Here is a 57,671-nt window from a genome sequence, read left to right on the forward strand (position 1 = left end):
GTGTGCGCACACACTTTTTTCAATATATTTGCACAGTACATTATTCTAATCGTACCTATTAGAAATAGCCTATCACGAACTGAACAGTCAGTTCGACTTTACATTCTGAGATACCTGAGCTCCAGCCCAGGTATATATCACTTAATTTAAACACTATGAAATCATTAAACAGAACAACGTATAACCAAGCTGTCAACCATCAATTTAAAATCCTCCAGTTTGGCGAAGGCAATTTTTTAAGAGCTTTTGTCGATTGGATGATTCACAAATCAAATAAGGCACTTGGTACAAACAATGGTGTGGTGGTTGTTCAGCCATTGGCACAAGGCATGGTCGACCTGCTAAACAAGCAAGATAACCTGTACCATGTATTGCTGCAAGGCATGAAAGATGGCCAGGCAGTGCAGGAAACTGAATTAGTGGATTGTATTATAGACGCCGTTAATCCGTATACCCAATACGAAGCTTATAAAAATTACTTTTTAAATCCTGAGCTGGAGCTGGTCGTTTCGAATACCACTGAAGCCGGTATCAGTCGCATCGACGATGAAGATATTTTTGCCCTACCTCCCAAATCATTTCCTGGCAAAGTCACCCAATTATTGTATCAGCGATTTAAACATTTTGATGGTGCAGCCGATAAAGGCCTGACCTTCTTTTGTTGTGAATTAATTGAGAAGAATGCCACCATTCTAAAAGAAATTGTGCTCGAACTATCGGTAGCCAACCAGCTTGAAGAAGCATTTATCAATTGGGTAAATACAAGCTGTTCATTCTGCAATACATTGGTAGACCGAATCGTTCCTGGTTTCCCCAAAGCTAATATTAAAGAAATACAGGCTGAATTGGGTTATGAAGATAATCTGGTAGTAGTGGGCGAATACTTCCATTTGTGGGCCATTGAAGCACCGCAAGCGGTTCGCGACAAATATCCGTTTGATAAAGCCGGATTAAACGTGGTTTGGCTGGAAGACATGACTAAATTCCGTGACAAAAAAGTACGCATCCTGAATGGTTCTCACACGGCTTTGGTACCTGTCGGATTATTGAGCGGACACCAAACCGTTAAGGAGGCATTTGACGATAAAACACTCGCCGCATTTATCAATGACATGGTAGCCCAGGAAGTGATCCCGAATATCGATGGCGATAAGGACGCGTTAAAAGCCTTTGCTGATGAAATTTTGGAGCGTTTCTTTAATCCATACATCCGTCACTTTTTAAAGGATATTTCACTCAACTCACTCTCCAAATGGATGACCCGTGATTATCCTTCACTTGTCGACAGTCTGGAACGTAACGGACAACTGCCAGCTAAGCTCAGCTTCTCATTAGCTGCGTTATTAGTACTTTACCGGGGTCAATACAACAACCTAAATTTCACCATTAATGACACCCCAGAGCATGTGGCCTTCATCCAAAACGAATGGTCTGCGATGGAGTCATACGACGCATTAACCAGCAATATTCTCTCCAATCAAAGCATCTGGAACACCGACCTGTCTTCGGTTAATGGCTTAAGCGCTGCGGTGGCCAATTACATCGAAGCTATCATGGAAGAAGGCATTGAGACGGCATCAAAACAAGTGATCTAAATACAGATACAATGAATCAGTTTTTACATATACATCCTAACGACAATGTGGTGGTAGCCCTACAGCCTATTTCAGCAGGCGCTGAATTGGAAGTTAATGCGACACAGCTTAAGGTGCAGGCCGACATCCCACAGGGACATAAAATTGCAATTGCTCCAATTGCGAAAGGCGAACACATTATTAAATATGGCTATTCCATTGGTTTGGCCAAAGAGGATATAGAGCCAGGTCAACACGTTCATTCGCACAATGTGCGTACCGGCCTTGATGAAAATCTTGAATACCAATACACACCTAAAGGTCAGCCCTTATCAATTGCACACGAGGAGCGCACGTTTAACGGTTATGTCCGTAAAAATGGTGATGTGGGTATTAGAAATGAGTTATGGGTTATACCAACAGTCGGTTGTGTGAACGGCCAGGCCAAACTCATTGTTGATCAGTTAAAAGCAGAAAGTGATACAAGCCACCTTGACGATGTATTGGTTCTGAGTCATCAATATGGCTGCTCCCAATTGGGCAACGACCATGAGAACACGCAAAAAGCCCTGGCAGCTGCTATTAAGCACCCCAATGCAGGAGGCGTGTTGGTATTGGGCCTGGGATGTGAAAACAATCAGGTCTCGCAGCTACAGGCCATCATTGGCGAGTGGGACGATGAGCGTGTTAAATTTCTTATTTCACAGGAAGTGGAAGATGAAGTGGAAAGTGGGCTTGAAATTGTAAAAGAGTTGTGCGAGAAGATGAAAACGGATGAGCGTCAGGCGGTGCCCGTATCAAAGCTTAAAATTGGCCTTAAATGTGGCGGTAGCGATGGTTTCTCAGGTATCACGGCCAATCCGCTGCTGGGCCGTTTTTCTGATTGGTTGGTGGCACAGGGCGGCACTACCGTTTTGACTGAAGTACCTGAAATGTTTGGTGCCGAAACCATTTTAATGGAACGTGCCGAATCGAAAGATGTATTTTGTAAAACGGTTGACCTCATTAATGGCTTCAAAGATTATTTTAGAGCCAGTGAACAACCCATTTACGAAAATCCTTCGCCGGGAAATAAAAACGGAGGCATCACCACGTTGGAAGAAAAATCGCTGGGCTGTGTTCAAAAAGGAGGCGACGCCATTGTCAACGATGTCCTCAATTATGGAGAACAAATAAAAACACCGGGTCTCAACCTGCTTTGGTCACCGGGCAATGATTTAATAGCCAGCTCAGCTCTGGGTTTTACCGGTTGCCAAATGGTACTGTTCACCACAGGACGCGGCACGCCCTTTGGCAGCTTTGTTCCAACGATGAAAATTGCAACCAACTCCAATCTGTTCAAGCATAAAAAAAACTGGATGGATTTCAATGCCGGAGGCCTGGTTGATGGTGAAGTGAGTATGGATGAGTTAAGAATCCAATTCACCGATTTTCTGATTGAAATTGCCAATGGTCAAAAATTAAAACACGAGCTTACAAACTTTAAGGAGATTGCCATTTTTAAAAGTGGCGTCACCCTATAATAAAACATTACTACAATGAGTACTTTTATACATGACGATTTTTTATTGTCGAACGACATTGCAAAGCAGTTGTATCACAATTATGCAGCGAAGTTGCCAATTATTGACTACCATTGCCACATTCCGCCGCAGCAAATTGCTGAGGATATCAACTTCAAAAACCTGACCGAAATATGGTTGTATGGCGATCATTACAAGTGGCGGGCTATGCGTACCAATGGTATCCCAGAGAATGAAATTACAGGCGATGTCAGTGATTGGGATAAGTTTTACAACTGGGCTCAAACGGTACCATACACCTTACGTAATCCACTTTATCATTGGACGCACCTGGAGCTGAACAAACCATTCGGCATTAAAACACTACTAAACAAAGAAACAGCGAAAGCTATTTGGGACGAATGTAATGAGAAGTTACAGCAACCGGAATTTTCGTGTAAAGGCTTAATTAAACAAGCCAATGTTGAAGTGATCTGCACCACCGATGATCCGGCCGATTCGTTGGAGTATCACCAGATGATTAAAGAGTCGGGTTTTGAAGCAAAAGTGTTCCCAACCTGGCGAGCCGACAAAGCCATGGCCATTGATAACCTGGATGATTTTAACACTTACCTGATTAAACTAGGTGACGCAGCAGACATGTCCATTACTAATTATTCACAGCTGAAAAAAGCCTTACAAATCCGACAAGATTTCTTTGAAAAAATGGGCTGTAAATTATCTGATCATGGTTTGGATCGTTTCTTCTGTGATGATTACACCGAAACAGAGATTGAAGCCATTTTTGAAAAAGCAATCAACAAAACAGCTTTATCGGCTACTGAGATATTGAAATATAAGTCAGCGGTTTTATATGAATTGGCTGTGATGGATTACAACAAAGGCTGGACACAACAATTTCATATTGGAGCCATTCGTAACAACAACACCAAAATGTTTAATGAATTAGGCGCCGACACCGGTTTCGATTCCATTGGTGATGATTTAGTAGCCAAAGATTTATCGAAGTTTTTAAACCGCCTTGCTACCGAGGATAAATTGACAAAAACGATTTTGTACAACCTCAACCCGGCTCATAACGAAGTGTATGCTACCATGCTTGGTAACTTCCAGGATGGAACGGTTGCTGGAAAAATTCAGTGGGGCTCTGGCTGGTGGTTCCTCGACCAAAAAGACGGGATGGAGAAACAAATGAATGCGTTATCTAACCTGGGCTTGTTAAGTCGTTTTGTTGGTATGCTCACCGACTCACGAAGCTTTTTGAGTTACAGTCGTCACGAGTATTTCAGACGTATTCTGTGTAACCTGCTTGGCCAGGACGTTGAAAATGGACTCATCCCTAATGATATGGAACTATTAAAAGAGTACGTTGAAGGCATCTGCTATTACAATGCTAAAAACTATTTCAATTTTTAAATAAGAACAATTTACTTTTTCTTTGAATGCAACAATGAAAATAACAGAGCGTCGGCTTCCCCACCGGCGTTCTTATTTGTTTTTTAAATGAAAATACGAATTGTAGATATCGCGAAAAAAGCCGACGTTTCTGTAGGAACCGTGGATCGTTACATCCATAAGCGCGGTAAAGTCTCGAAAAAAGCTACTGAAAAAATACAGCAGGCGGTCAAAGAATTAGGTTATGAACCGGATATCCTGGCCCGCAATCTGGCACTTAAAAAAGAGTTTAAAATAGTATGCCTCCTACCCGACCCCAACGAAACCAAATATTGGGAGCGCCCTGATTCAGGTGTTGATAAGGCGATTAGTGAACTATCATCGTTTAAAGTAACGATTGAAAAAGTATTTTTCACGCCACGACTTGAGTCCTTTAACAAAGCCTGCCAAAAGGCCATTGAAGCACAGGCCGATGGCATTGTTTACGTACCTATGTTTTTAGATGCTTCTTTGCATTTTGCCGAGCAGCTTCATCAAAAGAACATCGCCTCCATTCAAATCAACATCCATCTTCCAGAGGCTCAACCATTAGCATTTATCGGGCAAAATCCCTTTGCAGCGGGCGAAGTAGCTGCCAGTTTGTGTGATATGGCCCGTCATGAAAACGATGCTATTCTTATCACCTATATATCCAAAAAAGAGCAGGAATATGCCCATCATCATGCGCGTATCGATGGTTTTACACAATACTTCGACAAATCGTCTTCAGCAAAACCAGAGATACACCATTTGAGCCTAAAAATAGATGAAGATGAAAGCCAGCATGAGTTGCTGTTGACTCAGTTTCTGGAACAACAACCGCAGGTTAAAATAATTTACGTGCCTAACTCGCGGGCCTATCGCATTGCTTCCATTCTTGATAAAAATCAAACCAACAAGATAATTGTGGGTTTTGATACGCTGAATGAAAACATTGCCTATATGCAGCAGGGAATCATTGATTTTTTAATTGGTCAACAATCCATGTCGCAAGGCTACAATGCGGTCATGCTCATGTTTAATGCCTTATTCCGCAAAGAAGATCCTGCGTCAACCAATTATATGCCCATCGATATTTTGAATAAGTTCAACATGGATTTTTATGAAGGGGTGCTCAAATAAATGCGACCTGAACTCAATCAAATCGCATTTTTTTGTATTGCGTCTTCTGTATTAATTAATTATAGCAATAGTTTGAAAAACAAAGCCTAGAAAATTAAAAAACAGGCTAGCATCTCCATCAACATCAATACAATATCTTATTAACGTTGATCATCATTCCCTGTGCTCTTCCTTCCACAGGAATGTTTACTCCGGGTAAAGGTTCTTTATTTAGGTCATTTTCTTTACTACTTACATTTATTGCCTGCGCAAAACCAACTATTTGCACCTTAAGAACAGAAGTAGTATGACTTCTCTTCTGCACCGACAATTGATTCTCATCATAAAATTAAAGTTCCCTTCCCCCAATTAAATGCCGGTCAAAACTAGAAAATTCAGACTTGAGTGGTCAAGATACGGGCATTAAATTCCAATATCGGTCTGATAAAAACTGCAAATTCCATATTCACTTACCAACTCATTCACATTTTCACACCACAGACATTAAAAAATCGTATTTATGGCTTAAAAATAAACGCCTCAGAAACTGTTCGAGCCTCTTTAAATAATTCTTGCATATCCTTTATAATTTCAGGAAATAGACTTGCAATATTATTCTCCTCTCCCGGATCGCTTTCCAAATCAAATAGCTCCAGTGTTGCTTTTTCCGGAGCGAGCACATTGTATTTCACACATTTCCAATTCCCCATCCTAATGGCCTGTCTGCCATTCAGCTCATGAAACTCCCAATAAAGGTACTCATGCTGCTGTTGTGAGTCTTTTCCAAGTAATGTGGGAACCATCGAAATACCATCAATGTGTTGCGGCGTATTTGCCTGTGTTAACTCCGTTAAAGTGGGCAGCCAATCCCAAAAGGCCGAGATGTGTTCCGTTTGGCTTCCCTCCTTTATCACACTAGGCCAGCTGGCAATTAAAGGCACACGGATTCCTCCTTCGTACAAATCCCTCTTGCAACCTCTGAAAGGACCGTTGCTATTGAAATAATCAGGCTGTGCACCGCCTTCCTTATGCGGACCGTTATCCGATGTAAAGATGATTAACGTATTATCGGCAATGCCCAGTTCGTTTACTTTGTTGACGATGTCACCCACCTGCTCATCCAGTAGGTGCACCATGGCTGCAAAGGCCGCATGCGACTCCGGTTGTGAACCATAACCACCATTGCGATAGGCAGGTCCGTCATCAACGCCTTTATAGTTGTGCTCAGGCTCAAATTTACCACGATACAAATCCATGTACTCTTCCGGAACCTGCAGTTCGGCGTGCGGAATAATTGTTGGCACGTAGCAAAAGAATGGTTCATCGTGATGGGTTTCTATAAACTCAATTGTTTTCTCATGAATCAACTGAGGCGCATAAGTACCAGCCGCTTTCCCTTCATTTGCCTTCAACACCAGGCTGTCTTGGTTGTCGCGTAAAAAATAGGGATAGTAATTATGGCCTATGCGTTGGCAGTTATAGCCAAAGAAAGTATCAAAACCCTGGTTATTCGCATCACCTTCTGAGCCAGGATAACCCAGCCCCCATTTACCAAATGCTCCAGTAGCGTATCCTTTTTCTTTTAATAACTCAGCCAATGTCACCACCTCTGCACTCATTGGATACTGGCCTTCTGGCCGCACCTCCTTATTACCACGGATAAACGTATGGCCAGTGTGTTGGCCAGTCATCAAAGCTGAGCGCGATGGCGCACACACTGTACTGCCTGAATAATGCTGCGTAAACAACATTCCTTGCTGAGCCAGTTTGTCAATGTTTGGTGTTGCGAATTTAGTTTGTCCGTAACAACTCAAATCACCATAACCCAAATCATCGGCCAAAATAAAGATGATGTTGGGAGACTTTACTTTACCAGCATCTCCACAACCTGTCAATAAGAGTACAAACCCGGCACATGCCAGTGTAATTACCCTCCTTAGTTTAAACTTCATAACTCCCCCTTCCTATTTGTTTTAAAGTCGTTACTTCTAATGTTATTCTATTTATATAAAACTAATCAATACCATGCCACCAGCCAGTTTTATAGTTGACGGCATGGCAATAATCATTAATGACTCAAATACTCACTAAATTGCATCATATCCCCGCCTACATTAATCATCTCCAACTTGAGACCTTCGCCTCCACCACCTTCGAAAAACAGCACCTTTACAGGATATGCACCTTTCTTTAAAGCCAGACTTGCTTTTTTGTAAATCATACCGTGAAAACCATCGTTATCAATGACCAAACGATCGTTTAAATACAATTGCGAGCCATCGTCTGAGCCTAAGGTAAATTGATACAGGCCATCCTGCTCAATGGATAAGACACCCTCAATGCTTAATCCAAAATTATCATGCGGTGCTTCTGAGGGAATCATCACATCAGTAACTACAAGGCTCTTCCCTTCGGCCTTATCAACCTCACTGCATTTTTCAAATTTGCCAGTAGCAAGCTTACAAGCAAGTCCCTTTTCTGTTCCAGGTTTTGCAATACCTTCAATAAACGAAAGTTTCTGAGCCGGTATTTCCAACACATCACTTGCCCGGCCTCTTGAATCAATGGCCACAGCTTTAATGGTACATTCCTCTTTAACGGTTATCGCGCCCTGATACAGAGTTGATTTATCTGTAGGAGTGCTACCATCAGTGGTATAATAGAGCTTTGCTCCAATGGCATTGTCAAACAGCTCTAGCATCGCCTGGTCAATAAACTCAACTTTTTCAACAGACGGAGAAGGCATCAGCACCTTATCAAAGTAGTTCACACCCATCACATCAAAACGTTTAAAATGGCTTTGCAATCGTCTGGCAAAAGCCTCGTAATCACGCTTGGAGAAATCGAGCCAACCCACTTCGGCAATGGCACAGGCCCTTGGATAGGTCATGTACTCTACATAATCGCTCTCGGCCATATACTCGGTCCACACATTACCCTGCACACCAATGATGTGCTTTGCTTCTTCTGCAGTCAAATCACCAGCCATAGGATCATATGAATACACCTTACTTAAAGGCAGATAACCACCAATAGCCAAAGGTTCTTTCTGTGGATTATTCTGATAATAATCGAGGTAGAAATGCGTGTTAGGTGTCATAATTACATTGTGACCTTGTTTGGCAGCTTCTTCGCCACCTTTGATGCCACGCCACGACATTACGGTCGCATTAGGTGCCAAACCACCTTCCAGAATCTCGTCCCAACCGATGATATCACGACCGTTTGCATTCAGGAACTTTTCGATGCGGTGAATAAAATAACTCTGCAGTTCATGGGCATCTTTACAGCCTTCGGCCTGCATGCGTTTCTTACATTTAGGACATTCTTCCCAACGTGCTTTCGGGCATTCGTCACCTCCAATGTGAATGTATTTGGATGGAAAAATATCCATCACCTCAACAAGTACATCTTCCAAAAAGCTAAATACCTCTTCGTTACCGGCGCAATACACCTCTTTAAACACACCCCATTCCTTCGCTACTTCATACGGACCACCTGTACAACCAAACTCCGGATAAGCAGCCAGAGCCGCCTGGGCATGACCCGGCAATTCAATCTCTGGAATAACTGTAATGAACCGGTCGGCTGCATACTGTACAATTTCACGCGCCTCTTCCTGGGTATAGTATCCCCCATAGCGCTTACCATCGTATTGGCGTTCGCCCACACCCAGATGACCAACCAGTGTCTCATCTCGAAAAGCAGCCACCTCGGCCAACTTAGGGTATTTCTTGATTTCCAGACGCCATCCCTGATCCTCTGTCAGGTGCCAGTGAAATACATTCATTTTGTGTAAAGCCAGCAGGTCGATGTATTTTTTTATGAAATCAATCGGGAAGAAATGGCGTCCCACATCCAGGTGCAAACCTCGGTACGAGAAATTAGGTGCATCCGTAATTTCTACAGCCGGAACTGTCCAATCAGTATTCTTAACCAGTTCTTTTGATTCAACCTTAGCCGGCATCAGTTGACGAATGGTTTGGAAACCATAAAATAAACCAACCGGATTGTTGGATTTCACCAATATGCCATCCTTAGTAACGACCAATTGATAACTTCCTTCAACACCTTCAAGGCTGGCATCTTCCACAAAGCACACTGCATTTTTAATCAGTTCAGTGTTTTCGATTGGTTCAATCTGTAGCTGAAGCCCTGAAGCTGGCTCAATGAAATCAGCAAAGGCTTGTGCAACAAACCGACTGTTTTCGCTACCTTGATAGCTTACTTTAGTTGACCCATTTATTGTAAAGCTGCCTTGTTGTGCCTTCAGTTGTTGCGGGTAAGGCACCAGGTTATACTCATTGCTTTTTTGCTCGCAACCTGACGCAAGTAAAACTACTAAGGCAATCAGGAGCGTACTTAATTGTTTCATCATCTTGGATTAATTTTATTAATATAATGTGATATAATCATCTCTGTGCTGTTCCTGTCATTTTCCAAATTGCTATATGTCAGAAACATCTTGTATAATATTTCTTGTTTTGATATTTACGAAACCTAAAATTTAAAATACTCCTTCGAAGGCATTTTCACCTCTTTTGGATCCATATTGAGAACTTCCACCTTTTTACCCAAAACATCCCCTTCAATCTCATTTCCCTTAATTGATACATTCTTGCAAGCATCCAACGTTATCCCTGCCTGGCGCTTGTGGAATGGCTCAATCTTAATACTGCGAATCAGTGTATTATTCGTAAATCGAAGCCCATCAACAGATTTGGCATACAAGATGGGATAGTCAAAAGGATGAAACGTATTGTTTGTAATGGTGATGTTGCGATGAAACGGATACTCCGAATCCGGTTCCGGAATCTCTGGCAGAATGCTGATAATCGCTTCACAAAACTGATACATCGAAGACATACATGGATACTCAAAAGTGTTATTTTGGATGGTTACATCTCTCACTGCACCTGATTCATACCAATAATTGGCATCGCCTGCAATAAGAATGGCCGAACCGCTCGATTGAAAACAGTTGTTCTCAACCACTATCTTTCCGGGCGTTGAAAGCAAAAGTCCCCTTGCTCTGCAACTGCCAAACATACTGTTACGTATATCCACATCGGGTGTCCAGGTGAGGTTTTCCAGCGCTGCACCAGCTTTTATTTCTTCAGGAATTGGAGCACTCAACTGAACTGTGAACTCTTCCTTGTTAAGTGTCTCAAAAGCTTCAATAGTCCCAAAACCAACAGTGCGCATACTTTTGTTTTCGATGAAACCCACTTGTTCACCTGGCTGGCCCCAAACCAATCCGGCACTCATATCGTGCATAAAGCGACACTTGATTTTATGCGAAGAAAGAATCTCGGTGATGCGCACACAGGTCCCATGCACATTAATCGGATCATCCATCAGTCCGGCCCACTCGCAATTATCGACAGTAATCTGGCCCTTGCAGCCCATAAAGTGAAAGCCGTCATCGTGCCCGCTTAAAAAGCGTCCCTTTGCTTTATTAGGTACTACTTTTACATCTTTCAGTGAGATGTTTTCACTGTACTGTGATAAAACACCCAAACCAGCCGTGTGATAAATGCGTACACCTTCAATGTCAATATCCTTACTATTCACCAGAAACATGCCGGCATGATCCCGCGTACTATGACGCAACACCAGCCAATTGCCTACTTTGGGATGACGCTTGAAACCACCCAGTCGGTATACTTTAACCAGTCCAGGTACTACTTCTTTCGCCATGTAATTTTGCCAACCATGTCCTAAAGCCTGTGCATCACCTGTATAAGGTTCCACAAAACGGGTATCCGGTTGAAACTCCATTACCTCCCACAAAGCTGACTTCCAGCCTTCACCTACAAAAACCAATTTATTGTTTTCAATAATGTAGGGCGATTCATTGGTATTAATGCGAATGGTAAAACCTTCCGCATCAGAGCTGATTACCTCCCCCTGTGCCGTTAACGGAATATCCCAATCAACGCTGAAGTTTTTGAGGCTCACATTTGATGAGCTGTCAACCGTAACCGGCTGCATGCGATCGTGAAAAATGAATTCAGAACCGTTGCCTTCAATCGTTACATTCGTCAACCCTTGCACAACAATGCCTAACCGCTTTGGGTTGATATCATAGGTATTCGACTCAAAATACTCTTTTTCGATGCAATGATGCGGCCAGAAATCGTAACGTCCTTGTGGAAAGTACAGAATCCTATTTTGCTTCCCTTCCATCATCGCCATTGCCTTATTAACAAAAGGAGTGGCATTTTCGCGGGTGTTTGGCAATAAGCCAAGGTCACTTATCATTAACGTATCTTGCGCCACCAAACTCACTGACATGGTCATTAGTAGGTTTATAATGACGATAAACGTTATTCGTAGGTTTTTTCTATTCATATTCAATTTTGATTTTAATAGATAAGTATTAAACTCATTCAACAACTATTTCGTCAACGAATATTCAGACCGGTTTACCAGCCCCATTATGTCCCGATGGACACACATTACTAACAGCTTTCACACGGATGAACCGGACTTGCGTTTCATCGAAGGATAGTTTGAAATTGCAGAAGATTCGATTATAGATTACTTCTTCTCCCCAAACTCCTCCTGTTGCCTTTCAACCTCCTTCAACTTCAGGTCATTTAACTCACGCTTTAGTACTTCTACCTCTTTTATTAACTCCTGTTCCGATTTTGTAGTAACGGTTGTGATACCATTGGTACTTTTTTGCTTACCCGCCCATTCGCTTATATTGAAAAGAAGCTTATTAGCTGATCCTATACTTGAGAAAGTCAGTTCGCCCCTTATTGGTGTTTGACTGCCTTCCAATAAAACTGAAGCAGTTACTTTAATGTCCCCCGGCTCAGTGGTTGCCTGAACCAGAACAGGTGCAGTTCCCCAATTGACCGGACGAGGATTGGCCATGATGCTTTCATCGCCCAGCAGTGTACCTTCGCCTTCAACAGTAAACCTGATGAAGTAATTGTTCAGTCGTTTGATGTTGCCGTTCTTATCGGCCACACCTGCGACGACCGTCACACAGTCAGAACCATCGGCCTGCAGTCCTGTTCCCTCATCGTCGAGCCACAGCACCAGCTTCTCCGGACGCCTGGCCGGTTCAATGCGGTGGGTGGCAACTTTTTGTCCATTGATGTAACCATCTGCCTGCATAAACACCTCCTCTTGTTTGCGTTTGCGCGCCAAGGCTTTATCTGCCATAAAATCATACACTCCACTAAATACAATGATCGGATTAGGAATGCCTTTCTCTGTCTGTTGCTTTTTGTACACATACCGCTTGCCTTCTTTAAAAACCTGCAAACGCACTTCATCACAATTGGAATAAACAGTTACATCAGGCGATGAGAATGGCGTCATTTCATGGGCAATAAATACCGTTGGCCCTGTTTCGGCCAATATATCTGTCTGAATTGGGGAACGCTGCGCCTTAAACAATTCGTAGGAATATTTAGGTTGACGGAAGACATCCATAATGCCACCATAGAAGGGATCAGGATGATAACCGCGCTGGTGGTCGAAAGAATGCCACAAAGCGCCTCCCACATGCTGACGAGTGGTGCGATAGAGCGCATCATAGCAAGTGTATTGGTAATCGGGTTTGGCATAGTGATTTGCCTGTATCAGCATAGCTTGTTCTCCCCAGCCTTTGTTGACACGACTTGGCGAATTATGTGAGTTCCAGTCATCCACATTATCACCCCATTCACGCGTAAAATAGGTTTTATTCGGATCGATGTGTTTCAGTGCCCAGTTTTGATCGCCTGTTGATGGATGACCAAACAAGATATCGAAATGCTCATTTCCTTTGGCCTCGGCATCACAGGCACAATAACAGCCCGGATAAGGGAACTCGCTCTCAACAATGGCGCGTGTATTTTTAGCAAAATAATCAGGATACCAGGTCTCATTCAGAATAGGCTCCCACAACCAGATGCTGGCATGGTTGCGATCGCGACGAACCATGTTACGGATATCGCTGTATACGCACTGTTCGAAAACAGGCTCGTCGTTCCAAAACTGCCAGCCCGGCGTATTAACAATCACAAACAAGCCGAACTCGTCACAGGCATCCATAAAAGCCGGATCCTGCGGATAGTGCGCATTACGAATCACCTTGAGGCCCACATCGCGCAGCTTTTTAGCGTCACGCCAGTGTAAACTGTTCGGCAAAGCATTACCCAAAACAGCAAAGTCCTGATGGCGGTTGGCACCAATCAAAGGCTGCGGATAGGGCTTCCCATTCAACCAAAACCCATCCCCCTCTTTAAATTCAATACTGCGGATACCAATACGCTTGCGATAGCCATCCACCACCTGATTGTTCTCATCTTTCACCCTCACCACCAAGTGATACAGATATGGTGAATCGGGTGACCAAAGGTTTGGTTTATCTACAGTCAGCTTATTTGTTACATGCTGAGCCTTTTGTGCTTTCAACCTGAGGGCTGACTCTGATCTCACAACCACATCACCCTTATTATTAATCAGCTCATACTCAATAACACCTCTAAAGCTGCGTTTCAATTCATTACGTAGATGCGCTTTCACTGTCACCTCGGCCGATATTTCAGATACCTTATCTGAAGCCACCAGTAGACCACCGCCGGCTATCTCATCCTCATAGTTTGGATCTGTGATATAAATATTATTGTGCGCCACCAACCAACAATCGCGATAAATGCCACCGAAATAGGCAAAATCCAGAGTCTCCTGTGGTTTCCCGGGAGGATACAAGGGATCGTTACTGTTATCGGCCAATACGGCAATCACATTATCGCCATCCCAATTGATGTATGGTGTTACATCTGCAATAACAGGCAGAAATCCACCGAAATGCTCTTTTACCAATTGCCCATTGATCCACACTTTCGACTTTCCCATAATGGCTTCGAAATGCAGAAACAATTTCTTGCCTTTAAGCGTGTGATCTGGTTCAAAATGCTTTCGGTACCACACTTCGCCCTGGTAATTGACACACCCGCTTGCCTCGGTTGGTAAATACTCAATGCCATGTGGCAATGCTACCACACCCCAATTGGCATCATCAAAATCAGAGGCTTCGGCTCCTTCCACAGCTCCTTTATAGAAGCGCCAGGCTACATTCATTGAATACACCTCGCGACCGCTATCTTTCAATTGGAAAAAGCCAGCGGTAGAAAATTCTGGTGCGTAATTAGCCAAAGATGCCATCGAAACCAATAGGCCGACAACACCTAAAAGAACTATTCTTAATTTTTTCATAGATTTCCTGATTACTTGTATTGATAGACATTATAAGGTTTGGACTGTCCCTTTATTCGCAATACCACAACTCCATGAGAAGGAACGTCAAAGCATAGGTTTTCATCCTGTAAGCTATCGGATGATTGACTGGTCCATAAATCGCGATAGGTATAACCTTTAGATGCAAGAATACCTATGTCCTCCAACTTAAACTCGATGGGCTGAAGCGTTTCGCTGCGGTTCAGCAAGGCCACAGCCACCTCGCCGCTCATGGTCGACCCCAAAGGCTTACCCCATACCTCCAGATCACCATAATCAATAATCCTGCGAGCCTGATAAGCCAATGGATCCTGATTTAAGGCAATCACCTCTTTGTTGGTGAGTATATCGAGTGTTTGCTGAGACATGGAGCTTAAATCGTTACCTGCCATCAATGGCGAGTTCATCATGCACCACATCGAAAAATGCGTTTTATCTTCTTCGTAACTCATGCCACGCCCAACCTGCAACATATCCATATCATTAAAATGCCCGGGTGAGGCATAGCGCCACAGTTCTGCATTGATATCGATGATTTGTAAAATGGACGAAAACTTATTGGCGATATCGCCTGAGATACGCCATGAATCTGCAATGGATGTGGCCCATTTGCCCGGAAACTGCCAACGGCAGATGTTATAAACTGTACCAGGCTTGATTTCGTTAATCAGATTAGCTATCTCCGTATAGCGAGTCTGCTCATCCAAATCGAGCCATTGACCACCACACCAGTCTACTTTGATAAAGTCATAGCCCCAGTCTTTCAGCATCAGGGTTAAATCCTGACGGTCGTGCCCATAGAGTCCCATGCCGACACCGATTGTATCTTTGTCCCAATAGGATGCGCAGGTGTTGATACCGGCATCGGAATAGATGCCAGCCTTCAGGCCTTTACTGTGAATGTAATCAGCCACAGCTTTCATGCCATTGGGGAAACGCGTTGAGTGCGGAATAATATTGCCTTGCGCATCGCGGCCACCAAAAAAACCATCATCAATATTGATGAAATTGTAACCGGCTTCTTTCAGACCACTTTCAACTAATGCATCAGCCTGAGCTTTAATAATATCTTCAGAGATTTTTACCCGGTACTGGTTCCAGCTGGCCCATCCCATCAGTGGTGTTAATGGTTTGGAAACCGGCTCTGAAATGGACTCTCTGTCATTTTTTTGAGCACACCCAGCAAGTAATAATAATGTACTTACTGCAATCCAAAGTAACTTGTTCATGTATCTGATTTATCTTTCAACAACAAGATGAAACCAACATATAATAGTATCTATAATACCAACTACAGGCTGGTTTCGTCTCTTATAATTTGTTTTGTTTACTTCGTTATCACACCTAGTTCTGCAAGTGAAACCCATGGCTCGTTAAATGCACCTTCTTTGCTTTCCAGCTTAATAAAACGCGCCTGATAGTTTTTATTGAAATGTATATCCTGCTTCACCGGATTATTTTTGATATTACTAAACTCACCACTTGTTTTTACCTCTTGCCAAATCTTACCGTCCTGACTTACGTAGAACACATATTTGAAGATGGTGCCACTCTTATTATGATCGGCACGCGGCGTATAACTAAACCCTTTAATATTTAGCTGTTCACCCAAATCAATTGCGATATAATGCGGATGACTTGGTACATTATCACCCCAAGGGGTGTGCCACATCGTATTGGGATCGCCATCAATCGCGTTTATTGGTTTAAACTGTTCCGTTTGAGCACTCACGCCTACAATCGTCCATTTTTCCGAACAGATATCGAATTGCTGCGTCACCACACTACTCTGCGATCCGAAGTCGTTAATAAAAGCTCTGGCTTTAACCGTTCCGCCATCAGGCAAACTAAATGGTTGAGAATACCTTGCTGATGCAGCCTTTGGCTCTGTTCCGTCAAGCGTATAGGTGATGACCGGATGAGTAGTCTCCGCTTTAATACTTACCAATCCTTCGCGATTTCGCTTAATGACCGGTTCTGATAAAATCTCAGGTGAAGCAAACACACCTATGGCATTTATCAGTGCACCGTCGCGCGCCTGTTCGATGGTTACACGAACTTCATCAGTAGTTATATTCGGGAAACGGAGCAAACGCTTGTAGCCGATGGTTGTTCCTTTTGCCACCTCAGTCCAGGCACCATCAACTTTGGCTTCCACTTTAAACTGTTCCACACGTTGTCCTTTGGCGATGTATTCCTGCAGCATCACCACATTTACTTTCTGAGGCTGCGATAACTTAAAAGTAGCCGCATTCGGCAGGTTATCTATTTGCCAGTAAGTATCGTAATCATTATCAATGGCCCGATTTGCCGATGACGCATCAGAGCACACTGCATTTAAAATCAGATTGTTTTCAAATGTTTCATCAAGGTATGCCTTAAACTCTTTTAGACGCGCTACATCATTTTCGTGAATCAAACCACGTGTATCAGGCGGAATATTTAATAGTAGAACCGCATTCATTCCCACAGAGTTAAAGTATATATCCACCATTTTTGTAAGCGACTTGACCTGATTATCCTCGTGTTCATGATAAAACCATCCGGGCCTGATGGATACATCCACTTCGGCAGGATACCAGAAAAGGTGATTAGCCTTTTCGATCATGGAGCGGCTTCCCAGGTCCTTCGAGGTAGCTTTCAACTCCAGCTGTTCATTTATGGTTGCCATTTCCGGACGACCACCTGGCGCATAGGCTGTGACGCTCCATTCTGTTTCACGTCCATAGCCGGTTTCGGTACCTACCCAACGCACATCTTCACCCATGATGGCAATCACAGCATCGGGTTGTAGGTTTTTAATTGTGCCATAATACGAGGCCCAGTCATACTCTTGCTTTTTGCCATTAGGTCCTTCGCCGCAAGCCCCATCGAACCACACTTCATCCACCTTGCCGTACCATGATAACAACTCGGTGAGCTGCTGATTAAACATTTCGTTATACCTGGGTGAATCACCATAACATTCTGCATTACGATCCCAAGGAGAAAGATAAACACCAAACTTAAGGCCGAATTCCTTACAGGCTTCACTCAGTTCCTTTACCACATCTCCTTTACCATCTTTCCAGGGAGCAGATACAACCGAGTGTTGAGTGGTTTTTGTTGGCCACAAACAGAAGCCATCGTGATGCTTGGCTGTAAGAATAACCATCTTCATACCTGCATCACTGAGAGTTTTAGCCCACTGGCGGGCATCCAGCTCCGATGGATTAAAAATTTCAGGTGATTCGTCACCATGCCCCCACTCCATATTAGTAAAGGTATTGACTGTAAAATGGATAAAAGCCGTCATTTCCAGCTTTTGCCAATCAAGTTGCTGTTGCGTAGGCACTACATGTGCTGCCATTTTAACCTTTTCATCCAGGCTGGTATGCTCTTCAAATTGAACCTGTTTTAAAAAAGTCTTATCCTGATTATTTACTGAACAGCCAATTATAAAATAGCCACACAGAATACATCCAATTATAGATTTAAATTTCATCATTATGGTTAACTGATATTAAAAGAGTAAATCTTACTTTTATTTATCTAAGAAAAAACAATTTATTGGTATTTACATGTTATTGGCAACTCGTTTTCCTTGTTTTGCAATTATTCCACTAATATTTACATAGCTACTATCACGCACTTATACAAAAGGTCCTATTTAGTTGTGTAAATATTAACACTGCATAACATGGTTGAGTTATGTTTAAGAAAATCAATTTGAACATGATCTCCTTAAAAGTTAAAGTTGAAGCTTTTTGACGGCATGTTCATACCCACAAAAATTGTAGCAAGTCCATTAATAGCCATGCTAATACCAAGCACAATAATGCATATCCCAACCCACTTTAAGACTTTATTCAGTGCTTCAAGGTTCTGTGGTTGAATCAGATTGTCAGAAAGAGGCTTACGGCTTATTAAAGACAAGGTGGATTCAAAATGATTCATTATGATTAAACCCAAACAGATTAATAATCCGGATTTTGCAATCGAAATAATAAATGCATTAAGTATAAAAAATTTCATATTTTAATTTTGAAGGATTAGTTACTGTAATTCTTTAAAACTCATCACTCTTATACCTTTGAGGCTAATCAGTTTATCTCTCAGGTTTAGGTGATGATCATAAAATGAGCATGGCTTTGGATTACTTGACCTGGATTGTTAATGTTAATCTAAACAGGGAACAATTACTTCGGATTCTTGAGTTATCTTTCAATGATACCTATTGATACACCCTTACCCAGTCCACCAACATCTCCTGAGGAACATCGTCCAGGTTAATTTCTCCAACCCAATTGCCGCCCAATGCCTGGTTAAGTATGATGTAAAATGGCTTATCGAATGGCCACTTTTCAGAATCATCACTTTTACCTCGAGGATATGTGAATGTTGCTTTATCATTTATAGAGAAGCACAATGAATCAGGATACCACTCACAGGCAAATACATTAAATTCATTTACATTATAGGGTGCCGTAACATAATAGTTTACATTATCCTTGCCTCCTTGGTTATCCAAAAATTCACTGTGAATCGTTTGATAGACGTAAGCATCGTTATTTAAATGCTCCATGATATCAATCTCACCACTTTTGGGCCATCCGCCATACTCGCTATTTTCGGGCATCATCCAAATGGCCGGCCAGGAGCCTTTGCCATGTTGCAGCTTAGCACACACCTCTATTTTACCATATAGAAAACTAAATTTCCCTTTGGTTTGGATACAACCCGTTTGGTAATTCATTGTCCCATCCGATAAGTTCTCGACAGTTCCCTTTACATGCAGGTAACCGTCAGCCACAAAAGCATTCTCAATGCGATCAGAACAATAGCATGCCCAATCCGCCTTATTTTGCCCCGAAAAACTCCAGTTTTGAGCACTTGGTGGACCAGTTATGTCAAATTCATCGGACCAAATTAACTCCCAATCATGCTGCACCTCCTTTGGGGCATTGCAACTACAAAAAGCGATAAGGATGGAAAATAAAAAATATAGTTTCATAATTAAGCGGTAAAAGGCCTTGGGCAAACGAGTGCCCAAGACCTTATTTTAAATTCAACTATGTTATATCGTATTAATCAATCGGTTCACCATTTGCTTCAATAGGCCAGTTCGGATTCTGATAAATCACCGAATTAGTTGGTTCACCACCGCTTGTCATTAAGAAGTGATCGTACGCAATCGGCGATAAATAGTGCGCCGGGTGCCAGTTATATCCATTATAAACCAGGTTATTATCTTTTACAATCTGGTAAGGACGCAAATAATTGCTATTAGCCGGACTTGATACGTTAGAGGTCTTACCTTCTGTTCCTTCAGGTATTAATAATGATTCACCTGAATCGTCATCCAGATACCAATCTTGCATATCGCCACCCCACAGGTTAAAACCTTCAATCTGATAGTTACTTACCTGATCCAAAGCGCGCCAGCGCTTTAAGTCCATGTAACGCATACCTTCAGCTACGAGCTCACAACGGCGCTCTCTGCGAATATTATAAAGTGTTGCATCAACCAGGTTACCGCCAGAATACGCACCCCAGTCACCCTGAGCTTCTTGTGTCATATCAGTTGCTGCAATGGTCTTATTGAAATCTGTATCAAGGCCAGCTCGTGTTCTTAAGGCCACCCAACAGTTAGTCGCTGTTGCATCTAAAGAACCGTTCAACACATAAGCAGCCTCAATGTAATTCAGGTAAGCCTCTGCCGCCCTGAATACGATTGAACCGGTATAACTACCTGAACCATCGGCTTGTGAATCATCACGATTAACACCTTTTTTGATTGCATAACCCGTTACATACTTCACCTCAGGAATTCCTAAAATATCAGGATAAGGTTCTACATTGGCATCGGTAATCTGCTCACCTGGCGCTTTCATAAATAGTTTCAATCGATCATCGCGCAACTCTTTCACATCGCTGATAGTAGCATCACCTACATAACCCGAACCCGCTGCATAAATTGGCAAGCCATTCTCCATTAGGAAACTCTCTACAAAACCTCTTGTATAACCTGTATTACCACCATTCTTTTGCAAGTAGTGCTGGTTCTGGTGATAGACATTTTCCTGTACATTGTAAGAACGCCAGAACAATACCTCATCGAAATCAGACATATCATTAGCAGCAAACATGTTGTAGTATGGATTATCAAAGATGGCAGTTCCTTCAGAATCACCATTATTAGCTACTAAACTAACCGCATCAATCACTTCTTTTGAAGCTTTCATTGCTTCACCTAAAAAGTAGTTGATTTCAGCATCAATATCAATTGAGAACCCACTCAGGTAGTCAGCATTAGCTCCCGGCCAACCTGGACCTCCCGGAACACGCGCTGTTCCCTTGTGGTATTTCAACCAGCTTCCTTCATGCAAAGCAACACGTGACTTAAACAGTTGCGCACTTAATTTTGTCAGGCGATTTCTGCCTCCATCCGGCACATTGTTCATTAACATTATGGCCGAATCTAAATCAGAGATAATGAAACGCGCCACTTCGTTGCGAGGTCTTCTCTTTGATGCTTCAGTTAATACTTCCTGCTGATCGGGTAAAGTATTTCGGATAATCGGGAAATCACCTAACGCCTGAACACGATTAAAGTATTCATAGGCGCGAATAAAGTACATCTCACCAATGTAATGCTCAATATTTGCCGGATTACCAGAGATGCTTCCTGCTTTCCATTTTGGCAATACATCCTCAAGGAAATAGTTACACTCGCGGATTCCTGAAAAAGTCCATGAACCACCATTTTGGCCAACACGCCATTCGCCTGGTGAAAATCTTGTACTATAACCTGATGTTGCCTGGTTATCAGTATGATTATCATAACTAAAAGTTCCATTTCCCCAACCTGAATGAGTTGGGAAATTGTAATGTGCAATTGCGTATGCCGCCAATTGATCTTCGGCATTCAAATACACCTCTGGTGTTACCTGATCCAAAGGCTCTCTATCAAGGAAATCATTACAGCTACTAAATGCACCCAAGGCCAATACCCCAAGTAAGTAGGCGAATAATTTTATATTATTTTTTTTCATTTTCATAAATCTATTTTGTTATTCTTTTCATTAGTCATACTAGTTTATCTCTGAGTAAACAACTATTAGTATTTCTTAGAAAGTTATGCTACAACCTGCTGAAATAGTTTTTGATAGCGGATAAATCTTACCATCGCTCCATCCACCATCAATGGTTTCAGGGTCAAATATTTTGGTCATCTCTGTAAATGTCAGCAAGTTCTCGCCTGATACATAGAAACGTAGCTTCTGAACACCATACTTCTTGGTAAACGTTTGAGGAATAGTATAACCTACCTGAATATTCTTCAATCGAATATAGGCCGCATTCTGAAGGTATCGGGTCTGTGTTTTAGTATTCTTATTAGACTCCCATGACATAATTGGACGAGGATAATATCCATCCACATTAGCCCCTAACTCATGACCTTCAGGACGGAAATAATCCATGTGCTCTTTGAAGCCGGCAGCCTGCCACATGTTTCCGTTAGCTCCCCAGAAATAAGGGCCACCCAAAGCATAGTCGCGCTTGCCAACACCTTGCCAAAGCATTCTGAAGTCAATACCTTTCCAGGCTGCATCCAAATCAATACTGAATTTATAACGTGGTGTGTTGTTTCCAATGATTGAGTAGTCACCAGTATCGCCGAGTACGCCACTTCCTGAATTGATTTCACCATCATTATTGAGGTCTTCATACATGATGTCACCAGCTGCCCAGTTGCTCCCCATCACACTCTGGTCGTGATTAGCCAACCAGTTGTTCATCTCATCATCACTTTTGGCAATACCATGGGTTGTATAACCCCAAATTTCTCCGCCCATACGACCAGCATACCACATATCTACACGACCGTTTTCATTTGGATAACGGGTTACTTCCTGTTGGTCATCGGCTAAAATACCTCTTACACCATAAGATACCTGGCCAATTTTATCGCGCCAGCTAAGCTCCAATTCAAATCCATAGGACTTCATATCCGCATTGTTGATTTTTGGAACAGAAGTACCTAAGGTTGCTGGCAGCTCAGGTGCAGGTCCAACCATATCTTCTGTAAAGCGCTGGAAGTAGTCAAACACCAATGTTAAGCGATTATCAAACATCCCTGCGTCTAAACCAATGTTCCATGAGCGAACCGTTTCCCAGGTTAACAATGAGCTCACCAATCCAGGGCTAGAGGCTGTGTTGGGACGCATGCCATTTATCATCCATGAGCCATTAGCAGTTCCTACAGGCATGGTTGTATAGAACGGGTACCATTGCTTTGTGTTTTGGTTACCCAGTTCACCCCATGAAGCACGTAACTTTAAAGTATTAATTTTGTCCTCCAATGGTTGCCAGAAGTTTTCTCTTGCGATATTCCATCCCACTGATAAAGAAGGGAATAAATTCCAACGTTCTTCTCTTAAGAATCGGCTTGTTCCATCATATCGGGCATTCAACTCAACCAGGTACTTTTCTTGGTAGTTATAGTTAATACGACCAAAGAAACCAGCTGTAGCCCAGTGTCCATAACCTCCTGAGGTAATTTTATCTTCACCTGAAGCGGTATTGATTGTTGGCAAATCAGGACTGATTAAATCATTGCGATAACCACCTAAGTTACGTGTTTTATTTTCTTCCGATTGAAAACCAGCTAAAGCCGTCAGATTATGCCCTCCTTCAAATTCCTTAGTGAATTGAGTGTACAGGTTCGGACTCATATAAGTCGTTTTTGAGGCATATTCAGATGCTTGCGTGCTACCAGGCGACAACCAACCAACACCAACTGCATATGGATTTCCTGCTACATCGTGCGCATAAGCAGGCAGATAATTACTGCTGCTGAAGTAAGTATCAGTACGGTAGTTTAACTCACCAATCAGCTTCCATCCTTTGATTGGTTCAATATCTAACCTAAATTGCTGGTAGTTTTGATCTTTCTCCGAAATATTGCGACCTCCTTCTCTTAACTGAAGAATTTCTCCTCCATCAGCATAAAATCCGTTTGGATCATATACAGGGTTAGTTGGCCAGCGACGCGCAATGTTATGATAGAACAAACCAAACTGGTGAGTAGCCTTTTCATAAGTTTCGCGGATGAACTTAGTGTTGTAGCGGATGCTAGCGAAATCGGCTAACTGAGCAGTTACATTAGCAGTTACTGTAAACCTGTCGAATGAATCGTTAGCATGACGCAATAAACCATTCTGATTCAAATAGTTCGTTGATAAGTAATACTGTATTTTCTCCGAACCACCATTCAGACTTAAAGCATGCTCCTGCGAAGGTGTCCAGCTTTTATAATGCTCTTCAAACCAATCGGTATTGGCATGCGAGCCTGTATACTGCTGCCACCTGTCTCCATTGGTATTAGCTACTGTTCCATAGTCTATTTCTCCTTTTTGGTAGGCTAGAATACGTTCCAATACTTCATCGCTAAAGGCAGGATTCTGTCCAGCATTGGCACGTGCATCGTTCCAGTATTTGGCAAAAGTATATGAATCCAACATATTAGGCTTCAACAAAGGATCGCTCCAACGGAAGTTGTTATTATAGTTAATTTGCATGCGCCCTTCCTTACCTCTTTTGGTTGTAATTAAAATTACCCCAAAAGGTGCACGAGAACCATAGATAGCAGAAGATGCGGCATCTTTCAAAACAGAGATACTTTCAATATCCTGTGGGTTAAGCGAATTCATATCACCCTCCATGCCATCAATTAAGATCAGTGGACCAGAGTTAGAACCATCACCGATTGTACCTGCTCCACGGATATTGATTTTAAGCGGATTGTTTAATTCACCACCACCTGAAGAGGTCACATTTAAACCAGGTACGATTCCTTGTAAAGCTTGTGATACATTCTGCACAGGGCGTTCCTCAATTTTATCGGAGGTAACAGCTGATACAGAGCCCGTAACATTTACCTTTTTTTGCGTACCATAAGCAACCACAACTACTTCATCCAATCCGGTCGCTTCCTCCACCATGGTAATATTAAAGTTGGTTCTGCCAGCCACATTTACAACCTGAGACTCAAACCCAACAAATGAGAAAGTCAAACTGGCATTCTCTGAACTCACACTTATTGAAAAGGATCCATCAATACCGGTGATAACACCAGATGTTGGATTTTCCTGTTCGTACACGTTAACGCCCGGTAAAGGTTCACCCATATGATCAGTCACTTTACCTTCCACTACATGCTGTTGAACCTGAGCAACCACATCGCTCTGTGTTTTATCAACAATCACATAATAGTTCTCAATTACTTTGTAAGTAAGATTTTTATCAAGTACCTGCTTAAGCACCTCTTCAACATCGCTATCCTTAACATTAACTGAAACAATTTGCCGCGGATTAAGCTGAGAATTGCTGTAGGCGAATCTACAGTCTGCAGAATTTTCAATCTGCTCAAAAAGTTCCTGTATTGAAATAGTACTTTCTTGAATGGTCACGCGCTTGTTTTGTGCATAGCCAGCTGCAGAAATGACCATCGAGCCACAAAACAAGAATACACTCAGTAGCTTCATTATACGATAGATTTTTTTCCTCCGATAATTGTGCAAACAATCCGGATGATTTGTTTTTCTTTTCATAAATTTGTGTTTTGCTGAATTAATTAGAAATTAGTTCATTGATTAAGCAGACAATAGGCCAATATTGTCTGCTTTTTAGTTGTTAATCCGTTTTTTAGTTATTATTAGTTTATCATCATTCATTCTGTAGTTGAGCTGTAACACCTCACTCATAATCGCCAATAGATTATAAAGTGTCTCTTCTTTTCTCAGGCGCAGAGAAAAGGTTTTACCTCTAAAGTCAGCCGTAGTGCAAATCACTTCTACACCATACCAATGCTCAATTTTACGGCAAACGTCCTCCATGGTATCATCCTTAAAAATGAGACTCCCATTCGTCCAGGCTAACCCCATTCCTAAATCGAAACGTTTTTTCGTGAGAACCGATGCCGCTTTATTGTATTCCACGCTTTCACCGGGCACCAAAACCATTCCCTCATCTGTACTTTCAACCTTTATCTTACCTTCAAGAAGCGAAGAGCGCACAAACGGTTCGTCCAGATAATTTCTTACCATAAACTGTGTCCCTAACGCTTCAACAGTTATCGAATCTGAAGAGACAACAAAAGGCAAAGAAGGATTTTTAAATACATCAAAGTATACTTCTCCTGTCACTTGAACATTACGCTGATTCACCCCATAACTTAAGTTATAGCTTAGCGTTGAAAGCGCATTCATGTGAACTTCGGTGCCATCAGGTAAAAAGAAATGAGCCCTGTCTCCCAGCTCTGTTCTAACGGTCATCAGTTGAGTATCCGCAACTTTTTGATTTATGATCACAAAAAGCAATGCTCCTATAAGAGGAAGTAAGAGTATAGCTGCTACATTTTTATAAAACTGGAGGTTCCACCAAGTCGATGTTAGATGTAGTCTCTTTGTCTGATTCGCCTCTTTAACATCAGATGTTTTGGCTGCTTCCCATTTCTCTGAAAAGTACAACGCCAATTCCTCTCTTTCAGATTCGTTATCTAACCAGCTTTCCAAATCCTGTATCGCCTCCTTACCCAACATCTTATCGGAATACAAGCGGTTTATCTTTGCGTCTATATGTGATTTATTTTCGCTCATCTACATTAAATACGATTGAAGTCTTTTCATCTATTAGTGCTATTTTTATTTTTTTTCAATAAAAACTGCATCACCCTCACCAACTGTATCTTACACGTCTACTTTTTTTTCAAACAACCCATACTTAACTTATCCAGCCGCCAGGAGTACGATTAACAGGCATATCAATTCCTTCAGATTCTTTTTAAGAATCTTTGTAGAATTGTACATATGCGCATTTACAGTATGTTCACTAATACCCAGCATATTGGCAATAGCTTTATAGCTCATGCCTTCCATCTTATTGAGCATAAATATTTCACGCCCCTTAGCCGGAAGCTCTTCAATACATTTGAATACCTGCTGCTCTACCTCTTTATATTCTATAGACTCGACGGTTGAGTCATCAATATCCTGACTGCTTGCAATGGTTTCCTCAATATACTTGCGCTGACGAATAAGCTTTCGCATGTGATCAATCATCAGATTTCGGGCCACGGTAAAGATGAATGCCCCCAATGAAGCATCCTGTTTCAGAGTTTTCCGCTTATTCCAGATGATGAGAAATACCTCCTGCACGAGGCTTTCTACATCTTCTTCTTTAGGAAGACTTTGCTGAATAAAATTCAAAAGACGTAATCTATAGTTCGATACGATCCAGGCAACAGCCTTTTCATCACCATCGAGCAACTGTGAAACTATTTTTACTTCTTTATTATCTTTCATCACTAACTATCAGTAACATCGTAAACTATTCCGCCTATAACTGTACCTCATCGGGCCAGGGTACTATCTGTCCATTTTGTTTGTTTGAGGGCCTTTGGGCATTCACACTTCGCAAATAATCACCCAGCTTTTTCGCCAACTCTTTAACGATTTGAGGGTGTTCAGCTGCCAGGTTGTTTGTCTCTCCAATATCCTGATGTATATTAAACAGCTCAAAGTGCTGGTCACTATACCAATAAATCAGTTTCCACTGGCCACTTCGAATGGTGCTGGTGGTTCCGATACCAGGCCCGTGTCCGCCCCATTTGTTCGGAAAATGCCAGAAAAGTTCACGGTCTGTTGCTGTACTTCCTTCCTGCAATAGCATAGGCACAAAGCTCACACCATCAATCTCCTGCTTCGGAATTACATTTATTATGCCTGCCATTTCAAGTATCGAAGGATAAAAATCTTCGATAATCAGGTAATCATCACATTTAGTTTTTGGCTGAACTGTACCCGGCCATTTTACTATCATCGGCTCCCGAATACCCCCTTCGTATGCTGAACCTTTACCGCTATTAAGTGGTGCGTTATGCACATGCAATTCACCTCCACGGGCATGTGCACTCAGGCCACCATTATCGGACATAAATAATATAATGGTATTATCATCAATGCCTTTCTGCTCTAGATAATCCATTAAATCACCTAAGCTCTTATCCATGCCTTCTACCATCGATGCATAACGTGCTTCAGTTTCGTCAAGTCCTTGACTCTTGTATTTCTGATAGAACCGATTATCTGCTTCAATAGGCACATGAACAGTATAATGAGCCATGTAGAGGAAAAAAGGTTTATCGATGCTCAACGCACTATCCAAAGCCAGTTTTGCTTCGATAGTTAATACTTCCGTCAGATTGATGTCCTGACCATGATACTTCTCCAGCCCCGGTATCGCCCATACATTAAGCGGAATACCATTCTCATCATGACCGTAGTTTTTAAGCCCCTGATAAGTGGCAGGTCCTCCCGCAGCATGACCTGCAATGTTTATATCAAATCCTAGATTACAAGGATTAGCCGATGGCGTTGTCAAAGCTCCAAAATGGGCCTTCCCTGCATGAATGGTAAAATAACCATTGTCCTTTAAGACCTGTGGTAGCGGAGTGGTGGCAACCGCATACTCAATCGAGTCAGCGGTCTGTATACCATTCATATCCCACTTTGGAAACTCCAATATTTCATCCTTCGCATCCTGCGACACGCCTCGTCTAAGTGTCCAGTTAGTGACTCTGTGACGGGCGGCATTCATACCACTCATCAGACTTACGCGAGTTGGAGAACAGACAGCACAGGCATACGCTTGGGTAAATTTCATTCCCTGTTGAGCCAAACGCTCCATATTTGGTGTATGGTACTTATCGTTGAGTGGTGTTCTTTCGGTCCAAAAGGGCACTGATGTATCCTGCCAACCCATATCATCCACCAAAAACAAGATAATATTGGGTTGCTCTTTCTCTTTATCAACGACACTGCTGCAACTGGTTAAAACAGCCAGCCATGCAATAGAAAGCAAGACAATACTATGCATGATAAAACGTGTTTTTTTCATAGTCAATTATTAGTTCGATAGGCATTTTCAATGGGTTCGAATCCGCGAAGACTATTTTGCAAACCTCCAGGTCGGTTCCTTTGTATCCATAATCGTCTGAATTGTGCCAGCAAGGCATCCCAATCTTCCTGCATGATTTCTTTTACAGAATCACTAGCATGACTCATTTTATTATCAGGCAACAGTAAGCGTTCTTTGGCCATCAGAGCACTGTGACGCGCAAAACCAGCGGCCAGTTGAAGTTCCTCAATTAGTAATTGTTGCTCTTTATTATAGGCCGGACAACATTCTAGTTGCTCAATTAACATATTTAACTTCTGCAGAACAGCTTCGGTATTCTCTGCATTAACATGCTCCAATCTAGGAGTGGATAACGGATCATCGGGAGAACGAAGGATATCGTAAAATACATTGACGTACTTTTGAATATCTCCATCATATAATTTATAAACACTTCCGAGTTCCATTATAAGTTGAGCCAGCTCAGTGTTTGGATGCTTCATGAGTGAATAAGCCAGGTGAGTATTTACATCCAATGACTCGTTTGCTTCCACCGCCCAAGATAATCCGGCACCATATATGATGGCGGGATAACTGATGACAAAGGGCTGCCAATGGCCAAAGTCGCCCCAATCGGTGATTAAATAACCACTAGCCTCATACTTTTTGCCTGCCTTTGCTGCTTTTAAAAGGTTTGCCTGTGCATTGGGCCATCGACCAATGAAGGACTGCCAGCTGGAAGTACCCGGACAAACATAGAAAGGCACTCCGGCATCGTGCATCTTGCGACTGTTTTTTTCAAACGGGTACCACGAACGGTAGCCCCAAACCAAACAAGTCAGATCTTCAGGTAGGCGGTGCAATTGTTTAGGATAGTTGAGTATAATGTCTGCCCACATTTGAGGCTGATACCCCTTTGTACTTAAATAATTTGTCAGTTCAGACATGTAGCTGATGTACACTTCGCCTTTCCCTTGTTCATCGCAGGCCTCTTTCGAACGCCCATGTCCCAGTTCCCATGGCTCATCACCACCAATATTGACCGTTTTAGATGAGAAGTTAGGTAACAACTCATCGTATAGACTTTCAACGAGCTCCATAGAACGCGGATCAACCGGATTCAAAGTGGTGCGTCGTTGCAAATGATGAGGCCCATCCTTTTGTACCTTTTCCAATTCAGCCAGATGCTGGTAGTCGGCATGCTCCAACCAACGCTCCATATGTCCTAATGAGTTTTGGTTGGCCACCAATTCGATAAAGCGCTCCTGGCAATACTCATTAATTGTTATAATATCTTCAGCAGTATAGGGCGAATAATCCTGCCATACTTTCTGATGTTTTTGATAAGCAAAAGTATGCTCAGTATAAAGCTGCAACTGGTTGATTTTCCATTCTGCCAAATGATCGATCATCTGAAATAAAGTAGTTAATGTGGGTACTTTATCCCGGGTCACGTCCAACATAAACCCGCGGTTGTTAAAGTCAGGGTAATCGGTTATGGATACAAGTGGTAAATATCCGGCTTCCTCAGCGTAACGAATGATCTGCTTCAACGTTTGAAATCCATTATATACGCCAGCCAGATCCACTCCCACTAGTTCAATTTGATTAGCCGCAATCAGCAGTCGATAACCTTGTTCTTTTAGGTCTAGATCTCCATCAATACTTACTTTCATAATGGGAGATTCGCCATTGGCACAAGCTCTTGTAATATTCCAGTTCAGACCGATATTCTGAAACGCAGCACGTACTTTTTTGAGTTCAGATAATAACCGCACATCTTTAATATCGCCAGATAGTTCAATACGTCCGGCATGACCATTAAACGCCCCATCTTCCACCTTAATAGCTTGCGGAAATGGCAATAAGAAATCTTTAACTGAATTAGTGGCAAAACCAGTCAGCCCAATGAGCCAACTGGTTATCATTATCATTAGATGTTTTTTCATAATTGGGGATTGAAAGTGTAGAGATTAGTAGGTACTTAAATCGGTATCCTCATACTTCTCTTGTAGTTCCTTTAGCTGCTTTTTCAGCTTCCTAATCAAACCCTGCATCGATGGATGCTCATAAAGGTTAACCATCTCATTAGGATCGTCGACTAAATCGTATAGCTCCCATTTGTCAATGTCGTTGTAGAAATGAATTAACTTATAACGGCCGGTGCGTATGCCATAATGACGCTTCACCATGTGCTCGTTGGGGAACTCGTAGTAGTGATAATAAATAGCCTCACGCCAATCAGCGTCTTTATCATTAAAGAGTTTGACCAGGCTTTCGCCTTGCATATCGGCAGGCACTTTCAGACCAGCAACATCTAAAAACGTGGGTGCATAGTCAATGTTCTGCACTAACTGATGCAATTGCGTTTTGGGCTTAATGACCTTTGGGTAGCGCATCACTAAAGGCGTTCGCAACGATTGTTCGTACATAAAACGCTTGTCAAACCAACCGTGCTCACCCATGTAGAAGCCCTGATCGGAAGTATAGACAATCAATGTATTATCCAACTCACCTTTTTCTTCCAGGTAATTCAATAAACGTCCGACATTATTGTCAACTGATGCCACACAGCGCAGGTAATCCTGCATGTAACGCTGATATTTGTATAGTGCCAGCTCTTTGCCTTCGAGGTTTCTCGACTTGAAATCTTCAATAATAGGATCATATTCTTTGTCCCAGGCCTCACGTTGTTCAGGTGTCAGCTGGGCGATCATGTGTTCGTAGTTCTTACGATACTTAGTTTGAATTTCTTCTTCTTCATCCAATAATTTAAGATCATATACCAAATCCATATCATTGGCAATGTGCATGCGTTGTTCCGCTGCTGCCTGACGGTTCTGATAATCATCAAAGAATGTTTCAGGCACATCAAACTCCCTGTTTTTAAACAGATGAAACAAAGCTGTGTCGGGTTGCCAGATACGGTGTGTAGCCTTATGGTGCACTAACAGGCAGAAAGGTTTTTCTGCATCTCGATTTTCAAGCCAGTTGATGCTTTTATCTGTAATCACATTGGTTACATAACCATCTGAAGGAATCGTATCTCCATTAGTGATAAAATCAGAGTTATAGTAATCTCCCTGGTCAATTAACACCTCGTAGTTATCGAATCCGGTGGGCAAACTTTTCAAATGCCATTTACCCACAATGCTGGTTTGATAACCATTTGCACGCAATAACTTTGGAAAAGTCACCTGATTGCCATCAAAGGTTAACGAATTGTTGATGTGCCCGTTTTTATGGCTATGTTTACCCGTGAGCATAACGGCACGGCTCGGTCCGCAAATCGAATTAGTCACGAAACTATTTCTGAAAATCGCACCTTCTTCGCCAATCCTGTCCAGATTAGGCGTCTCAATAAAACGATTATCGTATGCACTGAAAGTTTGCAAAGAATGATCATCCGTCATGATGAAGAGGATATTTGGCTTCTTTTGGTCTTGCTGGTTCTTTGTTGACTGACAGCTTGAGAACAGTATGGCGACAAGCGCCATACATAAAGCCATCTGTATATATTGTTTTTTCATTAGATATGTAGTTAGTATCTGCTTTATATGCTTGGGATTATATTATTTAATCACTGATATCTGATAGGAATAGGTATAGTTACCCGGCTGAATCTGGTACTTTTCAATTGTTTTAGATTTTTCTGACCAAGTATTTGTTCCGCCTACTCCAACTTGCAATAGATCCACGTTAAGGGTTAAATGCTGTGCTGTTTTCAGCTCATTAATGTGTTTGGCTGCTTCCAGATTTTCAGCCGACCATGGCCAAACCGAAGTGCTTAATGGTTGTGCCCCTGTAATGCGAATACCTTTGCCTTGTGCATTGGTCAGTTCAATCCATCGTACCTCGGTGTGATTACTGCACTCCTGAGGCGTTACATAGTGATGGATGAAATCTTTAACTGTCCCCTGATGAACATCCAACTCCGCCGAAAATGCCCTGTCATTATAGTTTTCCCATGGTCCTTTACCATAGAACTTCATACTCTGAAGTGATTGGCTAACGTTCAGTTCCGAGCCAATTCTTAAAGGCATCGGTAATTGTCCTTTCATTTCAACAGCCATCTCCACCAACACATTGGCTTGGTTGTCCACATCGTACTTGGTAATCACGCTCAACGAGTCACTATATACCTGCTCCACATATACCCGATAGCATAAAGCTGTACTCTGCTCAACAGAAACTTTCACCTCAGGCTCAACTTTTTTAATATCTTTCCAAAAGCCCGATTGCTTATGTGATTTCCATCCCCGGAAATCATTATCGGTTTGCGGACGCCAGAAGTTCGCCTGAGGACCGGCCTCAATATATCTGTGTCCTTTAACTGCATAGCTCGTCAGCTGACCGGTATTTTTCGACCACTGCACCTCAAATTGTTTGTTGGCAATCGTAATCTGCTCTTCCGTCTGCGTCAATGTCAGTCCTTTATTGCCTTTGGGAGACACATCAGCTGTGCTTTTCTCCGGTGTAACAATGAACTGCTGTTTGGCTACCTCATAGCCTGCTGCTGAATAGGCCGTTTCGTGTTTATGATGCATGCTCACACGTACCACATATTCACTATCATCCTGTAGCTTTATCTTATTTAGAGGCAAGGCCAATTGATGCACCTGGCCTGGCTCAATCACTATATCATTGATGGTGCCTGAACGCAGTTCCTTTCCTTCTTTTGACACCGACCACTTAAAATAGTATTCGTTTGTTGAAATGAAATTGTACAAACTTTCAATGGCAATTTGTCCCTCTTTAACATTAATGCTCTTGAAACGTATGGGCTGAAACACATACTTACATTCTTGCAATTGAGGCTTTACAGAACGATCCGGACCTACAATACCATTGAGGCAGAAATTACCCAGATTAGGTTGATCACCGAAGTCACCACCGTATTTCCAAAAAACTGTTCCATCTTCATCTTCAGCACGAATACCCTGGTCAATCCAGTCCCAAATAAACCCACCCGCAATAATCGGATGCTCGTAAACGATGTCCCAGTACTCTTTTAAATGTCCAAGTGAATTACCCATCGCATGCGCATATTCACACATCACAACGGGCCTCTTTAAATCTGGATTGCTTCCCAATGCTTCCAGCTGTTCCAATGATGGATACATACGACTGAGCATGTCCACATAAGCCGGATCTGTCGGGTTGGCCATCTTTGAATGGTATCTGACACCCCATTCATTTGAGTTAAGTGGGATGTAATCAGGATGTGTTGGAACCCCCTGTGCTCCTTCGTAATGGATCAAACGAGTAGGATCGAAATCGCGAATCCAGCCAGCTGCCGCCGCATGATTAGGTCCACAACCCGATTCGTTACCCAGCGACCATGAGAAAATGGATGCATGGTTTTTGTCGCGCTCCACCATGCGAATCACCCGATCCATAAATGATTGATTCCATGAAGGAGCATTAGCTAGTTTACCACCATAGCCGTGTGACTCAATATTCGCTTCGTCCATCACGTAAATACCATAGCGATCGCACAACTCATACACATATGGATCATTAGGGTAATGCGCTGTACGAACTGCATTCAGGTTGTACAGTTTCATCAATTCAATATCGCGCTTCATCTCTTCACGCGTCATTGTTTTACCACCTGTCTCACTATGGTCGTGACGGTTTACACCTTTTAGCTTTACGGGCTTGCCGTTAACTAAAAAAACACCTTTGTCGCTGTAAGTGTATTCACGAAAACCAACAAAACTGCTGCGCGCCTCAACTACCTTTCCGCCATTATCCAACAGTGTGATAATGGCCTTATACAAGTAAGGATCTTCATCGCTCCAAAGACGTGGCTTATTAATGCGAGCTTCCATCTTTCCGAAATAAACATTATCACGGGCCGGATACCACTCGTTTATAATGCTATTTACTGGTAACTGCATAGCACTGTCCAAAACTGAAGTACCCTTATGATCCAGCAAATTCACTTTCAGCATCCATCCTTTATAGTTACCTTCAGTTACAACCACTTCGGGACGTATCTGAAATAGCGCGCTTTGATAATCATCATCAAGAGGCGTGCGGATGGCAAAGTCATTAACATGAATCTTTGGTTGTGCCATTAGATATACCTCGCGATGAATACCGCTCATACGCCAGTGATCCTGATCTTCGAGGTAACTACCATCAGACCAACGAATCACCTGAACTGCCAGCTTATTCTTTCCCGGCTTAAGATGATTGGTTAAATCAAACTCAGCTGGCAAGCGGCTACCCTGGCTATAGCCAACGTACTCTCCGTTTAACCAGCAATAGAATGCCGATGACACACCTCCAAAATGGATGATCACCTGCTCATCCTCCCATTTCTCAGGTAAGTCGAACTCTTTTACATAAGAACCAACAGGATTTGTCCTGTCGATTAAAGGCGCATTGGGCGTAAACGGATATACTTCATTGGTATAAATAGGTGTTCCGTAACCTTCCATTTCCCAGCATGATGGCACCGAAATAGTCTCCCACAAATGTGCATCATAGTCAGTAGTTACAAAATCAATGGAACTATCTTTACTATCTGGCGTGAAACGGAATTGCCAGTCTCCATTTAATAACTGGATTTCGGACTGCTCCCGATCCATATTTTGAGCAGCGCTCACACTTCTGTATGAGTACGACGTTGCCCTTGCATCCATTTTATTCTCCTGAATAATGTGCTGATTCTCCCACTTATTATTCTGACTGTTGGTTCCCAAAACAATTAATAGCATACATGCTAATAAAACTCCTTTTATCATCTAACGTTATTTTGACAATTGTTTTTGTGTTGAATTCCTCTGTTACAAATTTATTGGGTGATAACACATGGCGTTAGAGGCAAATCCGTCAAAAACCCAAGGTTTTTTGTGCAGTAATAACAAGGATAGATTATTCAATTTATATAGATTATTTAATCAATCCCGAATATTACAACCTGTATATCTGAGACTTATAACACCTACTATTCTAACATCAGCAAACCATTAACGAGCTTAATAGATTTTCGTAATTTTGAACTACACTTTCATAAAAGAAGCTAATAATGCGTTCAAGACTTCTTGCTATTATTATTTTGGGATACTTCATTCAGTATATGACTGCCACTGATTATTCAATTAGTGCAGAGTATATAACTATGCAGGATGGTTTATCGGATAACAATGTTAACGCCATCCTTAAAGATCAGGCTGGATTTATATGGTTTGGTACTTCAGACGGTCTCAATCGTTATGATGGATTCAACATCAAACCCTACTATCCTGAAAAAAGTTCGCTTCATGTACTCAGCTTGTACCAATGTCCCGATGGCTACTTATGGATTGGCTCTCCCAATGGATTGTATGTTTTTGACCCTACTACAGAATCATTCCTGGCGCACATCAAAATCAATCCTGCTCCTGAAGATACTTTTAATTCTATCCCTGTAAATGGAGTTTCAGGCGATTTTAACAAGGGGTTTATTCTATCCACATCTTCGGGACTAGCTATTCTAAAGTTTCCTGATTTTGCCAATAATATTGAAGATTACAATGTTGTATGGCGAAATAAAACCAATAGCCGAGGCCTATTATACGATACTTTTTCCTGCATTGCTAAAGCACCTGATAGCCAAATATGGATGGGTACCAATACCAACATGGTGGTTAGCTACAACCCAACCAACGATCAGTTTCATTCTTTCCCATTAAAACCCTCCAATTCTGGCCATCCAATGTTCATTGTGACCAATCTTTCATTTATTGACAATCATTTGATCATATCCACCATTGGTCATGGTATCTATATCTTAGATACAAATACCAGTAAAATAGAGGTCATCGCCCATCAACCCAATGATAATACGATTATCAGCCACAAAGATGTATACGGTGTTGTGAAGGATTATAGTGGGGACTACTGGATTGCCACCTGGGATGGTTTAGACCAGGTCCACATACTAAATAATAAAAACAGGAGTCAACACTATAATTGGGATCATCCCCTTTTTAAAGATAAACTGGAAAACCGGGTGATTTCGATTTTAGCAGACCCTTCGGGCGTTATCTGGATTGGCACGCACGGTGGTGGTGCAGTTAAAATCAACCTGGAAAAACAGTTTTTTAGCCGTATCCGCTTTAATAGTCTATACGAGGTTAAAAGCTTGAGCTCTGATTTGCAAAACAATCTCTACATAGCACTTTATCATGGGGGAATCAAGAAAACAACTCTTCCACTATCATTAGAGCCGACAAATGGCATTGAACAATTTTCTACCTCCGGCAAAGGAAATAGATTCATTCCTTCAGACATTGTTCTTTCATCGGTTACGGATGAATCTGGGAATATTTGGTTTGGTACATTGGAATCGTCGCTATTGTTTTATCAACCTGAAAAGGATATCGTTCGGGAGATTGAAATCAAACCAGCAAAAAAAGAAAATTGGGAAGGACGAATTCAAGCTTTAACCATTGACAGTCAAGGCCGTTTTTGGTTAGGAACCAGCAATGGCTTAATCCTTTATGATAGAAATAATAATGAGTTTCATCTGACACAAACCAATTCAAAAATTAAGTATCAACTATCGGGCAACAACATCAGGGCCATGATGGAAGATAAGGATAAAGCTCTGTGGATAGGTACAGAAAATGGTCTGAACAAGCTTATCTATCAGCAGCTTGATTCGTTTCGTTTCAATCAGTTCAACGATTTACACACCTCATCCGATATTTTGGGGAATAAAGAGGTGTGGGCACTTCATCAGATGTCGGATGGCCGTATCTGGATTGGTTATAGAAGCGCCCTTGGCTATTACGATGCCATGCATTCAACCATTCACTTTTTTGACAAGCGGGATGGTCTTTGCCATAATTTTGTAGCTTGTTTGACTTCTCAAGCTAATGACTTATGGATTGGGACTAACTCCGGGATTTCAAAATTAAACACCCAAACACAAATATTTACCAACTATTATATTGCCAATAACCTGCGGGCTGTATATAAAACAGCCGATGGACAACTCATCTTTGGCAACAATAAAGGCTTGTTATACTTTCATCCGGATAGTATTCAAAAAAGGGACTATTCAACTCCAGTCTATATCACCGAAATTGAGATACAAAACCATCCTGTCAGTGTGATGGAGACTGTCAATAAGAGAGTTCTACTGACCAAAGCTGCTCCTTATACTTCTGCCATCGAATTACATCATCCGATAAATAGCTTTGCGGTCAACTTCGTTGGATTGTCATACCTCAATCAAAAATCGAATAAATATAAGTACCGTTTGTCAGGCTTTGAAGAAAACTGGACCTCGGTTGATGGAACCCAAGGAACTGTTACCTTCAACAATCTGAGACCAGGTAACTATCGCTTCGAAGTTGTGGCTGCCAACTGCGATGAAGTATGGAATGAACAACCGGCCCAACTAGCCGTCACAATTTATCCGGTCTGGTATGCCAGCTGGTGGGGACAGTTATTGATTGCGACCGCTATCATATTACTTTTAACAGGTTTCTACCGCTACCGGATGAAGCAAATCTACCGGACCAAAGATTTGGAACTGCAGAGTAAAGAGCTGGAACATGAATTGAACATCGCCCGAATAGAAAAGGACAAAGAGCATGAGCTGGCCGAAATGAAATCCCGCTTTTTCACCAATATATCTCATGAGTTACGAACGCCTCTTACATTGATACTGGCACCTGTTAAAGATTTACTAAGAAGTTCATCGCTGCCAGAATTTGCAAAAAACCAGTTGGAGACGGTTCATCAACAGGCCGCACATTTGTACGATTTAATCTCTCAACTGCTCGATTTACGCAAAGTAGAAGTGGGACAAATGCAGATCCAGGCTTCCGAAAATGATATGGTCGGGTTCATTGAAAAGATGACAGAGCGTTTTAAAGCTTTTGCGCAAGTGCGAAATGTACAGCTCATTTTTGGTTCTGATCAATCCACCGCTAAAGTTTGGTTTGATGTTGAAAAGCTGCAAATTGTGGTATCTAACCTACTGTCAAATGCCATAAAATTCTCTCCCGAGAAAAGTACTGTATCCATACATGTCAAATGTAAGAACGACGAATGCCTAATCTCTGTTAAAGATAGCGGCCCCGGGATTCCTAAATCTGAACACGAGAAAATTTTTGGACGCTTCTATCAGCTTCAAAATCAAGCAGTCAAAGATATTAGTGGCTCAGGTATTGGCCTTTCTCTCGTCAAGGAGCTTGTGCAACTGCATCATGGAAGCATTGCTGTCGAAAGTAAACCGGGCAAAGGAGCGGAATTTACTATAATATTGCCATTGGGACATCTGCATTTGAGCGATGCTGAAAAAGGAGAAAGCCAAACCACAAAAGAGCCTTTGATTCCTGAAGCCACAAAGCAACCAGCAACATCTATTGTACAAGATGAAGAGCCCAATAGTTTTAAAGTACTGATTGTTGAGGATCATGAGGAATTGCGCCAATATTTAGGCTCTTTTCTTGGAAGCAAGTATGCCATCCAACATGCTGCTAATGGAAAAGAAGCTTTAAAACAGATTGAAAAAGAACAGCCGGACCTAATCATTACTGATGTGATGATGCCCTTAATGGACGGACACCAACTCTGCGAGGCAATTAAAACAGACGACAATCTTTGCCACATTCCAGTGATAATGCTCACGGCTAAAAGTGAAGAAAGTGATATACTGGAAGGATTGGAAACAGGTGCCGACGACTATATTACGAAACCATTCACTTCGGAAATTCTATTAACAAAAGTTGATAACTTACTAAGAACCAGAGCTCATTTAAAGCAATATTACAGTCAAAAAGTCACCTTATCACCATCTAATATAGAGATAGAACCTCAGAATGAACTGTTTATCAGACAGGCGATTGAAATCGTTGAGAAAAACCTGACCAATCCAATGTTTAATTCCGTTATGTTAGCTGAAAAGCTTAATATGAGTCAACCCACTCTTTATCGTCGAATTAAAACCTTTACCGGTGATAACATTAACACATTTATCCGTTCCATCCGAATCAGGTATGCGGCTCAATTATTGAAATCGGGGAATTATTCGGTTAGCGAAACGGCCTCCAAAGTTGGCTTTAATGACGCTGCTTATTTTCGTAAATGCTTTGTAGAACAGTTTAGCACAACACCATCGAAGTATAAAGGGGATAACACATCAAGCATACAATAGCAAAATGATGTACCATTGCATACAATCCTCTTGAGGTAAACTTAATTGGCAATAGACGCTTGACAAGAAAGGCCGGTAACAACCGGCCTCAAAAATCTATACAAACAGGAAATACTATTTCCTATCATTAATACGTTCCAAAGTTTGTAAACAATACATCAAACCTCTGGGCACATGAAAGCAACCTTTCCACTTGCCGCCTTTTAATGGCAACAATACTTTTCCTTCGCGGTTCAGGTAACCAAACCACTCACCATGCTCCGGATCTGAAAAGTGATTCAAGGCATAATCATGAACTTTTTCAAACCACTCCCAGCAGGCTTCATTCCCGGTGTGGTAATAGCCTTTTAGCAATGCCACCAAAGTCTCCAGATGTACCCACCAAAGCTTCTGATCCCACTCAAGCTGTTGCGTTGGATGGCCCTTTAAATCCATGAAATAAAAGACACCTCCATGTTCATTATCCCAGCCATATTCCAAGGTATCTAAGGTGATTTTTACGGCTTTCTCAATCAATTCCGGACGATTCAGTTTTTCACCCAAATCCATCATAAACCACATGGCTTCGATGGCATGCCCCGGATTCAATAAGCGCCCCTCGAAGCAATCGACGAACTGTCCTTCCGGACTCACATTTTCCAAAACAAGCCCCTTTTCTGGAAAATAGAACTCATTCATCACCTCATGAATGATTTTGTCCAATGTTTCCTGAATTAACTCCTGCGGTAATAAGGATTCTATTTCCAGTGCCAGATTGGATAAAATCATGGGCAATGCAAAATTCTTTAGTACCCTTGTTTCAGGATACGCTTTATTGTAGGTTCCTTTGGGATTATCCTGACGTTTTAGAATTGAGTAAAACGTATCCCGGGCCAGCTGACCATATTCCTCATCTCCTGTCGCCTTGTATAACTGGCCAAACGCCATTGTTGCAAAGCAATCCGAAAAAATATTGTATGGTTGAACCAATGGCTCTCCTTGCTGATTCAGTGAGAAATACCATTGCCCTTTCTCATCTACGCCATGCTTCTGCAAAAAACGGGCACCATGCAAGGCCATTTCAATCCACTCTTCCCTTTGTTCGTAGCTATTGTACAATTTAGCAAACTGCCACACCTCCCGGGCCTGCAACCAGATAAACTTGTCGGTATCATATACCTCTCCTTCTCTGGTCAGACAGGTAAAATAACCACCATGAGTTGTGTCTTTTGAGTGCTTCATCCAGAAAGGAATCACACTACCCTCCAATTCATTCCGATATTGGTTGATTAATTGCTCTATGCGTTCTTTACTAACTTTTCTATTATTCATCACTTAATTCTTTTCCCGGTTCTTTTTAATTCCTTCATAAACTAACTGACTTTCTACAGATTTAGCAGGCCAGATAAAACTTAATAGCCATCCTACCAACACACTCACTGAAATGCCGGCTGCACCATACAACAGAAACGACATATCGGAAGCATTACGCAGATAAAGTAAAGCCACCAAACCAACTGCAACACCAATTAAGGCTGCTATACCAGAAATATGCTTAAAGAAGATACCCATCATAAAGAAAGCGGCTAATCCTCCGGTTAATAATCCCAGGAAGGTATTGAACTGATCCCATAATGAAGCAATATCCCAGGTGGCTAATACCAAAGCCATGCCTATACCTAACACACCAACGATAATACCGGACCAGCGCGCCACCAGCAAGGTACTTTGGGTAGACACATTCAATTTCAGCACTTTGTAAAAATCAGATGTAACCACGGCCGCTACCGAGTTAATGTTGGATGACAAGGTGGACATGGCTGCAGCAAAAACTGCTGCAATCAGCAGACCAGCCAGGCCAGCCGGCATCTCACTCACGATAAAATGCGGAAAGACGGCATCCAATTTTGGAATCGTTATAGAAATTGCTTCAGGATTGGATGTATAGAAGGCGTATAAACCAGTTCCTAACAGGAAGAATATAATCGATACCGGCACACTTATAATTCCATTTAACCAGATACTTCGGGCAGTAGCACGCTCATCTTTGGTAGTCATATAACGTTGTACCACTGACTGGTCACTTGTATAGGCAATCAGGCAATTAGAAAAGCCGCCCAAAAGTACCACCCACATAACCGGTTTAGACCAATCCAGGCTGGTATCAAACAAAAACAACTTATCCTGATCAAGCGATAATTGAATGAAACCATCCAAACCGCCATCCACTCCGCCAATCATAAAGGCCAACGCAAATAGAGCTCCTGCCATCAAGATGAATCCCTGTATCACGTCACCCCATACAACAGCCTCAATACCGCCACTGGTGCAGTACACAATTGTGACCACACCCATGATTATGATGGACCAGTAAACGCTAAAACCAGTTACTGTATGCAATGCTAGCGACGGCAAAAACAATACAATGGCAATGCGCGTAATCATAAACAAGATAAACAACACCGAAGCGACCCAGCGCACTGTTCGGTTAAAACGCATCTCCAGGTATTCATAGGCAGTCCCAATATTTAAACGCCTGAAAAACGGCAGGTAATAACGAATAATGACCGGCACCACCATGATAATGGTAAAGTTGAATATCAGCATACGCCAATCGGTAGCATAGGCTTTAGCCGGAATGGCAATAAAAGTAATGGCACTTAAGGTAGTAGCAAAAATACTGATACCAGCTGCCCACCATGGAATACGACCACCTGCTTTAAAAAAGTCCTGATCATCGCCTTCACGCTTCATGAAATAGAAACCTAGTAGCAACATCGCTATGAAGTAGAGTACCAACACGAGGTAATTCAACCAGCCAAATCCGCCATTCGATTCAAAATCCAACGCAATAACCTGGTCAGTGCGAATACCCGGGCGAATCTCGCCTGAAGGCACCAGCACTTTATTTTTCCAAATGACAGCTGAAGTTACAGCCGGAGCATTACTATCCAACTCTCCGGCACTAAACCAGCTGTCAGTAATGGTATTATAAACTAATATTTCTTTATTGAATCCACTGTGGTTTAACCATAACTGATTGCGTTCCTGCAATGCTTTTTGACGAACAGAATCATTATCCGAAGTCATCTTTCTAATAGCTTTTTCAACCCGGTTAAATACATCACCACTGTCACCTCCCACGATAACGATATGTGAAGCCCCCATCTTAACACCAGCTGCTGCAGCCAATTTCATGGAAGTTTGCCCTCCTATCGTAATCGGATTCTTTTGTTCCCATTTCTGCTGAGATGGGATGTACTTCCATACTTCACTACTGAAGGTGGTGATGAACTCCCCTTCCTGCTTGTACCGTCCACCTATCACATATAAACACTGCTCATTGCCATCCATTTGGCTTTCCACAACAACATTGGTAATGCCATGCGGCAATCCGGCTTGCATCCGCCAGCCTTTTTCTTGTGCATCCAAATTTAACACTAATAGTTGTGTGTTATAGCCTTGAGGGGTCATGCCCCCAATGATGAATACCTCACGACCTATAACGGCCATCCCATGATCTTTCAGCGGAAATGGCAGTTTGGTAAAAGGCAAAATTTCAGTAGTCCGATTCGTTACTTTGATAAGAGATGCTTCAGCCAATATTCCCTTTTCATTGGCTCCACCTGTGCATAGAATTCCTTCTGGCAAAGACACAGCTGCTCCTCCTGCAGCTGATTCAGGCAACTGATTTTTATCTAAATGCCAGGTGAATTGCCCGTTTTCTTCCCACCCCAATAATACCTCATTGGAATATTGTTTTTGACCATCTTCCCATGGTTTGGCATCTGGAAAAGCAGAACCTCCTGCCAGCACTACTACATCGTTATGTTGACCTATAAAGGCACCGGCCCAACCTTGATGTGGATGACCTTTCCCAATGGCAGGTAAAACATCCAACGCTGACTGAGTCAGATACTGCTGAGCCCTTACAGAACCTAACAGCAGTGCTAACACAAATAGTAAAATTGATGCAATATATCTCATGCTACTCTCCTTTTGAAAACAACGCTTCCATTTCCAGCGCTTTCACATCCTGAACAAATTGCTGATACGCTTCATCAGTCATGGCTTTAACCGGCAAACGGAATCCGCCGCATTCAATGCCAACATAGCGCATAAATGCCTTACCTGTGCCAATGCCTCCATATTTCCCCAATAATCGAATCATATCGATGGATTGCTGTTGCAATTGACGGGCTTCCTTAATTTCCCCTTTCTGGTAAGCTGCCATAAGCTGATGATAAAGAGGAGCTGCATAATTAAAGGTGCTTCCGACACTACCTTCCGCCCCCAAAACCAAAGCAGAAAGCATATTTTCATCTCTTCCCCACAGCATATCGTACTGCCCATCGGCAAAGTGCAGACATGAGAGGTAATCCATGAAATCCTCATGTGTGTATTTAATTCCGGCAAAATTTGGCATCTGACCATGCAGTTCTTTCAACAAGTCAATCATGGCAAATCCAACGCCGGTCAATACCGGGATATGATAGAAATATACCGGTAATTCAGGTACGGCCTGTCCGATCATTTTTACAAACTCAGCCAACTGCTTGACGGTTGGCGGCTTGAAGTAAAAAGGTGCTAGTATGGCGATGGCATCAACGCCTACTGACTGTGAATGTTTGGCTAGCTCAATGCATTCCTGATAAGACGTTCCTCCCACTAAATTAATCAGCTTCATAGGCGAAGCATCCTGCTTAATTTCATTGGCCCAGGCTTCAGCCACCTGCTTGCGCTCCTGCGTTGTTTGTGACACCCCTTCACCGGTACTTCCGTTAATAAACGCACCGGCCACGCCATTTTGTTTCAAAAATTGGTAGTAAGAAGGAATAATATTCAAATTAATGGCACCATCAGCCGTCATTGGCGTGAAAGGCGCTGCTACAAGTCCTTTAATCTTTTCCATCGTTAATTATATCTGTTCGTTTTATCTCTCTTTTTAATAAGCAGCCAATAACTACATCATTTAAAATATGGCTTAATATTATTGGCCCACAGCAAATAGCCTTCACCATTCAGATGCAGCCCATCATTGGTGTATGAAGGATTCATCAGGTTGTCAGCGGTATTTTTAAAGTGTGAAAACAGGTCAATAAATTCAGCCGGCTCATGTTCGCACCACTTGACCAGCTGTTCATTTATCCAAAGAATGTCATCGGTTTTGGAGCAATGTCCGGTAAACTTTCCGAAATCAGGATTCACCGGCAGGATGCTCTGAATATATACTTTCGTTTTAGGTGATTGCTCATTTATTACCTGAGCTATTCGGCAAATATTAGCGTAAATGGTATCGTTAGAAATACCACGAGCCAAGTCATTAACACCAATCAGTAAAAACACTTTGGCTGGTTTCGATTCGGTTACTTCGGCCAATCGATACAGCACGCCTTCAGTAATATCGCCACTTATTCCACGGTTTTTCGCTCGCTTATTCTGCAATAACTCGCTCCACTCGCAACCGTCAGTAATACTGTTCCCCAGGAAAATGATTTCCTTTTTAGTATTCGGGAGTATTTCAAACAATGTCTTTCGTTGCTGGTAATAGGTACCAAAACGTGACTCCTGTGCCAACCCCTTCACAGTTGTCAGTATAATCATTAAGCCCAGCATGCTGAACCATTGGCTGTCTATTGAATTGCGTATCATCGTCAGTTATTTAGTCTTGCTATCAAATGGAGCATCTATTCGGAAAGTAGAAACCGGAGTTCCGTTTTCATTGGTCAAATTAGCCTGAGAATAAGGCTTCCAGGCATATCGAATTGCATTAACCGATTTATTGTCAGTTTTAATGACAAGGGTATTTCTCTTAAGAGTTGCATCAGCCGGATGAAATATACCATCCTCACCGGCTACCTCCAGTTCCTTTATTTTTTCTCCATCTGCAGTTTGGAGCTTTTGCGTATGATTAAAAACAATTTCTATTCGATCCTTACCTGCATTCACGCTCTCAATCTCCACATTTCCAAATGGCACATCATTTTCTCCATAAACCTCACGTAAAGCTGTATTAGCAAATCGTTCGGCCACCGGATACTTATTCTTAGGGTGCACATCCGTTTTATTCCCCCAATCGCTGGTCACCACCATAGACACATGTGGCAGCTGTTGAGCCAATCGTCGCTGACTATCACGAAAATGTGGCCAGCTTGGTCTGTTCAAGGATGATAGTTGTGCAAATAGAATTGGTAAATCCGGTTGGTTCCAGCCATCGCGCCAGGATTGAACCATTGTGGGAAACAACACTTCATGCAATTCCACATTATGGGCATTGGATTCTCCCTGGTACCACAAAATGCCCTTTATAGCCAGACCTTCAATCTTACTAATTCCTGATTCATATAAATAAGCCGGTTGATACGGATGACGCTGAAAAGCTGATTTTGCACCCTGAATATTTACTCCTCCACGTTCACGGCACCATTGCATGGTATGGTCGTTATTTTGCCAGTCGTATAGCATATTCACCAATTGCGGGTGGTGTTCCAACGTTTTCCTGTCAATCCAGGCTTCAGTCGGACTTCCTCCAACTGCTAACTGTATCAAACCAATAGGTACATTAAGCTCTTGCTCCAACTGAGTTCCAAAGTACCATCCGATAGCCGAAAAATCAGCTACAGACTGATTATTTGCCAGCTCCCATTTTCCTGATAGATACTCCAACTCATTCACCCTTTGTAAGGTGATGGAATCCCAGGATGTATTATTTGTTTCAGCCAATGGATGATAATTCATCAAACGGATATTGTCGGGTAATACTTGATTTAAAGCTTCTGAACCTCTATTGGATTGCTTTACCTTAAATGCCATATTAGACTGGCCGGAACATAACCATACATCACCTAACATGACATCCTTGATAGTAATTTGTTTCGTTTCTGTTTTAATAGTCAGAGCATAAGGTCCACCCCATTGCATTGACGGTAATTCGACTTCCCATTTTCCGTCGAATCCAGTTTCAACCTCAATACTGATGTCGTTAAATTGAACTGTAATACGCTCACCCCTATTAGCCGTTCCCCATATCGGAATCAACGCATCGCGTTGCAAAACCATATGATCGCTGAACACTGAGGCCACTTTCAAACCACCAAAATCGCCTGTAATGTGTTGATAGGCCAACTTGGCCATCATTGTTGCCCCCTCTTTAGTTGGATGTAAGGCATCCGGGAACAGATCTGGTCGTGCATGCAATGGCGTATGCCAATCGATAAGCCGCGCATTCCAGTTTCTTGCTACTTGCTCAATTGTTGCCTGAATCTGCCAAAACCAATCGCGCGTTCCAGAGTTGAATCGTGGATGCGTCTGAAAAATGGGCGTCATGCGGCCAATCCATATCTCAGGCATCGAACCATCTGCTTTCCGAAAGCTTTCCAACAATGCACTATAGTCTTCGATGAAATCGTCACTATAGTTAGGCCAATTGCGTGGATCCGTATCGTTCAATCCCAATGAAACAATTAATATATCAGGCTGAAAAGCAACAGCATCCTGAAACTCCTCTTGCTCCATATACGGACGATGTCCTTTACGCAGCAAGGTCGCGCCGCTCTTACCAAAATTGCCAACTTCGTAATCCTCTCCTAACAAAGCTTGCAGTTGAGCGGGGTAACTATTCGTTTCACGCTGCTCAATATGGTAGCCAAATGTCACACTATTGCCTACACATGCCACTTTAGTTTTTTGAGCATAGCCGGCTGATTCAAAAATCAATAACAGAATGGCCAGCATGCTTAATTTCAGCTTCCAATTGATTCTATATCCCTCTCTATTTCTCATATTCAACTGTTTTAAAATCCTTATCAGGTGAATAAACAATATTATCAAGAGCCTGATGACCATCTGTCGTCACCAGCACTGCATTAAACATCCACTTAACCAATCGCACTTCCGGTGATGTAAATTCGCCTATCGGTAATTTCAGTAATAATTTGTTCCAGCCCTTATTTAACTGCACCTGCATTGGAGGACGTCCCTCCCAATTTTCATTTCGCAAGGATATCTCGTTGGATTTTACGGTATGTGTGTTTTCCCAAACAGGCGGCTGAATCTCTTCATCATTCAGCCAAATACGACTTTCTTTGTAATCCCATTTCCCCTGAGGTGGTGGCAAGTCTTTTTCTGACCGTCCATAATTTTGGAACCGCACGTAAATACCTGCTTCCTGTTGAATGGGCGAATAAACCCGGGTGTATGCATAAGCCGTGTGATTCGGCTGAGGATTAGCATAAAAACCGGGAATTAATGTTCCCCAAACATGACGCAGGTATATTCCGGCACCGGTTGCCTCATGCGTTGAATAGACATCATCCTGATATTCATACGATTTTTGCAACTTCTTCTCCGGTGGAAATACCTGTGATAAATTCCCATTATTAGGAAAAGCATCAGTTATGCGCCATTTTATATTGGTTTGTTTCACATAAGCAAAAGGCTCTTCACTAAAAACATGCGTTTTAAAGTGAAGCATGCGTTCTTCAAAATCGTTAAACGCATTGAATTCTTCACTATTAACAGCACCCAATAAAGTACCTTGCTCATAGAAGTACTTGTCTCGTCCTCCTTGCCAAGTAGATTCGGCTAATGCCAGCATAGCCGGATAAAAACCATTCTGAGCAATCACCTGTTTTGTTTCATCCACAAAACGGTCATTCCAAATGGCGACAATCGAACCGGCAACATCTGCGCTACCCTCACTAACGCCTGCCACATTACTATGGTATAAGGCTATGATATCCGCAAACGTATCGAAATGATTAATATAATGCAGCCTCGAATCAATGGCCGGAATACCTTGATGTAATTGACCTCGCGAGCTCCACATCTGAATCATATCAATTTCACCGACCTGGTAATGCCAACCCGGATTCCAGCTGATTACTTTTTTGCCTTTATCTCGGATATAGGCCACCATCTCCGGCACAAAATCCGGATTAGTAAATTTCACCTCATCCGTACCAATATGCAAATAAGGTACATCTGCAAACACCTCGCACACTTCATCCATCAACTGTTTGAGTAGCTTCATGCCTTCAGGAGATTGCATATCGTGACCTAATGCACGAGTAAAAGCCGCACTGTGCCCAGGCATATCAATTTCGGGAATCAATAACACATGATGCTCCTGGCAAAATTTCACCAAGTCTTTGGCTTCTTCAATGGTGTAGTATTTCCCTGCCTGACGTCCAAAATTGGAACTATCATTCAACTGTGGAAAAACTTTACTTTCCAGTCGCCAGGCGATGTCTTCTGTCAGGTGCCAGTGAAAGACATTGATCTTGAATTGTGACAGCAATGCAATTTGTTTCTTCAATTCCTGGACGGGAATATAACTGCGCCCTACATCGTGCATAAAACCACGAATTTTGAATGCCGGCCAGTCAACAATGTGGCAACTAGGTGCGATAAATTCAGCTCCCTGTTTGACCACCAATTGATTTAGCGTTTGAAAAGCCCTGTAAACACCTGTTTTTGTAACTGCCTTAATAGAAATATTAGTCGTATTAATAGTAAGATGATAAGCTTCATCCTGATTAAGTGGAACATCCTGCAATGCATCAACCATCTTTATTTCAAGATGCATATCGCTCTCCGACTCAATCGCACAACCCAGCTCATTAAGCTGCTGATGTACCATTTTCATTAAAGAATCAGGCACACTTAACGTTGTACTAGCCAAATTAACAAATCCATCTTTCCACTCCACTTTTTGAGGGAATGGCAGTAAAGCTGGTCTCTCGTACTGTGCATACACAAGTTGCAGCACAAAGCAACTCAAGGTGAATAACAAAGCTCTCTTCATCCCAATGGTATTGCCTATTTAGTAACTGAGTCTTTACCATCGGTCAGCCATTCGAGTGAGAAGCTGACAAAAGGATTTTCTTTATGCCCATCTTTTTCGAAGAATACGGCGATATCGCCATTTTCGAGTACCGTCAATGATGAATAGGCTGAACCTCCTTCATAGATTGTTTTACCTTCTGTCCATGTTTTACCTTCATCGTAGCTAACTCGTACCGTCATGTTCACACGCCCTTCTTTACTATTCGCATTACTAAATAACAGACGATTTTTATCGTCGCCATTTTTTACCGATGAATAGCGAATAATGGATGCATTACAAGCCGGATCAATGAGTGTGGTATCGGGATGGCTCTCCCACGATAGTCCCTCATTATCTGATATATGTACGTAACGATGTCCCAGTTTTTGAACACGGCTGTTAATCATCCATCGCCCATCGGCCAACTGAACAATTTTTGATTCATTAAAGGGTTTGATGGCATTATCGATGACAAACCATGATTTACCATGATCCTTTGAACCAAAGACATGTCCGCCTTTTTGCAGGTTAACAATGGTGTGTAGAAGCGTTCCATCAGCAGTTTGAATACCTCTTCCTGAGGTGATGAACTTAAAGTCCTTTTCCCATCCGTCCAATGCAATTTGTGATGTAATGTCTTCAGGTTCGCTCCACGTTATTCCATTATCCGAACTTTTCACTACATGAAAATAGTACACGTCCTTCTCCTTATCCAGATCCATAAAATTGTAAAAGAGGAAGATTTCACCAGTCACTTCATCAACAATCATGGATGGATCTGAAGCTGACTGTCCCAATGGAAAGTCCACCACGGTTTCAATATCAGACCAGGTCTTTCCGTTGTCGACGCTACGACGAAGAACAATGTTAATATCGCGGCTCCATTTCAGGTCGCCACAAGAAGGCACACGCTCATCTATAGCTGCAATTAAATTGCCATTTGGCGCGGTTACTAACGCCGGAATACGATAACAGGCCACGCTTTCGTTTGCTGTAGCATTAAAAAGGTTAATATTATTGACAATGGTACTGTTTTTGGCTTTGTTAGCTGACTGACCACATGCATTGATTGCCAGCAACACCAGAGCAAATGTTAATATTTTATTCATTGTAATTGATTTTAGAGAGAATTGCTAATTACGATTTTCTTCTCGTTACTATTTAATACCTATCAAGATACTAATACTAACTTTAAAAAACTTGCGGAATGAGTAAAATGCCCCATTAGCCTCGTTAGCTTACAGGGCAATTTACCAATACACTTTTAATTATAACCTTCGGTCTGTTTCAATTGATCGTCGTTGGCCAACATACTTTCAGAAATTGAATAGTATATTTTATAGGCTTCCGATGCATCCAATGAGGCCACCTCATCAAACACAAATGTTTCGCCAGCGCGAACCAAATCCCACCAGCGTTTACCTTCGCCAATGAACTCTTTATAGCGCTCATCTAAGATAGCTTTAGCATTTTCAGCTTTTGTACTATTAGCAAATTCATGTCCGCTGAAATTGTCTCCATAAGCCCTCTGACGAACCAGATTTATCTCGCTTGAAGGATCTTCGCCCAGATTATTTTTAGCCTCGGCTAGCAGTAATAAGGCATCGGCATAGCGGTATAGTGGTACATTGTTGTAATTAAAACGTGAACCATCATCACCTATGATGCCCAGAAACTTATTAAGAATAGCACCTTGATAATTGGCGTTATCTGGTGTAAATGGAACATGATTGGTGCCATCGTTATACAATTTAATAAAAGTTGTCCGGCGCATATCATCCAAATCTTCCAGGATGAGATTGGTTTTATCTGATGGGCCAAAACGACTGGCTCCATTCACCACAAAATCAGACAAAGAAGTACCTGTTTCGTCGAAAAGACCTGCTACGTCAACCATACGACCGGTAAAACTACCATAGAAATTACCTGCTTGATCCTGCTGATAATCAAATGAAAATATAAACTCGTTATTAAACTCATTACCCTGTCCCCACAGTTGTTCAAATGGAACCAGTTCGTGTCCTGTAATTTGCGATAAAGCCGTTTTAGCTGTTGTAAAATCAGCATCGCCACCTCCAAGTACCTTACCCGACCACAGGTATACATCACCTTTTAGTACTAAGGTTGCGGCTTTGGACCAATACACGTTCTTGCCATTCCACTGGCTGTTGTCACTACCAAAATATTCCAACGAACTTTCAATATCGGCCTTTACCTGGTTCATCACCTCAGCTTTAGGCGAACGTGGCTTCTTAAGTTTTTCCAAATCCACCTCTAACAATGGCTCTGTGGTAATTGGCACATCGCCCCAGGCTTTTAGCATGGTATAATACACCTGAGCTCGTAAACCATACACCTGACCCAATAAATGATTCAGTTCGGCTTCATCCTTAAATGGAGCTTTAGGCGCATTAACAATGAAATCGTTGATGTAGTGCATCAATCCATAAAAATTGGCCCACTTATCAAAGTGTACAATGGTTGTGCTGATGTTATTATCAATCAAATCCTGGCCCGATGGCGACTCAATCGTTTTGCCACCCCAAACATCAGAGCGCAATTCGCCCATTTGCCAGAGCGTGTAGGCATAGTCCCTGTATTTAGAGAAAATTCCGACATGAGCAGCACGAGCCGCTTCTTCCGTATCCCAAAACCCGTTGTAGGTTAATTCACTTTCGGGTTGCATATCCAACTCACATGAGCCCAACAAGGTCGCAACCAGCAATAGTGCTATATATTTTAATTGTTTCATTTTAAACTGTATTAAAAGTTAGAAAGTAACGTTTAAACCTAAAGTATATGTGCGAGGTAACGGGAAACGTCCCGAATCAATTCCTCCACTGGTCACTTCAGGTGAACTGCCCGAAAAACCATTGAAATAGGCCAGGTTGGCTCCTGTTACGTAAAGACGAATGTTTTGAAAAACATTGTTGGCAATAGCTCCGCTAAGATTATAGCTCAATGTTACTTCGCGCAAGGCCAGGTAATCTCCTTTTTCCCACATTCTTGAACTACTGTTGTCAATAGACCCCTGATCGCCACCTGCAGCCAGGTGATTACGCTGACGGTCGACCAAAGTGAAAATCGGAATATTTGAAGTAGGATTTTCTGCCGTCCAAGAGTCACGTATTTCAATTGGCCCATTTTGGTTACCCTGAGTTTGAGCTATCCCTTTAACCCGGCGGCCGTTAATGATGTAATGACCAACGGCGAAGTCGGTTTTAACAAACAGGTTAAAGTTCTTATAACTCAGGTTCGAAGTCATACCCCCAACAAAATCAGGAGTGGTACGGCCGATTACTTTACGATCCAAATGATTGATAACTCCATCGTTATTCAAATCTTTCCAACGTGCATCACCCAAGAAGCGGGTGTCTTTTTGGTGTGCAAATTCAACGGTTCTATCGGCATGTTCATCAATATCAGCCTGTGTTTGATAAACGCCATCAAACACATAAGCTGTAATCAAGTCGTAACCCACACGCTGACCTTCCTGCAGTCCGCCAACATATTTCGTTTCGCCGGTTGCTGCATCGTAAATCTCTGTTCCGCCCTGACGGTTATTATCAACCCCATTGGCTGGTAATTTATGCGCGTAATTTCTGACTGAATAGTAGGTTACTCCCAAATTCCAATTGAGATCATTCTTTTTAATCACATCGGCATTCAGCTGAAGTTCAAGACCTTTGTTACGAAGGGTTCCGTTATTGGTGGTAATCGATGAGAAACCTGTCCATAATGGCAAGGTCAGTCCTGCCAATTTATCTTTGACATCTCGTACGAAATAGTCCGCCATCAAAGTAATGCGGTTATTAGCGAAACCAGCATCCAATCCGATATTGAAAGTTGTTGAACGCTCCCATTTCAGATCCAACAAAGGTAAACGGTTATTGACATAACCAGCCTGTGTATCGTAAACATTTGTTGTAGCATAAGTCCCGAACACGCCAAAGTTAGACAGTACTTCAATGTTACCATTTACTCCATAACTCAAGCGTGGCTTCAGGCTGCTCACAATGGATTTCATTTTAGAGTCTTTGTAAAACTCTTCGTTGTGCACATTCCATCCCACCGATACGCCAGGGAAAAAATCATACTTGTTATTTCCCAGTCGGCTGGCTCCATCACGACGGAAAGTTAAACCCAGTAGGTATTTATAGTCGTAATCGTAGTTAAGCTGTCCAAAAACAGAGGCAATCTCATATCCGGTATGATACGAATAAGGAATGCCTGATGCTTCTGAACCCACATTCATGGTATAAATCAGGTCTGTTGGCGACAAGCGAGTGGCGGCATCAAACTCAAACTCTTTCTCCTTGAAATATTCGAAGCCAACTAACGCATTAATGTTATGTACATCGTTAATACGCTTTTTATAGTTGAGCATTGAAGTTATCTGGTTACGCATCATTCTATCATGCGAAACAGACGACTTTCGATCGGTATTCAATCGGCCTGAGCTCAAATATGCTTTGTTAAAGGCCTCATTCGAATTATTGATGGTAAAATGACTACCTCGTAATGTTAATGTAAAATCATTCAGAAACTTGTAATCCATCTGAACAGAAGCTGTCAAACGCTGCTCAAGGTTAGTACGTACAAACTTATCTTTGTAATACAGAGGGTTACCAAAACCCAGATAAGTACCTGGCTGGTATTCATCAGACAAGCTACCATCCGGATTGTTATTATAAATGCGGGAAGTTGGTGCTAAACCAGCAGTACGCTGGAATAAATTGTATTCACTATCGTATGGCAAGTTCTGGTTAGAGTGCGCATAGATAATATTGGATGACACTTTAAAATTATCCGAAATATTATACGATGCGTTAAATGTTCCTGAGTAACGCTTAAATGCAGAGCCAAATACCAATCCTTTATCATCAAGCATACCCAAACCCAGGTAATACGTTCCTTTGTCATTACCACCGTCGAACGACAAGCTGTAATCCTGTCCATAGCTTTCCTGGTAAAACAGTTCGTTCATTTTATTATCCTGGAAAAGCAGAGTTGTTCCTGGTGCAATAGGATCATCCATGGTTTGCCAACCATCATAATTCAACAAGTATTTGTTATCATCTGTCAAATACATGGTTGTATAAATGGAATTGGTAGCATTGTTGCCAGTAGCAGCAGCATGTGCCCCAGTCAGAAACTGATCGAGCCAGGCATATCCCATCACATCCTGTGCTGCACGCACTCCTAGGCGGTTAAACTTCACATAGTCCGCAGCACCCATGTATTCCATCGGATCTTCGCGACGTTTATTAGTTGTGAATTTGGATCTGAAGGTCACATTTGACTTACCTTTCTTTCCTTTTTTAGTGGTCACCAATATAACACCATTGGCAGCACGCGCACCATACACCGCAGTGGAAGCTGCATCCTTCAGTACCTCCATCGATTCAATATCGTCGGCGTTCAAGGCATAAAATGATCCTGGTACACCATCAATTAAAATCAGTGGCGTTCCTTTTCCGTCGAAGCTGGTTCCCCCACGTAATACCAAGCTTGGGGTTGAGCCAGGCTGTCCTGTTGTTTGAGTCACCTGCAAACCGGCAATGGTACCCTGCAAAGCAGTAGCGGCATTTGAGCGCGGCGCACTTTCAAGCACTTTTGTGTCCAGCTTAGCGATAGATGTGGTCATTTCAGCTCTTGACTGAGTAGTATAACCAGTTACCACCACTTCATCCAATCGTTTCAACTCTTCCACTAAAGTGACATTAATGGTTTGCTGTGTGCCCACTGCAATCACTTGCGTTTGAAAGCCAATAAATGAGAATACAAGTGACTCATTTGCATCAGCCGAAATCTGGTATGTCCCATCAATACCAGTAATTGTTCCATTTGTGGTGTTTTCTACATACACCGAAACACCTGGTAAAAGTTCGCCTCCAGCATCTTTTACCACACCTGTAATTAGGTTTTGAGCCAGCACACTACCTCCTAATATCCAAGATAATAGCATGACCAAGCCCAGCTTTTTTGTTAATAGTTTTCTTTTCATAAATTCAAATTTTATTGGATTATGTCATACATAATGCGTTTCAAAAATATGTGATTTAATTTTTTTTTCAAAAGATTTTGCTAAAATTTGTGGGGAGATAATCATGCATCCTATGACAGATAAGACAAAAAATAATAGCCTAAACATCACCGCAGTTGATTCAAGCAGCCTTGTTGACAAGGTGGAGCAAACATTAATTGATTTATTAATCTCTGAGAAATTGAATCCAGGTGATCAGATTCCAAAAGAACTGGAATTGACCGAAATGTTAGGTGTTTCGAGAACCGTGATACGTGAAGCACTCAATCGGCTTAAAACAATTGGTCTTATCGAATCGACAAAACGGAAAGGCTCAACCATTAAAAGTCCGGATCTACTTTTTCTCTTAAAGAAAAGCCTGATCCCTAATATTCTGGATCAAGCCACTTTAAAAGATATTTTCGAACTTAGGCTGGTGATTGAGATTGGAATGAGCGATTTAATTTATAATCGTGCTACGCCAGAGGATATTGCAGAATTAGAGCAGATTGTTGCAACAGAGCCAGATTCGCCTAAAGAAGTTCTTTTTGATGTGGATCATGAAATCAAATTCCATGGAAAATTGTATCAGATTTCGGGCAATCACACATTAATTGATTTTCAGACAATATTATTACCCGCATTCCGGTATGTATATGATTCCGGCATGATTGAAAGTCCAGCTCATGACTCCAAATGGGTTTCACACCAGGATTTAGTAAAAATATTAAAGGATGGAAATCCGAATAAGTTCCGCAATGCCATGCGCAAGCATCTGGACAGACACTTTAAGGGGTATTTTAAGTAACCTTTACTAAATTGAGCTCCAATAGGCTGGCTATACTAACAAACGATTGGAGCTCTTACTTTTCCTACTTCATTTATTTATTGCTTCGCCAATTTAAAAAAGCCAATCATCCTTTTTAGATTCTCAGCTTGGGAAGCCAGTTCCTCAGCACTGGCGGCCAGCTCCTCAGCCGATGCTGAGTTTTGCTGAGTCACATTCGTCAATTCGAGAATAGAAGAGTTAACCTGAGCTGTTGCGCTATTTTGCTCGATACTAGCAGCTGCAATTTCTTCCACTAATTGAGTGGTCTGCATCACATCAGGTAACATCATTTCAAGTTGCCTACCTGCTTCCTGAGCTTCTTTAAGGCTGTTTTCAGCTTTAACTATTATTTCATCAGCAGCCAAACGACTGTTTTCAGCCAACTTTCGTACTTCAGCGGCCACAATAGCAAAACCCCTACCATGCTCACCTGCCCGGGCAGCTTCTACAGCTGCATTTAAGGCCAATATATTGGTCTGGAAGGCTATATCGTTAATAAGTGATATCTTTTCAGCAATAACCTGCGTAGCATCAAGGCTTTTTAGCGCCTTAGCCTGTACCTTTTCTAAGCCTACTTTAGCACTTGTAGCAATCTTTTTTGTACTGACTGCATTTGAAGTATTTTGTTCAACGTTAGCAGTAATTTCTTCGGTGGTTGAAGATATTTCTTCTACTGACGCAGCCTGCTCATTAGCTCCACTAGAAATTTGTTCAGATGTTGTGCTGAACTGTTGGCTGGCTTGTAATACAATATCTGCACCATTGTTAATGCCCTGAATAACATCCCGCAGCTTATCAGACAGCTTCTTTAAGGAGTTATTTAACACCCCCAATTCATCTTGTGAATCAACAGTTTGAATATCAATCTGCAACTGGCCATCTGATAAATAACCAAGCTCTCTAATTGCTTTTTCGAGTGGCATTCGTAGCATTCGGTTAATGTATCTAAAAATTATAATCCCAAACATAACGTTAAAGGGTGTAATGATATATTGCCAGTATGTTTCCCCATGAAACTCGATGGTTTTCATA

The 57,671-nt window shown here is 42.0% G+C and carries 33 protein-coding genes (1 of these 33 running past the window's edge); 6 read left to right on the forward strand and 27 right to left on the reverse strand.

Going from position 1 to position 57,671, the window contains the following annotated elements:
- The first annotated feature begins 155 nt into the window (after positions 1–155).
- The 4 genes from J1N10_RS17705 (at position 156) to J1N10_RS17720 (ending at position 5,653) form a co-directional block, all read left to right on the forward strand.
- On the forward strand, positions 156–1,595 hold the full coding sequence (locus J1N10_RS17705) for a tagaturonate reductase (RefSeq protein ID WP_262328069.1): 1,440 nt from the start codon (positions 156–158) through the stop codon (positions 1,593–1,595).
- Positions 1,596–1,606: 11 nt separating this feature from the next.
- Complete coding sequence (locus J1N10_RS17710; RefSeq protein WP_262328070.1) at positions 1,607–3,097, forward strand: UxaA family hydrolase; 1,491 nt, start codon at positions 1,607–1,609, stop codon at positions 3,095–3,097.
- Positions 3,098–3,112: 15 nt separating this feature from the next.
- Positions 3,113–4,513, forward strand: coding sequence for a glucuronate isomerase (uxaC, locus tag J1N10_RS17715; RefSeq protein ID WP_262328071.1), 1,401 nt, complete (start codon positions 3,113–3,115; stop codon positions 4,511–4,513).
- 87 nt (positions 4,514–4,600) lie between these two features.
- Positions 4,601–5,653, forward strand: a complete 1,053-nt coding sequence (locus J1N10_RS17720; protein ID WP_262328072.1) for a substrate-binding domain-containing protein — start codon at positions 4,601–4,603, stop codon at positions 5,651–5,653.
- Positions 5,654–5,777: 124 nt separating this feature from the next.
- Here the strand turns inward: J1N10_RS17720 and J1N10_RS17725 are convergent, their stop codons facing one another.
- From J1N10_RS17725 to J1N10_RS17805, 17 genes are all read right to left on the reverse strand, one after another.
- On the reverse strand, positions 5,778–5,957 hold the full coding sequence (locus J1N10_RS17725; protein ID WP_262328073.1) for a hypothetical protein: 180 nt from the start codon (positions 5,955–5,957) through the stop codon (positions 5,778–5,780).
- A 193-nt stretch (positions 5,958–6,150) separates the two neighbouring features.
- The gene (locus tag J1N10_RS17730; protein ID WP_262328074.1) at positions 6,151–7,584 is read right to left on the reverse strand and encodes an arylsulfatase; all 1,434 of its coding nucleotides are present in this window, start codon (positions 7,582–7,584) and stop codon (positions 6,151–6,153) included.
- Between the two features lie 116 nt (positions 7,585–7,700).
- Positions 7,701–10,010: a family 20 glycosylhydrolase gene (locus J1N10_RS17735; RefSeq protein WP_262328075.1), complete on the reverse strand. Its 2,310-nt coding sequence runs from the start codon at positions 10,008–10,010 to the stop codon at positions 7,701–7,703.
- Positions 10,011–10,132: 122 nt separating this feature from the next.
- The gene (locus J1N10_RS17740; RefSeq protein WP_262328076.1) at positions 10,133–11,986 is read right to left on the reverse strand and encodes a right-handed parallel beta-helix repeat-containing protein; all 1,854 of its coding nucleotides are present in this window, start codon (positions 11,984–11,986) and stop codon (positions 10,133–10,135) included.
- A 189-nt stretch (positions 11,987–12,175) separates the two neighbouring features.
- Positions 12,176–14,854, reverse strand: coding sequence for a glycoside hydrolase family 2 protein (locus tag J1N10_RS17745; protein ID WP_262328077.1), 2,679 nt, complete (start codon positions 14,852–14,854; stop codon positions 12,176–12,178).
- A gap of 11 nt (positions 14,855–14,865) precedes the next feature.
- Positions 14,866–16,104: a glycoside hydrolase family 27 protein gene (locus tag J1N10_RS17750; protein ID WP_262328078.1), complete on the reverse strand. Its 1,239-nt coding sequence runs from the start codon at positions 16,102–16,104 to the stop codon at positions 14,866–14,868.
- Positions 16,105–16,202: 98 nt separating this feature from the next.
- Positions 16,203–18,362, reverse strand: coding sequence for an alpha-L-fucosidase (locus J1N10_RS17755; RefSeq protein ID WP_262328079.1), 2,160 nt, complete (start codon positions 18,360–18,362; stop codon positions 16,203–16,205).
- 236 nt (positions 18,363–18,598) lie between these two features.
- On the reverse strand, positions 18,599–18,889 hold the full coding sequence (locus J1N10_RS17760) for a hypothetical protein (protein ID WP_262328080.1): 291 nt from the start codon (positions 18,887–18,889) through the stop codon (positions 18,599–18,601).
- A gap of 199 nt (positions 18,890–19,088) precedes the next feature.
- Entirely contained in the window at positions 19,089–19,868 is a 780-nt protein-coding gene (locus J1N10_RS17765; RefSeq protein ID WP_262328081.1) for a glycoside hydrolase family 16 protein, read from the reverse strand.
- A gap of 73 nt (positions 19,869–19,941) precedes the next feature.
- The gene (locus J1N10_RS17770; RefSeq protein ID WP_262328082.1) at positions 19,942–21,909 is read right to left on the reverse strand and encodes a RagB/SusD family nutrient uptake outer membrane protein; all 1,968 of its coding nucleotides are present in this window, start codon (positions 21,907–21,909) and stop codon (positions 19,942–19,944) included.
- Between the two features lie 75 nt (positions 21,910–21,984).
- Entirely contained in the window at positions 21,985–25,470 is a 3,486-nt protein-coding gene (locus tag J1N10_RS17775; protein ID WP_262328083.1) for a TonB-dependent receptor, read from the reverse strand.
- Between the two features lie 75 nt (positions 25,471–25,545).
- On the reverse strand, positions 25,546–26,517 hold the full coding sequence (locus tag J1N10_RS17780) for a FecR family protein (RefSeq protein ID WP_262328084.1): 972 nt from the start codon (positions 26,515–26,517) through the stop codon (positions 25,546–25,548).
- 129 nt (positions 26,518–26,646) lie between these two features.
- Entirely contained in the window at positions 26,647–27,222 is a 576-nt protein-coding gene (locus J1N10_RS17785) for an RNA polymerase sigma factor (protein WP_262328085.1), read from the reverse strand.
- Between the two features lie 34 nt (positions 27,223–27,256).
- Positions 27,257–28,816: a sulfatase gene (locus J1N10_RS17790; RefSeq protein WP_262328086.1), complete on the reverse strand. Its 1,560-nt coding sequence runs from the start codon at positions 28,814–28,816 to the stop codon at positions 27,257–27,259.
- A 2-nt stretch (positions 28,817–28,818) separates the two neighbouring features.
- A complete protein-coding gene (locus J1N10_RS17795) occupies positions 28,819–30,765 on the reverse strand; it encodes a beta-N-acetylhexosaminidase (RefSeq protein WP_262328087.1) in 1,947 nt (648 codons plus the stop codon).
- Between the two features lie 24 nt (positions 30,766–30,789).
- Positions 30,790–32,346, reverse strand: a complete 1,557-nt coding sequence (locus J1N10_RS17800) for a sulfatase family protein (RefSeq protein WP_262328088.1) — start codon at positions 32,344–32,346, stop codon at positions 30,790–30,792.
- Positions 32,347–32,388: 42 nt separating this feature from the next.
- Complete coding sequence (locus J1N10_RS17805) at positions 32,389–35,571, reverse strand: glycoside hydrolase family 2 TIM barrel-domain containing protein (protein WP_262328089.1); 3,183 nt, start codon at positions 35,569–35,571, stop codon at positions 32,389–32,391.
- Positions 35,572–35,855: 284 nt separating this feature from the next.
- Between J1N10_RS17805 and J1N10_RS17810 the strand changes: the two genes are divergently transcribed.
- On the forward strand, positions 35,856–39,980 hold the full coding sequence (locus J1N10_RS17810; protein ID WP_262328090.1) for a two-component regulator propeller domain-containing protein: 4,125 nt from the start codon (positions 35,856–35,858) through the stop codon (positions 39,978–39,980).
- A gap of 114 nt (positions 39,981–40,094) precedes the next feature.
- Here J1N10_RS17810 and J1N10_RS17815 read toward each other — a convergent pair whose 3' ends face one another.
- The 9 genes from J1N10_RS17815 to J1N10_RS17855 form a co-directional block, all read right to left on the reverse strand.
- Positions 40,095–41,291: a n-acyl-d-glucosamine 2-epimerase gene (locus J1N10_RS17815; RefSeq protein ID WP_262328091.1), complete on the reverse strand. Its 1,197-nt coding sequence runs from the start codon at positions 41,289–41,291 to the stop codon at positions 40,095–40,097.
- A gap of 3 nt (positions 41,292–41,294) precedes the next feature.
- Complete coding sequence (locus tag J1N10_RS17820; RefSeq protein ID WP_262328092.1) at positions 41,295–43,946, reverse strand: sodium:solute symporter family protein; 2,652 nt, start codon at positions 43,944–43,946, stop codon at positions 41,295–41,297.
- Position 43,947: 1 nt separating this feature from the next.
- Positions 43,948–44,871 carry a dihydrodipicolinate synthase family protein gene (locus tag J1N10_RS17825; protein ID WP_262328093.1) on the reverse strand — a complete coding sequence of 308 codons (924 nt, stop codon included), beginning with the start codon at positions 44,869–44,871 and terminating at the stop codon, positions 43,948–43,950.
- Between the two features lie 56 nt (positions 44,872–44,927).
- Complete coding sequence (locus J1N10_RS17830) at positions 44,928–45,611, reverse strand: GDSL-type esterase/lipase family protein (RefSeq protein ID WP_262328094.1); 684 nt, start codon at positions 45,609–45,611, stop codon at positions 44,928–44,930.
- Between the two features lie 6 nt (positions 45,612–45,617).
- Positions 45,618–47,741, reverse strand: coding sequence for a GDSL-type esterase/lipase family protein (locus tag J1N10_RS17835; protein WP_262328095.1), 2,124 nt, complete (start codon positions 47,739–47,741; stop codon positions 45,618–45,620).
- Positions 47,731–49,764, reverse strand: a complete 2,034-nt coding sequence (locus tag J1N10_RS17840) for a beta-N-acetylhexosaminidase (RefSeq protein ID WP_262328096.1) — start codon at positions 49,762–49,764, stop codon at positions 47,731–47,733. Before J1N10_RS17840 ends, J1N10_RS17835 begins: the two co-directional genes overlap by 11 nt.
- A gap of 14 nt (positions 49,765–49,778) precedes the next feature.
- Positions 49,779–50,894 (reverse strand): sialidase family protein, encoded by a 1,116-nt coding sequence (locus tag J1N10_RS17845; protein ID WP_262328097.1) that lies wholly within the window; start codon positions 50,892–50,894, stop codon positions 49,779–49,781.
- 155 nt (positions 50,895–51,049) lie between these two features.
- Positions 51,050–52,537, reverse strand: a complete 1,488-nt coding sequence (locus tag J1N10_RS17850) for a RagB/SusD family nutrient uptake outer membrane protein (protein ID WP_262328098.1) — start codon at positions 52,535–52,537, stop codon at positions 51,050–51,052.
- 18 nt (positions 52,538–52,555) lie between these two features.
- The gene (locus tag J1N10_RS17855) at positions 52,556–55,792 is read right to left on the reverse strand and encodes a SusC/RagA family TonB-linked outer membrane protein (protein ID WP_262328099.1); all 3,237 of its coding nucleotides are present in this window, start codon (positions 55,790–55,792) and stop codon (positions 52,556–52,558) included.
- A gap of 112 nt (positions 55,793–55,904) precedes the next feature.
- Here J1N10_RS17855 and J1N10_RS17860 point away from each other — a divergent pair, with 112 nt between their 5' ends.
- On the forward strand, positions 55,905–56,618 hold the full coding sequence (locus tag J1N10_RS17860; RefSeq protein WP_262328100.1) for a FadR/GntR family transcriptional regulator: 714 nt from the start codon (positions 55,905–55,907) through the stop codon (positions 56,616–56,618).
- Positions 56,619–56,695: 77 nt separating this feature from the next.
- On the opposite strand, the gene J1N10_RS17865 is transcribed toward J1N10_RS17860, so the two are convergent.
- Positions 56,696–57,671, reverse strand: partial view of a methyl-accepting chemotaxis protein gene (locus tag J1N10_RS17865; protein ID WP_262328101.1) — the 3' portion only. Its footprint extends 50 nt past the window's final position; only the last 976 of its 1,026 coding nucleotides appear in the window; the start codon falls outside the window, past its right edge; the stop codon is at positions 56,696–56,698.

It is taken from the genome of Carboxylicivirga litoralis (genome assembly GCF_025499605.1).
GTDB lineage: Bacteria > Bacteroidota > Bacteroidia > Bacteroidales > Marinilabiliaceae > Carboxylicivirga > Carboxylicivirga litoralis.

Excerpts from the sequence above, each read along its gene's own strand:
- J1N10_RS17800 (WP_262328088.1), bottom strand. The coding sequence starts at position 32,346 with ATGAAAAAACAATATATACAGATGGCTTTATGTATGGCGCTTGTCGCC.
- J1N10_RS17810 (WP_262328090.1), top strand. The coding sequence starts at position 35,856 with ATGCGTTCAAGACTTCTTGCTATTATTATTTTGGGATACTTCATTCAG.
- J1N10_RS17740 (WP_262328076.1), bottom strand. The coding sequence starts at position 11,986 with ATGAATAGAAAAAACCTACGAATAACGTTTATCGTCATTATAAACCTA.
- J1N10_RS17830 (WP_262328094.1), bottom strand. The coding sequence starts at position 45,611 with ATGATACGCAATTCAATAGACAGCCAATGGTTCAGCATGCTGGGCTTA.
- J1N10_RS17785 (WP_262328085.1), bottom strand. The coding sequence starts at position 27,222 with ATGAAAGATAATAAAGAAGTAAAAATAGTTTCACAGTTGCTCGATGGT.
- uxaC (WP_262328071.1), top strand. The coding sequence starts at position 3,113 with ATGAGTACTTTTATACATGACGATTTTTTATTGTCGAACGACATTGCA.
- J1N10_RS17735 (WP_262328075.1), bottom strand. The coding sequence starts at position 10,010 with ATGATGAAACAATTAAGTACGCTCCTGATTGCCTTAGTAGTTTTACTT.
- J1N10_RS17705 (WP_262328069.1), top strand. The coding sequence starts at position 156 with ATGAAATCATTAAACAGAACAACGTATAACCAAGCTGTCAACCATCAA.
- J1N10_RS17710 (WP_262328070.1), top strand. The coding sequence starts at position 1,607 with ATGAATCAGTTTTTACATATACATCCTAACGACAATGTGGTGGTAGCC.
- J1N10_RS17815 (WP_262328091.1), bottom strand. The coding sequence starts at position 41,291 with ATGAATAATAGAAAAGTTAGTAAAGAACGCATAGAGCAATTAATCAAC.
- J1N10_RS17770 (WP_262328082.1), bottom strand. The coding sequence starts at position 21,909 with ATGAAAAAAAATAATATAAAATTATTCGCCTACTTACTTGGGGTATTG.
- J1N10_RS17855 (WP_262328099.1), bottom strand. The coding sequence starts at position 55,792 with ATGAAAAGAAAACTATTAACAAAAAAGCTGGGCTTGGTCATGCTATTA.
- J1N10_RS17840 (WP_262328096.1), bottom strand. The coding sequence starts at position 49,764 with ATGAAGAGAGCTTTGTTATTCACCTTGAGTTGCTTTGTGCTGCAACTT.
- J1N10_RS17835 (WP_262328095.1), bottom strand. The coding sequence starts at position 47,741 with ATGAGAAATAGAGAGGGATATAGAATCAATTGGAAGCTGAAATTAAGC.
- J1N10_RS17805 (WP_262328089.1), bottom strand. The coding sequence starts at position 35,571 with ATGATAAAAGGAGTTTTATTAGCATGTATGCTATTAATTGTTTTGGGA.
- J1N10_RS17860 (WP_262328100.1), top strand. The coding sequence starts at position 55,905 with ATGACAGATAAGACAAAAAATAATAGCCTAAACATCACCGCAGTTGAT.
- J1N10_RS17745 (WP_262328077.1), bottom strand. The coding sequence starts at position 14,854 with ATGAAAAAATTAAGAATAGTTCTTTTAGGTGTTGTCGGCCTATTGGTT.
- J1N10_RS17765 (WP_262328081.1), bottom strand. The coding sequence starts at position 19,868 with ATGAAACTATATTTTTTATTTTCCATCCTTATCGCTTTTTGTAGTTGC.
- J1N10_RS17780 (WP_262328084.1), bottom strand. The coding sequence starts at position 26,517 with ATGAGCGAAAATAAATCACATATAGACGCAAAGATAAACCGCTTGTAT.
- J1N10_RS17825 (WP_262328093.1), bottom strand. The coding sequence starts at position 44,871 with ATGGAAAAGATTAAAGGACTTGTAGCAGCGCCTTTCACGCCAATGACG.
- J1N10_RS17850 (WP_262328098.1), bottom strand. The coding sequence starts at position 52,537 with ATGAAACAATTAAAATATATAGCACTATTGCTGGTTGCGACCTTGTTG.
- J1N10_RS17730 (WP_262328074.1), bottom strand. The coding sequence starts at position 7,584 with ATGAAGTTTAAACTAAGGAGGGTAATTACACTGGCATGTGCCGGGTTT.
- J1N10_RS17760 (WP_262328080.1), bottom strand. The coding sequence starts at position 18,889 with ATGAAATTTTTTATACTTAATGCATTTATTATTTCGATTGCAAAATCC.
- J1N10_RS17795 (WP_262328087.1), bottom strand. The coding sequence starts at position 30,765 with ATGAAAAAACATCTAATGATAATGATAACCAGTTGGCTCATTGGGCTG.
- J1N10_RS17720 (WP_262328072.1), top strand. The coding sequence starts at position 4,601 with ATGAAAATACGAATTGTAGATATCGCGAAAAAAGCCGACGTTTCTGTA.
- J1N10_RS17820 (WP_262328092.1), bottom strand. The coding sequence starts at position 43,946 with ATGAGATATATTGCATCAATTTTACTATTTGTGTTAGCACTGCTGTTA.
- J1N10_RS17775 (WP_262328083.1), bottom strand. The coding sequence starts at position 25,470 with ATGAAAAGAAAAACAAATCATCCGGATTGTTTGCACAATTATCGGAGG.
- J1N10_RS17755 (WP_262328079.1), bottom strand. The coding sequence starts at position 18,362 with ATGATGAAATTTAAATCTATAATTGGATGTATTCTGTGTGGCTATTTT.
- J1N10_RS17845 (WP_262328097.1), bottom strand. The coding sequence starts at position 50,894 with ATGAATAAAATATTAACATTTGCTCTGGTGTTGCTGGCAATCAATGCA.
- J1N10_RS17750 (WP_262328078.1), bottom strand. The coding sequence starts at position 16,104 with ATGAACAAGTTACTTTGGATTGCAGTAAGTACATTATTATTACTTGCT.
- J1N10_RS17790 (WP_262328086.1), bottom strand. The coding sequence starts at position 28,816 with ATGAAAAAAACACGTTTTATCATGCATAGTATTGTCTTGCTTTCTATT.